The organism is Alteromonas sp. G4i35 (assembly GCF_054960375.1).
Genome location: NZ_JBHNZD010000019.1, coordinates 1 through 57,671, shown reverse-complemented (window position 1 = coordinate 57,671; position 57,671 = coordinate 1). Strand labels below are relative to the sequence as shown.

Below are 57,671 nucleotides of genomic sequence, written 5' to 3'. Positions count from 1 at the left end.
TTACGTCGCGTGTTGATGTAGCGCCGCGATAAATATCGTCAATTTGATACCAGCGCGCACCAATGGTAGCAGTAAGCGTATCAGTAATTTCATAGCCTAGCTGACCAAATACTGCGATTTGCTCGATAGTATGCGTAACGTCGTTTACAAAGCTAATTTCAGGAGAGAAAGGGCCACCATCGCTGTTAATTCCACGGTCACCCGCCAGCGCATTCCATGAACTTGCAAGGTTCTCAAAAATTTCAGGGCTTGCGATTTTAAACTGGCCTACTGAGCCTACTTCCTGTTCGTCATAAAACACACCCGCCGTCAGCTGCCATGGTGTATCCATCGTTGTGCTGAAACGTAGTTCGTGGGTTAAGCGAGTGCTAGTAGTGTCTTCTTTGTAGTATTTACTTGGATCGAGGCAGCGCGCGTCATCTGGATTATCTGGCGTTTCATAGTGCGTACACACATAGTACGCGGAAAATAAGCCGCCGTTGGTGTAGCCGGTGTAATCGGTAAGCGTGTCTATTTCACGATCAAGGTAACCACCGGTATACACCACATCTAGTTTTTCCAAACGACCATTTAGGGTCCATGTGGTTAAGCCAAATTCGTCGGAGTTTTCATCGCTTTGAAAGCGAATTGCCGAGCTTTCGCCTTCCACTGTGGGGTCGTAGGCAAACACACCTTCAGTATCAAGTGTTTGTTGAGTGTGTTGAACCAGAACATCCCAATCTTCGTTGATAATGTAAGACAACCCGAATCGCGCCCCTGAGTAGACCGCGTCATTAAAGTTATCTTCAACATGTTCGCTGTTTCTTGGCGACACAACGGCGGCTTCACTGCGGGTAAAACCATTGATTTCACGACGTGCATCCATCGCAGCCGGATCGATGCCCTGTTTCTGCAATGCATTTCCAGAAATACGATCAATAACTACTGCACTTCCAATGTAACCACCATTTCCTGGCTCATTTTCAATGCTGTCAATCCAACCGCCCTGACTTTCATTGTAGGCAGCCACACGCAGCGCAAGGTTGTCAGTTGGAGTAACGTTGAAATATGCCTCCACCGTGTTACTCATATCTCCGCCTTTTGTGGTAGAGATACTGGTATCGAAGCCTGCAGCAAATCCAGAGTGATCTGGCTTGTTTGTGATTAGGCGGACTGTACCTGCCTGAGAACTCGCACCAAATAACGTACCTTGCGGCCCAGGTAGAACCTCTACACGCTCAACGTCAGTAGCAAAAATATCTAAGTTTCGGCCAGCCATAGAAACAGGCATTTCATCAAGATAGAAAGCCACTGAGGGCTGAAGTGCTTGAACAGATGACAGGGTAATGCTTGATTGCGTGGTCGCCGCACCACGAATGTATATTTCGTTTTGCCCTGGACCTGTACCTTGGAATACCACATTCGGTAAAAACTCTACGTAGTCTTGGAAGTTATCAATACCGAGGTTTTCTAATGCTTTTCCATCTAACGCAGAGACTGCGACAGGGACATCTTGGATTGATTCACTTCTTTTCGTGGCGGTAACTTCTATGGTTTCAAGTTTAGCGGGCGCTTTAGATTCTTGCGCAGCCAGAGAGGTGGATGCCAGTGCAGCGATGATTGCACAGCTAAGCTGAGTTTTTCGCATTTGTGTGTGTTTCCTTCAATTGTTTTTTTATTCTTCGGACAGTGTTTACTTAAAACACATATCAAAAAGATCATATATTACGATACACAATCTATTAATTATTTCTACTCTAACGATTAATAATTAACCTAAAACACCTAAAACCTAGCAGAAAGTCTAATTTTTATTGTAAAAACAACTGCAAAAAAATACTGCACTTTGACTCATTGACCAAATACATACAAATCAAATAATTTCATCTGATGTTTATAAAAAATGCTCCATGCGGTATATTTCTGCGTATAAACCGAAATTTATAAAAGGTGAAAGGAATTTACTGCGTGATTGAGAACGAAAATAAATCTCCACTCAACAAGCCGGTGTTTATTACATCGTCAGCTTTAATCCTATGTTTACTTATCTTCGCTGCTGGTACTCCTGAAACAGCAGACGCGCTTTTCCAAAAGCTTCAGAGCGCAATTGTGACCAACGGTAGTTGGTTTTATGTATTTACTGTCGCAGTAATTGTGGTGTTTGTTGTTTTCCTCGGCATGTCACGCTACGGCGAAATTAAGTTAGGCCCAGATCACGCAAGCCCCGAATTTAGCTTTGGGACTTGGCTTAGTATGTTATTTGCAGCAGGAATGGGAATTGGGCTTATGTTCTTTGGCGTTGCCGAGCCCTTAATGCACTTTTTAGCGCCCCCCACTGCACAGGCTGAAAGTATTGACGCCGTTCGCGAAGCAATGAAAACCACATTTTTCCATTGGGGTGTTCATGCTTGGGCAATCTATGCGGTAGTGGCGCTGATTTTGGGCTATTTTGCGTACCGTCAAAACTTACCTCTTACACTGCGTTCTGCTTTATATCCATTAATTGGTGACCGGATTTATGGCTGGCCTGGGCACGTGGTTGATATATTCGCGGTTACATCAACGGTGTTTGGTGTATCGACGTCGCTAGGCTTTGGCGCTTCGCAAGTAAATGCGGGGTTTAACTATTTATTTGGTCTACCGTCAAATACTGGTGTTCAAATAGCTATAATGGCAGGCGTTGTTGGCTTAGCCGTAATTTCTGTAACTACTGGCCTGGAAAAAGGCATACGCCGTCTGTCAGAAACCAATATGGTTTTAGCCTTACTGCTACTTTTAATTGTTCTTGTTTTAGGCCCAACCGTATTTTTACTGCAAGCGTTCATGCAAAACACTGGGGCTTATCTGTCTGATTTAGTGCGCAACACATTTAACCTGTTCGCCTATGAAAAAACAGACTGGATTGGTGGCTGGACCATCTTCTACTGGGGTTGGTGGTTAGCATGGGCACCGTTTGTTGGCCTGTTTATCGCGCGTATCTCATACGGTAGAACCATCCGCGAATTTGTAATGGGCGTACTGCTTATTCCATCAGCATTTACACTATTTTGGATGACCGTATTCGGCAACGCCGCTATTGATCAGGTGTTAGTGCAAGGTAAAGACGTACTTGCACAAATGGTAAATGAAGATACTTCAGTGGCACTGTTTGTATTTTTAGAGCAGTTCCCTTTCGCTTCAGTACTAAGCCTTATAGCAGTATTGATGGTCATTGTGTTCTTTGTAACCTCATGTGATTCGGGTGCCATGGTTGTCGATATGCTGTGTTCACACGGTGAAAACAATACGCCGTTGTGGCAACGAGTATACTGGGCTGTTGGCGTTGGTGTGGTGAGTTCAGTGCTGCTTTACGCTGGTGGGCTTGGCGCGCTGCAAACTATGACGATTGCCGCCGCACTGCCATTTGCTATTGTGTTGCTTATCGCTATATCGGGACTATTGAAAGCCCTTCGTATCGAGGCGTACAAACGTGAAAGTTTACAAGTACTAACGGGTACACCGCAGCATAATGACTCTGACAAAAACTGGAAAGAGCGCCTTGAAAATATTGTGACCTTTCCAGATGAAACTGCCGTTCGTCGTTACATCAACAAAGTGGTGAAGCCTGCGCTAACAGAAGTAAGCGAGGAGTTTAAAGCGCAGCAATTTGAAATAAAAATTGAAGATACCGACGAAGCACTCGTATTAACCGTTGATATGGGCAATGACCCTGAGTTCATTTATGCTGTACATCCTGTATCGACAGAACAGCCTGAATTTGGTCCAAGTGACACACCAGCACTGGACGAAAACAAAAAGGCCACGTACTATCGCGCCGAAGTGCACCTTAGTGAAGGTGGTCAGAACTATGATATTATGGGCTGGTCGAAGATTTCGGTCATTAATGACGTCATCGATCACTATCATAAGCACCAACATTTTATTCATTTGCTTAAGTAACCGTTGGGTTACGCATTTGTTGGAAGTAACATGCGAAAAGAAGAAGAACTATTAGTGGCACTACGGCGCGTAATACGCGCTGTAGACCTACGCAGCAAGCAGCTAAGTAAACACGTGGGTTTAACAGGCCCACAGCTATTGGTGATGCAAAATATTGAAGAGCGCCCGGGTATAATGGTGCGCGAAATTGCAGAGAATATTAACTTAAGCCCTGCAACCATCACGAATATTCTAGATAGACTAGAATCACGAGACTTAGCTACGCGCATAAGAAGTACGCAAGATAAACGAAAAGTGGGCGTATTCTTAACCGAACGTGGTAAAGAGGCGGTGGTTGACGCACCTCGCCCGCTTCAAGAACACTTTGTCGAGCGTTTTTCACAGCTTAAAGAGTGGGAGCAAAGCCAAATGGTCGCTACCGTTCAGCGAATTGCTAGCATGATGGATGCTGAAGATATTGATGCCTCCCCTTTCCTGGAGTTAGGCAGTATTTCAGAAAAAAGCTAATAGCCTTTGTCTTCTTTAAAAAAATGGCCTTCACTTGAAGGCCATTTTTGTATCTATCTTTGGCGCTGGCGTAGAAGCGTTCAGCTGACTGCTATGACTTCGCCTTAAGTGGATTTACCTTTCCACCTGTGACTTTGTCAGCGCGCCCTTCCTCTTTCGCTTTCTCAGCACGGCGCTTGCGGATTTCTTTAGGGTCAGCAATAAGCGGGCGGTAAATTTCAATACGGTCGCCATCGGTAAGCGTGTCGCGAAGCTTAACCACGCGGCTCCAAATACCCACTTTTGTTGCTTTCAAATCAATCTCGGGAAACTGCTCAAGCACGTTAGACGCGTTTATCCCTTCTTCTACCGTCGCATTTTCATGAATAGCAACATCAATGATAGTTTGCTTGGTGGGTAACGCGTAGGCAACCTCAATATTGATGAGCTTCTTACTCATGCGTACACGCTCCGCGCTCGGTCTGTAAACGCTGCAACCATACTGCTGGCTAAACTGTTAAACACTTTACCAAAAGCCATTTCAGCTAGTTTATTGCTGAATTCAAACTCTAGGTTTAATTCAATTTTACAGGCTTCTTCTGATAACGCTGAAAATGTCCAGCCACCGGTAAGCGAGCGAAACGGACCGTCGACCAGTTGCATTTGAATACTTTTACCTGGCTCTAACACGTTGTGCGTTGTAAACCATTGCTTGATACCAGCTTTTGCCACTAACAATGACGCTTTCATGCTTTGCGCCGACGTGTCGAGTATTTTGCTATCGGTACAGCCTGGCAAAAACTCTGGGTAGGAAGCTACATCGTTGACTAAGTTAAACATGGCTTCTGCACTATGAGCTACCAGCGCGCTTCTATGAATACTTGGCATTGATTCCACTACAATTAAAACTCTTGTCCGCATTGTATCACAGAAAATTTGGTTCGCTCGTATTCGGTTTTGAACCAAATGCCCCAATATAAGATAACAATGACAACTAAAGACATTCCTTTGAACAATCAGTATAATAGCCAGCATGAAAAAGAATAAAGCCAACAAAAACACCACAGGAAATATCGCGCAGAATAAAAAAGCGCGTCACGACTATTTCCTAGAAGACAAGTTCGAAGCCGGACTTGAGCTTCAAGGGTGGGAAATTAAAAGTATTCGTGCCGGTAAAGTGAACATTACCGATGCGTACATTATTATCCAGAATGCCGAAGCGTATTTGGTAGGGTGTAGAATTAGTCCGCTGAATCAAGCCTCTACCCACGTTATCGCTGCTCCAGAGCGTGCTCGCAAATTGTTGCTGAACAAACGAGAAATTGACCGCTTAATGGGTGCGCGAGACCGCCAAGGTTATTCAATCGTTGCCACGTCTATGTATTGGAAAAAGTGCTGGGTGAAACTAGAAATTCACCTAGCAAAAGGTAAGCACGCCCATGACAAGCGTGACACCATTAAAGACAAAGATTGGCAACGTCAAAAAGAACGAATGATGAAACACAGCGTTTAACGCTGTGTTTTTATTTGGGCTGCCAAAAAGGAAGTGTAGTAGGTTTAACCTACGTCTCGTTTCGTCATTTTCTTGCGATGTAGCATATCAAGAATCAGACTCCACAGCGGTGACGGGTTTCTTAAGGTAGTTAGGTTATTCCCAAGGCGTCTAAGTTGTCTTCGCACCATGGCCATATTCGCAAGGCTTGCAAGCGATTTATCTTTCCAAGAGCAATGTGGAATTATGCCCGAATACGCCCATTCTTGTTGCCACTTTTTAGCTAAGTCGGGCGTAATAGCAAGGGCGCTGGCTAATCCAACAAGGGCACAGCCCTGCTCAATCACTTCCTCTGCTACCTCGGCCCTTTTTATACCGCCAGTTGTCATAAGCGGAATATCAGTTTTACTCACCAGAGCCTGCGCAAATTCCAAGAAGTACGCTTCTCTTGCCAGCGTGGTGTCGTCACGAGTTTGCCCTTGCATGGCAGGCGCTTCATAACTGCCGCCAGACAGTTCTACAACATCAACACCCAAGGCTTCCAAGCGATTTACCACCTCACAGGCATCATCAAAAGAAAAGCCATTTTTCTGAAAGTCTGCAGAATTTAGCTTTACCATAACAATAAAGTCTTTAGCGCAAACCGCTCGAACCTGACTGACTATGTTTATCAGCAAGCGTGCGCGATTAATAATAGAACCGCCCCACTCGTCTTGACGCTGATTAGTAAGCGGAGACAAAAACTGCGTAAGCAAATAACCGTGAGCGGCGTGAATTTCAACGCCATCAAACCCGGCTTTTTCAGCTTGCTTAGCAGTTTGAACGAAACGTTTGCATACATCGTGAATGTCTTGGCAGGTCATTTCTCGCGGTTGAGCAAATAGCTTGGAGTGTTTACCCATATCAAGCGGTACAGCAGAAGGCGCAATAGCTTTGCCTTTCATCGCTTTAAATACCTGTCGACCAGGGTGATTAATCTGCATTATGGCTAAAGCGCCATTAGACTTAATGATTTTTGCCCACTTTTGAAACGGTGCGATGTCGGTATCTTTTTCTAGTGCAACGCCACCTGGCCCTGTCATGGCGCCTTTATCGACCATAACGTTGCCTGTGATCACCATGCCTAAATTGCCGTGGGCCCAATATCGATAGAGTGAGTACAAAGACTCTCCGGGAATATTTCCCATACTCGACATATTTTCTTCCATAGCAGCTTTAACAAGACGGTTTCGCGCTGTTACGCCACATGGCAAGGTATACGGAGAATACAATATGGAATCTGAAGACATTTACACTACAAGCCTTTTAATTATGCTCACGTACTTTAATGGTTCTTGCTACTAATTGCATCATTACATCAGCACTATTTCCTTAAAAATTCGCTAAAGTAATCAAATAAAAAGCGCTATTTTAGTTTATAAATTGCGTTTCTTGCACAGCCCTTGTGCGCTCGGCACTTGAATTTTACTCAAGCATCCACACATCTATGGTAGTTCAATAATACTCAATGTTTGTGTGTTGCTGTTTAAGCAAAGCTTCAACTGAAAGCCACACAGCTAAGCTTTTGAAAAACTAGATGTTATTTTTGGTTGATTTATAGCCAAACCCTTAAAATTTATAGTAATTTTCAAAAGAATGTATTTCACCATGTAACAATTGTGCTATTATTGAAAATCACACTCGGGGCTGATTAGGATTCGACAGGATCTAGGAAGCCGGAGGTGCATGCAGAGGAGCGGTTTGCCTCTTAAAAAGCCGCATTTAAATAGTCGCAAACGACGAAACATACGCACTAGCCGCTTAATAACCGGCATAGGCCCTTCCACCCTAGTCTTTTCCTGCTAGCGGGGATTCGGAAGGTCATCCAAGTAGGATAGCGAGGGAACCTTGTCTAAGGGTGAACCGCGAAACAGTATTAGGCCAGCTGCAAGGAAATCCTGTTTGTCGGAGTTCCAAGCAGTTAAATAAATGACAAACTAAGCATGTAGTACCAAAGGTAGACATTTTCTGGACGCGGGTTCAAATCCCGCCAGCTCCACCAATTTCAAAGGCTTGCCACTCGGCAAGCCTTTTTCGTCTCAGCTTCCGAAATTTGTAAATTATTTCTAATTAAAACAAAACACACACTACCTAAATAAAAGCTATTCCCATCTAGATGGTTATATTATAACATTGCATCACAATTCTAATGTATAGCTTCTCCAAACAATGCAAACAAATTCAGTGATATGCGCGGATGCGCTTACCGTGTGTGTTGACGATCGCACGCTTCTAGACAATCTCAATTTTAATGTAGGAAAAGGCGAAGTATTTGCACTTTTAGGTGGAAATGGTGCAGGTAAATCCACCACCCTTAAAACTTTTTTAGGGCTTATGAAGGCAAGTAGCGGTAGCGCCACTGTATTAGGGCATAATGCCTCTACCCAGCCAAACCAAGTTCAAAAGTCTGTTGCCTACTTACCCGAGTCTGTCACCTTATATGGCCATCTTTCTGGCGTAGAAAACATTCGTTATTTCTTGTCAGTGGCTGGAGTCGATAAGTCTGACGACGATATGTTCGCCGCACTTCGCAAGGTCGCACTTCAAGAAGATTCGTGGAATAAGGCGCTATCTAATTATTCAAAAGGCATGCGTCAGAAGACCGCAATTGCCTTGGCCCTACTGCGCAATGCGCCTGTACTGTTCTTAGACGAACCTACATCTGGGCTAGATCCAGCAGCCATCGACGAATTTAATGCGCTAGTGTCAGAGCTGGCAGCGGGTGGCGCTACTATTTTTATGGTTACCCACGACGTTTATGGTGCCTGCCAAGTTGCCCATCGAATTGTGCTTTTAAGTAATGGCAAACTCACAGGTTCCTTCGAGCGCGCTGGCGATACGCCAATAGATACTGAAGCCGTTCACGCAGCATTTGCAGGGCGTAATGTATGATACTGAATGTTGCTAGAATCATTTGTGCTGAACAGTGGCGCTATTGGTTGCGAACAAAAGTAGCAGCGACCGTTTTATTGCTAGGCGCTATGCTTACCATAGCTGCACTGGTAGTTAATGCCTTTCACATCGATGAGGCTTCCCACACCAGAGACCACCTTCAAACAGAAGCTGAACAACGCTTTGAGGCACAGCCCGACAAGCACCCTCATCGCATGGTGCATTATGGTCATTATGTATTTCGTGCCCCCACTCCACTGAGCGTAATTGAACCGGGTGTCGATACCTACACGGGGAACGCTATATTTTTAGAAGGACACCGCCAAAATAGTGCGATGTTCGCCGAGCAGCGCCAATCCGCAGGGCTTACACGCTTTAGTAGTTTAACACCCAGCTTTTTAGCTTTGGTTCTCGCACCTTTATTTATTATTCTAATTGGCTACGGCAGCGTGTCACGTGAACGCGAAGCCGGCACGCTAACCTTACTGCTTTCTCAAGGCACCACCCGTTGGCAATTGCTCTTAGGGAAGCTTCTGGCTCTCGTAATCGCTAGCAGCCTATTTTTACTCCCGCTACTGTTTGCCTGTCTTTATGTCGCGTTTTCAAACGAAAGTGCACTTGTCGTAATACTCTTTTGCCTTAGTTATGTGGTTTACTTTTTACTGTGGGCCACGGTAGTCACTGCGTGCTCGGCCATATTTGAGAAAAGCAGCGTTAGCTTCACCGTACTTGTTGTCATTTGGATGAGCGCTTGTGTGTTGCTTCCTCGTTTAGGGAGCAGCGTTGCCACAAACATTGCCCCTTCAATGGGAAAACTTGAAGCCGATTTCAAAGTGGAAGAAAAACTTAGAAGTTTAGGTGACGGTCATGACGTTAATGATCCTGCATTCAAAAAGCTAAAAGAAGATTTACTAGCTAAATACAATGTAGATTCAGTTGACGACTTACCCGTTAACTTCAGGGGCATTGTTGCCCAGTACTCCGAAGGTCGACAAGCCAAAGTGCTTAATGAGTTTGCTGAAACCCGCATGACCGAAGAGTTGGAACAAGCCCAAATAGCACGGCAGTTTGGCTGGCTTTCGCCTACGGTTGCGGTGCGCTCTATTTCTACGATCCTTGCGGGAACTAGCCTCGAGACACACCACCGCTTTTTAAGGGAAGCGGAAACGCTGAGACTTGAGTTTGTTCAGGCTTTAAACAAGGTTCACGCTGAAAAACTCGATTACAAGTTAGATATGAACCGCAACGCCAGTGAAGAAGCAGCAGACAAAGCTGTGGTTGGCGCAGATAACTGGGCGATCTTAGCAAAGTTTGATTTTAAACCAGAAGTAGGAAGCACACGCATTAGTAACGCGTTGATTTATTTTATTCAGCTGTTGCTTTGGATGGGACTTACCGCACTACTTCTTCAAGCTGCAGTTAGGAGATTAAATCCATGATCCGTTTTAATGATATTAAACGAGAAGCGGGTTTCGTATTTGGCCATCGTCAGATAAAACTAACGCTTTTGGTCGTGTTTCTTTTAAGCTCGGTGTCGTTGTGGTCTGGCTATTCGGAAATGCAAGAGCAGCAATCCACTATAGAGCGCTTGTTAGAGAAAGATGAAACAGAACGCAACGCTGTCCTTACTCACCAATCTAATTATGGCATGGTAGCCTATTACGCCTTTCATTTGACCTATGCCCCGCCCTCGCCGTTGGCGTTTGCTGCTGTAGGAGAGCGCGATGTGTTTCCGTGGAAGCACCGTATTAGAATGCTAGCGCTAGAAGGTCAGATTTATGAAAGCGATACAGACAATCCGGAGCTTGCTTTCTTAGGGCGTTTTGACTTTGCTTTCGTTACCAGTGTGCTGTTGCCTCTGTTTATCATTTTGCTCCTTTACGACTTAAAAGCGAAGGAACGCGAAGCCCGCCGTTTTGACTTACTTAATGTAACCGCACGCAATTCGCATGCTATTTGGTCATCACGCGTATTGGTAACACTAGTCCCCTTGGCACTGGTTACGCTTATTCCGTTTATTGCCTTTAGTGTAGTGAGTGGCGCGTCTGTGTTTCAAACAGTAACGGTTTGTACCATCGTCATTGGCAGCATAATTGTTTGGAGCGCTATTGTGCTTGCTATAGGAGCTGCTAAGCGTTTTGCTAATTTCAGCGCCACGCACCTAGCTTCAATCATGTTAGGCGTATGGCTTGTCACAACGGTTATTGTGCCAGTTACCGGGCACACCGTAATTAATGCGTCGGTTGATACACCTGAGGGCGGCGACATTGTGCTCACGCAGCGAGAAGCCGTTAACAGTGCATGGGACAAACCTGTTGAACAAACATGGGAAGCGTTTATTGAAACTCACCCACAGTGGGCGGATAAAACCGACTTTGATCCACAGCGAGACAGTTCATTTAATTGGAAGTGGTATTACGCATTTCAACAAGTTGGCGACCAAACGGCAAAGGAACTTTCAGAGGCTTATCAAGCCGCCACCTTACGCAAAGATAAAATTGCAAGCTATGTTGCTCTGCTATCCCCGTCTTTGTTAACGCAACGCTTATTAACGAGTGCTGCTGATACCGATGTTAAAGCCATGGTTAACTACGAAAATAATGTTCGTGAATTTCATGCGTCGTTGCGCAAATTCTACTATCATCACTTGTTTGAAGCCCCGGAGTTTTCATCGGCCAGTTTTAAACAGCTACCTCAATTTTCACCAAAAATAAGAAAGACACAGGAAAACACTAATGAAGACTAGCTGGGTAAAATCTACCCTCGCCCTTTCTATCGCGACGCTTTTGAATGCGCCTGCAAATGCGCAAAACACTAATATTCAATCGGAAGCTGATGTAGAGAAAATTACGGTGCATGGTATGCACCGTGCGTATCAAGGGGCATTTGAATATAAAGAAGTGCCGGCGGCAGCGCAGGATATCGACCTTGGTCTCATCAATGATGCAGGCGCTATAAACCTTAACGACGCTTTAGACTTGTCCGCTTCGGTAGCCAGACAAAATAACTTTGGTGGCCTTTGGAACAGCTTTGCTATTCGTGGTTTTTCAGGTGACGAAAACTTACCTAGCGGGTTTCTGGTAAACGGTTTTAACGCAGGACGCGGATTTGGCGGACCTCGTGATCTCTCTGGCATTGATCATGTTGAAGTATTAAAAGGCCCTAAAGCTGCGCTGTTTGGTCGCGGTGAACCAGGTGGAGCGGTAAACCTTGTTACAAAGCGCCCCCAGTTTCGTCAAGATGGTGAAATTAAAGCAACTTACGGAAGCTGGTCGCAGAAGCGCATTGAGACTGATGTACAATCGGTTGCAGGCAGTACTGAAAATGTAGGTGTACGCTTAGTAGGCTTTTATGAAGATGCTGAAAGTTTCCGCGATACAGTAGAAACTGAGCGTTTTGGCTTTTATCCATCGGTTACGTGGGAAGCATCAGCAGACACCACGGTTACGTACGAACTCGAATACACCGAGCAAAAAATTCCTTTCGACCGTGGCGTAGTGGCCATCGATGGTAAGTTGGGCCATCAGCCAATTGAAATCTTTACTGGCGATCCTAATGGCGACACCATCGATACGGAAGTGGTTGGTCATCAAATTGAGGTTTCTCATAAACTTGCTGACGAATGGAACCTGCTTTTGGGTGCTGGCTTACGCGATACCACTTTCGAGGGTAATGCATTAGAAAACAACTTTGGTGGTCGCCAAACGTTATTTATCGATCCTAATCAAGCCTTGTTGTCTCGTTTTAAGCGCTACCGTAATTTCCAAACCGATTACTTCGTTTTACGCGGCGAAATAGCGGGACAATTCGATACTGGGTCGCTATCACATCGCGTGATTATTGGTGCTGACTACGATAAGTTTGAAAATGACCAGATTATTCTGCGCTATCGCCCGCCATTCTTTTCAAGCGATACTGACATTAAAGACTTGGACTTAGAACAGTACTTAGTGGTCGATATTTTTAATCCGGATTACTCACCACTTCCAGATGTGGAATTGTCTGATAACTTGGACCGTTTTGAAGTTCAGGAAGCGTGGGGTATCTATTTCCAAGACCAAATCAACATCACTGATAATTTCCAAGTTAGGCTGGGTGGTCGCTTCGATAAGTTCGAGCAGGAAATTGATAATCGCCTTGCGTCACCTGTAAGTACCACATCACAAGACGACACACGCTTTTCTCCACAAGTGGGTGCTGTTTATCTGTTTGATGACACCAAAAGTGTGTACGCAACTTACGGTGAAGGTTTCCGTCAGCTGACGGGGTCGGATTTCGCCGGAAATCCGTTTGAACCTAACGAATCTAAATCTGCGGAAATTGGTGTTAAAGCCGATCTCACATCAATGTTTAATAATATACGGGGTGATATCACCTTCGCCGTGTTTAATATCGAGCAAAGTAACATCCTTGTTTATGATGATAGCCCTGAGGCGTCTGACGGCTTCTTCTTAACCCCTGGTGGCGAAGCGCGTAGCCGTGGTGTTGAGTTAGACATTAACGCTGAATTTGAAAATGATATTTCGCTTTGGGTGTCGTACACCTTCGTAGATGCTGAAAGTACAAACGATGCGGCGGATGCTAACTTTGTTGCAGCCATTGAATCTGGCGATCCTTTAATTAACGTTCCAGAAAACCAATTGAGCATTCAGTTGAGCAAGGGACTTACATTTGCTGATATGCCAGTACGTATCGGTTCAGGACTGTTGTATGTTGATGAGCGTTTAGGTCAAACCGCTACCGACTTCTACTTACCAAGCTACACCACGGTTCGTGCGTTTGCTGAAATAGAGCCTGTAGAAAACTTGTCAGTTAAAGTTGCAGTAGATAACCTGTTTGATGAAGAGTTTTATACTAACTCTTTCGCAGATGTGTGGGTTGAACCTGGCGCGCCTCAACGCTTTAGGCTTACCGCCGCCTATCGCTTTTAAGGTTTAAGGAGAGGCTTTTAAAGCCTCTCCGTTTATGATGTTCAGGTGTTGTTTTAACTAAATTAGGCGTTGTCACACGGCGGCCATTCACTCTCTTTTAATATTTGATTTTGAATAAGACGTTGACGCTTACTTTCAATAACCTGTTTTAATTCATCTCTAATTAATCTTACCGCTGGCGTAATAAGATGCCGGCTAGGCAGCATGAGCCACATTTCAGTTAGCGGTACGTGGTAACCAATCAAAATACGCTGCAGCTTTGTGCTCAGTAAATCCCCCGCAACGTCTATACATGACTTTTTAGCTATCCCCTCTCCATCTACGCACCAGCGCCGAACAATATCACCGTCATTCACAGCGCGATTACTGTTCACTTTCACTTTAACTCTCTCGCCCTCGTTGATAAGTTCCCACGTATTGTGGGTTTGGTCGTAGAGCTTATAAAGAAGTGCGTTGTGCTGCGCTAAATCAGTCAAAGTTGTAGGCTCACCGTTTCTTTCTAAATAATCGGGAGACGCGCAAATCACATGCGGAATATTGCACACTTTAAAACCATACATCTGCGATTCTTTAACCGCTTCTTTTGTCATGGCTCTAAGTGCTACATCTACACCATCGCGGTAGAAGTCCACCCGACTGTCGCTCACATGTAATCGCAATGAAAGTTCTGGATTTGCGCGCTGCACTTTATTTAGCAGTTCACGCATTAGGTTGCGCCCCATTTCCGAAGACATCGCCATGCGAAGCTCACCATGAATACTCTGCTTCTGCTCTGTCACTAGTGCAAGGCCCTGCTGTAAGGTGTCGAGTGCCTGCTTTGCCATAGGCAAATACTGCTCTCCTTCAGGTGACAATCGAATTTTGCGTGTACTTCGCACAAATAGCGCTACGCCAAGCTGCTCTTCTAAACGTTTAACCGCCATACTTGCAGCAGATGAGCTAATATCAAGTTTTATCGCAGCAGTGGTTATCGAGCCCACTTCAGCCACCTTTACGAACACAGACAGGTCTTCGGTTTTCATACTTCCCTCAACGTTTATTTCACTCTTTTGATTTCATGGCAAGAAAGACAAAGCAAAATGGATCACCTCTATTATCCACATTTTCAGGAAAGTCTTTATTGATTTTGGTCGTTTATGAGACTTATTCGAAATAATAGACTGTGCCTGCCTGTTAAATAAAACCTACGACCAACAATTAGGAGGTTTGAATGAAACCAACGAAACGAAACAAACTTACAATAGCATCGCTATTATTGAGCACCTGTTTTCTTCTTGTACCCGGCGCACAAGCACAAGACAAAGTTATTGCAGCTAAGGATGTAGAATGGGGTTTCTTGAACCCAGCCCGTGGCGACAAAAGCCCCGGGGCAGCAGACTTGTGGGGAGACCGAACAAAAGACACGGCAACGGGGATGTTAGTGCGATTTAACAAAGGCTTTGAATCGCCACCGCACATTCACAACATAACCTATAGAGGTATTGTGATTGAAGGTGAAATGCACAATGACGATCCAAACGCAGCAAAGATGTGGATGCCAACAGGTTCGTTTTGGACTCAACCTGCAGGTGAAGATCACACCACTGCGGCAAACGACAAAACCAACCTGATTTACCTGGAAATTGATGAAGGCCCATACCTTGTAAAGCCATCAAAAGAACATTTTGACAACGGCGAAAGGCCAATCAACGTTCACGCAGACAATATGGTGTGGCTGCAAAAAAGCGACCTTGTAAATATAGCGGCCGACGGTGTTTCTATTGCCTATTTGTGGGGCGAGACAAGTAGTGTATACGGCACCCTTATCAAGCTTCCAAAAGGATTTAAAGGTTCAATAAAATCTAATGGTGATGAATTCAAGGCAGTGGTTATCAAGGGTAGTCTCAATTATACCCAAAACAATACCTCCAGACAGATTGAATTAAACGCAGGAAGTTATATTGAATCATCAACTGCCGCACACCATTCTGTTGAAAACGCAAACCAGAGCGAAACCATTGTATACGTAAGAACGTCGTCAAAATTTAGCGTTGCAGATTAGTACGCTTTTTTCAGCTCACTTACGCGGGGCATTTCCACGCTTGCTTCGCGTATTTTCTAGGTATTCAGCAATCATAGAATAACCGTTTTGCCTTGCAAGCTGCTCTGGTGTATTGCCATCGTAACCTTTCAAATCTAACCTAGCTCCTGCTTCCACCAATACTTTCGCTGCCTCTAAATGCCCATGCCACACTGCGTCATGAAGCGGTGTATACCCGTTGTTAGGACCTTGCGCGTTAAGCACTTCCTGAAAGCCAGGATATTGACTAAGTAACGTCAGCATGTCTGCACGCCCAAAATATGCGGCTTTGTGTAAAGCAATTGCGGCCATGTAGGCGCCGGTAAGCGTTTGATCTGCGCCGTTATCTAGCAACAGCTTTGCTACTTTCAGGTAGCCTTTCATCGCTGCAAGCAGCAGCGCGCTATGAAAATCACTGCCTTGTTTCAATACGGGCGCAACCGCATTAACGTCATACCCTTTTTCTAGCAGCACTTTTATTTCAGCTACCATTTCTTCTTCAGACAGCGCTTGGTTGGCAACGATCATATAAATGGCTGCTTTTTCTTGCGCTTGCTGCAGCGTTTTTGCTTTATGAGCCGCAAATAGCGCGTTAATAGTGGCAACATCTTCATTTAACGCTTTATCGTTTGCTTTTGTACCGCTTCGATTAAACCCAAGGGCTGTAGCGCCTGCCGCTGAAATAACGGTGGTATCGATGTCGGGCAAACTTAATAAATATTCCACCGCGGGAATATTTCTGTGCCACACGGCCAATAGCAGTGGCGTTCCGCCCAGGCGTACTGACTGCAAGTTTACGAATGCTCCCTCTTTCACAAGCAGTTTAACAAGGTCTACGTTTCTTCCTTGAACAGCCAGATGAAGCGGCGCTACCCCCATTAATCTATCGAGTCCGTTAACATCTGCGCCGCTGTCTATAAGTGCCTTAACACGCTGTATATCGTTATCCCACACTGCTTTGTGCAGCGGTGTTAGGTTCTGACTTATGTTGCTTTCAAACTTACTTGAATAGAGCGCCCCTATTGCTTCGTTTACCGCGGCTTCGCTAAACGAAGCGGTAATGCCCATGCCAGAGAGCACAATTAACGCCAGAGACTGGCTGGTTTTTCTTGTAAACAGGATAGGTTTATTCATCGTCTCGCCTAACTTTTTAAATGCTTTTTGTCTTGGTTTTAAGTTCTGGTTTTGAGTTTTTAGCACGTTGTTAATCTCTACAAAGAACTAACAACGTAACTGTCGATGGTTACTTTACCTTCGGTATCAATATGCACATGCCAGCGCTCTTTTACCTGTACCTCAACCGATTCCCCTTTAAAGTCAGACGATTCAAATGTGTCAGCGCGAAGGTTAATTCGAAGGTCTACTATAAACCCATTGGGCTTCGCTGAATCAGCATCGGGTTTGATATCAATTTGATCTACACGGTGCTCACAGTTAGGTTTAAACGTCTTGCGTGCCCACGCGTACCAGTCGTTGAATCCAGCATGGCCTTGAAATCGTCCCTCTGGCGCTTGCCAGACAACCTCCTCGCTGAGATTCGGTAGAAACGCTTCACTTGACGCCGGTAATTGATCGAACTGCCCAAACCACGTCGTTACAAACTGTTTAATACGCAATTCTGGAGAGTTCATCAAAACATCAATAGCATCGGCTACCCGCTTACCATGTTGATCACCACGGCCCTGAACGTCTGAAAGCGTGTTGTAAACACCTTCAATGTACACCATGCGATGGCTGTAAATTGGCTTGTGGTACTGCATTTTTGCGAGGTAAGCGAGCTGTTCTAGCGGGCGTAAGAATTCTTCCACACTGAAATGGTTATAGCCTAGCGGTCCATAAGACTCTTTTGGACCACCTACCGAAATGGACAGTAAAAAATGTTTATTCGCCAGCTTGTCTCCTTCAGGGCCAAACGCAAAATTATAAGTAAATACTTGGTCAATCCAGCGCTTAAGTAAAGCTGGTACAGAATACCAGTAGAAAGGAAACTGCAGCACAATTACCTCAGCTTCAAGCAAGGCTTTTTGCTCTGCCTCTACATCAATTGGGTTGTTAGAATAAAGGGTGTCCAAACGTCTAACTTCAATGTCGTCTATGCGCTTAGTCAGGCTTTGCAAAATAGCGCTATTAGCATTGGACTGGTCTAAATTAGGATGGCCGGAGATAACTAATACTTTACTCATTACTTCTACCTTTGCGTGATAATTTTATGGTTGGTTCAAAGTGAACAGATAGAAGTTTATGCTTGAATGACCTTTAGTTTTAGATGATGATTAACTCAAAGATTATTAGTTTAAAACTAACAATTAAATTCTAGATATAATTTTGGGCTTGAAACCCTTCGACCAATTTGTCACTTAGACTTTCAAGAGGCGCTATAAGTGAACGGCACCACATTTCAACAACTTATTGTTTTTCATGCTATTGCCGATGAAGGCAGTATTAGTGGCGCAGCTCGCCAGTTAGAAATGGCACCGCCGTCTGTAAGCCACGCGCTTAAATCTCTAGAAGCAAGTGTGGGCGTTCCTTTGTTCAATCGAACCACGCGTAGAGTTGAATTAACCGATGCGGGAAAGTTACTTAAGCAGCAAACTCATCATGCTATCGACACGTTAGATATTGCATTTGAAGAGGTCAACGCCCTTAGCTATACCCCTAGGGGCACGGTTCGTATTACCACTCCTCGCTTCGCCTTCCAACAGCTTTTGGCGCCTTATTACCAAGAGTTTTGCGAGCGCTATCCAGACTTAAAGCTTGAGGTATCGATAAACGATGCAGCCGTAAATTTGATTACCGATGGGATGGATGTGGGTATTCGCTTTGGTGATAGGATAGAAGAAGGCATGGTGGCAAAGCGATTAACTAATGCCACTAAAGAATGTTTGTTCTGCTCACCTCACTACGCTAAAAAGTATGGCCTTCCCTCGTCTATTGATAGCCTTCAGCAACACAAGCTCATTCAATATCGTTTTATTACCTCTAACAAACTTGCGCCACTTCATCTGTGGCAAAACCAGCAAGCTGTGAGTGTTTCAATGCCGATTGCTATGGTAGTCAACGATACAGATTTGATGATTGATGCTGCCAAAAAAGGGTTAGGTATAGGAAGAATTGTTGAACCTATGGTGGATGAATTATTTGAAACTGGCGAGCTTGTTCCCGTACTTAAAGAGAACTGGTTTCCTTATTCAGGGCTATTTATGTATTTTCAGCAACATAGTCAAAAGGCCCAAAGAATTAGGGCCTTAATCGACTTTCTTGAAGAAAAACACGCAGTTTTACGCTAGCGCCTGTTGGTTTTTACTGTGCATCAAATCTCAACAGGCGTTAGTAACTTGTTTGCTTTCAGTGCGCTAGGGTATCGTTTTTAACTTGCTGCAGATCCGCCAAGCGGTCTTTCGCATTTTCTGGCGCAATCGCTAAAATATCGCGACTGCCCGCCTCCTCTCTCTTTTCTAGTGTCACTGAAGTAATCAGCCATTGCCCTTCTATCTTTCTAAAAGTGAAGTGGTAGATGCCCGAAACTTGCCAAAAACCATCATGCCCTAGCCAATGACTGGCAGTAAATGGCACGTTAGCAAACGCTATATCTTCTTTTCGATTAATACTTGGGTTTCCCAAGTTGTGGAATGTTTTGTCAAAGCCAGGCAAGAAAGCCGCCCAGTTTTGCATTAAGATCTCACGTTTTTGGGTTACCGCTTCGCCCCCAAACAAACTGGTGTAGTCTGTTGTTACATGTGGGGCAAACAGTAAGGTTAAGTATTCATAAGCATTGTTGTCAGCTAATGCTGAAAAGCTATTCAGGTTGCTGTGAATACTTGCAATGTCTTTATCCCGGCTCGAATGGGATGTGGCAGCGTGGCCCATAGTAAAAACTCCAACTAACATGACACAAATTATGGCTTTAAATTTCATTTCTGAGCCTTTAATAGGTAAATACTCGTCTTACAATGCGCTGTCGAAGTGGGAAACTACGGCGTTAACGGCTTTTTCAACGGCTTCAGGTTGGTCGTAGAAGTCAAATTGATTGATGTTATCTAGCCAAATTGCATTTACCGAATCAGTCGCGTTTTCCAAATACTGATGTGCACCTTGTGGCAGCGCCATCGCTTCTGATGCAACCATTAAAACCGGTATAGTCTGTTTTGATGCACTTAACTGCGCATTATAATTAAGCCAACCGCTCCATGACGTCACGTTGAATTTGTTGTCGTAGGCAGGCAACAAACCTCGTGATTGCTCAGTGTAGTAAGGTGCGTTATACATCAAGGCGTTTTCATTGGTTAAACTTGCCGCTTCAATAACTAATGGCTCGGATTTGTCTTTCTCTGCCGCTGCTAACGCAAGTAATTGATTGCGATTTTCTTCACCGCCATAAATGGCTGTTGCCATTGCTTCATCGTGTAACCAGGGGGCCACTACTGCCACCGCGCCTAACCGTGTATTTTGGCTTAATTGAGTATTTTGAACCGCAGCATCAAGCATATAGCCCGCTGAGGCACAAATGGCCAAGCCAGCAATACGGCTGTTGTCCACCTGCGCGACGTTTGATAGCGCTTTGATAACAGCCTGTATATCTTGCGTTTTACGAACAGGATCTTCAAGGTACGCGGTTTGGTTGTCATCAGTATCTCTTGACGCTCCCCAACCTCTAAAATCAAATGTAACAGCAGCGTAGCCTCGCTCGGCTAGTGCCTTTGCATAAACAGCTGGCATTTGCTCTTTTACTGATGTCCATGCACCTGTAACAACGACCACTGGTGGATTAGTAATACCTTTTGGCAGGTATAAATTTGCAGCCAAGTTGCCCACTTCTGTGTTTAACGTAATATTTTCCATTTGAAATCCTTGCTGGTTGTATTGACGATGACTATTTTTGTTTTCACTGCTTAACTGCGCGTGATTAGCGCTTAGTTGTTCAATGCCTGCTCGGGCTTGGTTTAACGCGTCTGTTTGCGATGGTTGTTGAGCGTGTGATACGCCCGGTTGTAATATGACCAGTGGCGATATCAAAAGTGACTGTGCAATTACTGTTATGGTAGGTTTAAGCATTTTTGCTGCGCTCTTTAAGTGAAGAATCAATGAACACAGAATATGAAATAGTGCGCCTTAGTTATTGCACATTAATGCTAATTATTTGTAGGTTATTGCTAAAGGAAACATAAAGCTTGAAGTCACGTTTAGCCTTTTTTGATCATGCGACACATCAACCTTCATCGTGCAAAGACGTACTAGATATTGCTTTTTCAAACGACGGTCTCGATTGGAAAGGCATCATTTTAGAGAAAGGAAAGTCGCCTCACTTTTACCCTCAAAATGTGTATACCCCTTATTTCTATTTCGCACTCGCCCTTGAAAGCGACCTGAATTGGAACATAGAAGCGAATGGAAGTATGGTTTCTTTAAAAACCAGTCCGGGAAACATTTGGATTAATCCACCTAAAACGCCGTTTACACACGACATATCCGAGCCTTGTTATTTTGTTATTTTAGCGGTTGAAGAGCGTGTATTTTTAGACGCATGTCCGTTTAAGGTAGAACAAGAACAGCTGCAGTTTCTGAACAACTACAATGTGGAAGACGAGACCATAAAGGGGCTAATTGAGCTTCTGTTATTAGAGACACAAGCAAAGGGTCGTAATGGGAAAGCCTATTTAAGTAACTTATTGTCTGCACTTTCTGCTCATTATATCCAAAATTATTCAAATTACCGCGACCTTCAAGATTCCTCAGCAAAGAGTGTCAAAATAGGCAAGTCACAGATAGATAAGATTGAGCAATACATTAAAGAAAATATAGGCAGTACCATTAGCGTAGATGCGCTGGCCGAACTCGTTTTTTGCAGCAAGTTCCACTTTTTAAGAGAGTTTAAAAAGAGTGTTGGGGAAACACCGTACCAATTTATTACCCAATACCGTGTTGAGCAAAGTAAAAAATACTTACTCGCGAATACTCATTCCATGAGCGACATCGCGTTATTACTGGGATTCAATGACCAATCTCACTTCAGTCGTGTTTTCAAAAATCACGAAGGCATTACCCCAAGCCAATTCATTAAACAATACAGCACGTAGAATAAACTATTTTGGACACTACCTACTCAATAAAGCCCTTGCTAAGACTTTATGGGTAATTGCCCTAATGCCGCTGCGCATGCCAAACCAATGGCAAACGTCATCGCCACACTGGTGAAGGTGCCCAAAAGTACATATTCAGTTAGCTTTCTGTCTTGGTGTTTAGTGAGGTCGCCAAAGCGAAATATAGATTTAGCCGCAATAAGAAAACCTATGGCAGAAAACTGATTTAACAACACAAACGTTAACATGAGTACACGTTCTAAATAGCCAATTCGCTGACCTGCCAGTGATAAAGTTTGTTGTGCCTCTGTACTTATTGTGGGCGGATCATTGGGGTGAGAAGACGGCATTTTGTTAGCTAGTAATTCATCGCTCCAAGGCGACAGCAGCTGTTTAATAATAACTGAACTGGGCTTGAGTACCGCCAAATAGGCCAAGACCACTAATAGATGCGATGTACCTATTTGCTGAAGTAGTCCCACTGCCTCGCGCCACTGATTGGTGGCATACAAAAATACGCCTAAGATCACGACAATGTGCGCTATTTGATCGACAACAAAAGATGTAGTGTTTTGCTTACAATACGATTTAATCACGTCAATTTTGAAGTGAGAAACGGCGACTACAATTGCCCCAATACCTATACTTGCGATACTTATCGTTGATGAAAACAAGAACATTGCTGCTGCCGCGAGTATACCGTGTATGATTGCGTGTAGGTATAAGGGCAAAGCCAGTGCGTGTCGTTCGTTTCTTTGCTGTACCCAGGTAAACGGTTGAAAATAAAAGTCTGCTAATAGATGCGCTAACACAAGTGCCACCAGCAGTTGAGGTTCAGCAAGCATTTGGTTCTCCTGTCACAAGCATTATGTTTTTTGCATAACCCGTCATCACGTTAGTCTTCCTTGGTCAATTGTTCCGTTTTTAATGAGGTTCCACCTTGAACCCATAACGTGAGCGCTCTCTCCATATAGTCGAGATATTCTGCTATCAGTTTATAGTTACTGGCATTGAGAATTCGACTTACATTACTGCGATTTTTATCTAGTATGGCCGCTACACTTTCATGGCTCTTATCCGTGGCTTCAAGATACGCGAGTAAGGTTTGCGACTGGGTTTGTGTCAGTCCATTGATATGCGCGTCGGCAAAACGTGTTAAGAGCTGCGTTTTGTCGTCGAGTGTTTGTTCACCGCTACAAAAAGTAAGATGGTGCGGCTTTATGTTATCTAACCCTCGTCCTGACAACACAAATGCGTCTCCAGTGCCAGTTTTTACTTCTGAAGGGCGAAATTGCGCTTCTCCCACAGCAACACTCATTCGCACGTCCACGCCTGAAGCGTGCGCCTTAAGTGCTAGCCGCAACCCAACTGCGGCTGCAATGCTATGCTGTGGTTGTGCAACAACTAGCTGGAATGCGTCTCCTCGATAAATATCAAAGTCTCCACCGTAGTACTCGGCGTAGTATGTTAAACGCTCTCTCAGCGTAGCAATTATCTCTCTGAATTCAGCATCAGAATAAGACTGAGAGTTGGAGACGTCACCGGTAATCACACCAGCGCGCTTTTTTGTATTGCTTGTTAAAGCACTCTTTCTTGTCATTTCACTATGCGCCGCGTTGTCTTTTCTACTTTCAATAGACACTTTTTTCCCGTTCAGGGGTCCACTATGACACGCTACCATCTCAAATTCAAAAACAATCACACAGCAAAATGTGATTATTATTAATCACAAAGTCACATGTGACTAAATTGCGTAACGGAAAGCTAAATATAACAAAGAACGTATAGCGGCTGTTGATTAAGTAGAATACTTATTCTACCCTAGAGTAGAATATTCATTCTACTTAACATCTGTTTAATTGGTTAACAAGCGATGTGCCAAGCAGACGAAAATAACAAATGTTTTCGAGGAGACCCGGTATGACCGCGCCCAAACAATCTGAGTTAGCTTCGAAACTAGAGCAAGCTTTTGCCCTTTACGGATTCGCAGAGCCTAATGTGGCTAAACTCAAGGACTACACTGGCACCACACTAAAAACCTTGTACAAATACTTCCCTTCAAAAGAAGACATGATTATTGGCGCGCTCGACTATCGTCACAGCCGCTACATCGCGTTTCTGGAAGAAAACTGTCCCTCGACGCGTAACGAAGCAATTAACCACATATTTGAACGCTTGTCGGTGTGGCTAACGACATTCGCTCCCAGAGGTTGCATGTCATTGCAGGCTTTGGCGAGTTACCCCAATAATCTTCAAATTGAAACCGCTGTGAACAACCACAAACACGCGGTGCTAACGTGGCTGAATGAAAAGCTCGAAGACCCAGCCCTTTCAAACAGCGTGTTCCTGCTACATGAGGGCATGTCATCAGCATGGCCAACGATTGGTGATAAAGCGTTAACCGCAGCGAAAGGCGCACTAACAGTGCTACTTGATTAGCCCTTCTTAGCACTTGCATCAACCATTACCTTTCTCGTCTAAAGCAAAAATTCTGGAGGACAATATGAAATCATTGCCAAATGAAATGTACGGCGTGCAGTTAACCAAACATGGCGATCTCGACGCGCTTACATTTAACGAAAACATACCTTTGCCTACACTCAGCGACAACGATGTACTTATTGAAGTACGCGCTGCGGGGGTAAACAACACCGACTTAAATACGCGAAAAGGTTGGTATTCCAAAGGCGACAACAATGCAGAAGATGCTGGATGGGCCGGCAATGCGTTAAACCTACCTCTAATTCAAGGCGCCGACGTATGTGGCTATATTACCGCTGTGGGTAATAACGTGAGCAAAGAACGTATTGGTGAACGCGTCATCATTGAGCCTTGTTTGGTAGAAGTTGACAGTAAACCGCTAAGTACCCCTTGGTATTTCGGCTCGGAATGCAATGGAGGTTTCGCACAGTTTACTAAAGTCGCATCGCGCCACGCCCATGCAGTAAATTCAACGATGACAGATGTGGAACTAGCCTCGTTCCCCTGCTCTTACTCTACAGCCGAAAACATGCTGCACAGAGCAAACGTAAAAACAGGTGAGCGAGTATTTATAACCGGTGCCTCGGGCGGCGTAGGCTCAGCTGCCGTACAACTCGCTAAAGCACGTGGCGCCTATGTTGTTGCAGTAACCAGCGAACAAAAGCAATCAGCCATACAAGCATTAGGCGCCGACAAGACCGTTTTGCGTGATGAAGATTGGCAACACATGGCAGAAAGCGAGCCGTTCGACGTTGTTATCGACCTTGTTGCTGGCCCACGATGGCCTGAGCTACTTGAGATCCTAAAACCGTTTGGTCGCTACGCGACGTCGGGCGCAATTGCTGGTCACGACGTCTCTTTGGATGTACGGACTCTGTATTTGAAAGATTTAACTCTATTAGGCTGCACTATTTTAGGACATGATGTATTTGCCAACTTAGTAAAACACATCGAAGCAGGCAATATTAAACCACTTGTATCGAGCACATTCCCACTAAGTGAAATACACCAAGCGCAGCAAGAATTTGAGCAGAAAAAACACATTGGTAAGATGGTATTGACGTTACAGCCCAAATAACGTCGATATGCCCGAGAGAACGTAAACCAAAGCTCTTTAACGACGGGCGCTCCTATGAGCTTCGCCGAGTAAATGCTTGGCGAAGCTCTTAATACTAATTCTTACACAACTGAGCATAATTTTCTGCCAGCATATCTTGCGCGATAACGTGCTTCGTCGGCTCGTTCAACAAGCCAGGGCATTATAAGAAAAGCCACTGCTAATCGCGTTTTCAAACATAGGTATTTGTTTTTGTACTCTTTGTAACATTAGGTACTATTTCCTGACATTTTAGACCTGTACTTTGGTACAGCCTGTAAAACGCAGGCGTCTAAAAACAAAAGGAAATATAATGAAAAAGCTCATCGCGTTCACACTAACAATTTGCGCATTTAATGCGTTTGCTGATAACTGTGTTTACAACTGCCCCACTGGTCAATCTGGACAAACCATTACCCGTTCCATTTACACCCTAAACAATAATGCACAAACAAAGTTCGCCAACTGGGTGGCCTATCATGTAACCCCAAGCACTATTGACGGCCCATCAAGAAGTCGTAATTGGAAAGCTGACCCTTCAATTAACTCTGCGAATACTTTAGAGCCGAACGATTACAGCGGAGCATGGGCTACAATTGGCACTGACCGCGGCCATCAAGTTCCTCTTGCTTCGTTCAGCAACACAGCCGATTGGCAAATGTTAAATTATTTATCAAACATTACACCTCAAGATTCAGACCTAAACCAAGGTCCTTGGGTGGATCTAGAAAATGCGGTGCGTGATGTAGTGAGAACTGGGCAAGACGTTTATGTGGTTTCTGGGCCGTTATATGAGTGGTATTTCGCTACTCTGCCAGAGGCAGATGAGTCGCACAGCATTCCTAGTGGATATTTTAAAGTCGTCATTACCGATGTTAACGGCTGGGTGGAAGCCTCTGCTTTCATCCTAGAGCAAAACGCAGCTCGCAGTGATAACTTTTGCGCAACTGAGGTAACGGTTAATGAAGTTGAATCCAGAACAGGTCTAAACATTATGCCGTCACTACCAAGCTATAAAGAAAATGCTGTTGAAGGGGGATTAGGAGGCTTAACCGCTGCGCTCGGCTGTTAATAACGCATCTAAAAAGGCAGGGATGCCTACCTCTTTTTAAATGGCTGCTGTAAAAGCGCAATGATACTTGCGTTCTTCTTAGTGGCTGGCACGTCTTTTTGACCAATGGGCAATGTTTCGTCGCTAAACGCAGCGCGAGGCGTAAAACTATTAAACAGCCTATCCCACCACGATACGCTAAACCCGTAGTTCGAATTAGATTCATTTTTAGCCTGGCTATGGTGAATGCGATGTAAGCGCTGTGTGATTAGCACAAGCCCAATTCTATCATCCCACTTTTGTGGCAACCTAATATTGGCATGATTAAAAAGGGCAAAGCCATTTAGCGCCACTTCAAAGATAACAATAGCAATAGCAGGCACGCCCAGCATCACCACCGCCGCGGCTTTAATACCTAAACTCATAGCAATTTCAACTGGATGAAAGCGAAGACCTGTAGTGGTGTCGACATGACTATCGGCATGATGCATTTTATGAAAGCGCCACAACATAGGTACGGTATGAAAAAGTCGGTGCTGCCAATAGATAAGCATATCAAGTAGTAAAACACTTAACGTTACGATGGCTATATGAACAAGATACGTTGATGAATTATTGAGAGGCTCACCACTGTTTAGCAGTTGATTGGAGCTTGAAGCGTCAGCCGGCACGGCATCCAGTAAAACGTTGAACACACCTATGCCTTTCTGCTGCGCCCATAAAGACACACCAACGAGTGTGGCCGGAAGCAAAATACGCGATACCAGCGCCCCCATTACCACCATGGACAAGTTACCCAACCAGCGTGTTTTCCTACTAAGCACGGCTTCACGCGCTGGCAACAGTGCTTCAAGTACTGCCATAAGCACAAAAACGCCAAGAAATACGCTTAAGCGAATAACCGCGGTATTATCCAAAGCAAATTACCTTTATCACGTTAATTACTTTCAAAATTCAGATTACTTTTACTGCTACGAGAACTTTCACCATCATTCATAATCTGAAGAAGGCACTGTACGTTCTGACTTAGCAGCGTCGCGCTCTACCCTATGAAGCGTAGAAAAGCCCCCTACTATGCGAGTAATGACTGTTACGGCACAGGCTGCAGCGAACACATAGGCAAGCGTTGCAAAATACTGCGGCCAAATACAGAACGCCAAAAACACCAAAATGGTTTCAGTGCCTTCGGTTAACCCCTGCATATAATAAAAACTCTTGTTAGCAAACTGGGGCCTATCTATTTGAAACTTCTCTGCTGCAATGGCAAAGGCTAAAAAACTGCTGCCAGTGCCAATAAAGGTAGCTAACAGCACCATTGCTGGTATACCCCACTCTTGAGGGTTAGCAATACCAAACGCCAAAGGAATAGAAGCGTAGAATAGAAAATCTAAGCAAATATCTAAAAAACCACCCGCACTACTGCTACTTTGCTGATAGCGCGCCAATTCACCGTCAATTCCATCAAAAACACGATTCAATATGATGCAGGCTAGCGCCATATTCCACCAGTTAAGAATAATAAAGGGAAGCGCAAGAACACCGATGACAAACCCGGCAAGCGTAACCTGATTTGGGGTAACGCCCTTGCTGTCTAGCGCTTTTATCAACGGTTTTAAAAGTGGCTTTATAAAAGGGGTAACTTTGGCATCTAACATGACATGTCTCTTTACTCGCTCTGCAGTATTTTTTTACTATTTCAGTACTACCTTCGGCAGTACCTATGTAATACCGCTATAAAATTTCTATGACGTTACCGCCTGCGGCTAGCGCATCATCTTTATCGTGTGTCACTAATACTGCGGGAATATTACGTGCTTTTAGCTGCGAAAACGTCCAGCTGCGAATTTGACTTCGAAGGGCTACGTCTAGTTTGCTGAACGGCTCGTCAAGCAATACCACATCAGGCTCAGAAGCTAACGTTCTGATAAGGCTTACTCTGGCCTGCTGACCACCAGAGAGCGTATTCACAGTCCGGTCAGCGATGCCGTCAAGTTCGACGGCCACTAATAACGCGTTTATGGCGTCGTGTTTCAATTGCTTGTTTTTATATGCCTTATCAGGCATAGCGAACGCAATGTTTTCGCCCACGGTCATGTGTTCAAATAAAAGCGCATCTTGAAACATAATACCCACTTTGCGAAGGTGCGCATCGATTTCGTTTATCACCACGTGGTTAATTTTAATTTGTCCAGTAACGCTAAAGGGGGCCTGAAGCTGTCCGGCGATGGCTTGAAGTAAAGTAGACTTACCTGCGCCGCTAGGTCCCATAACGGTCAGCACTTCTCCCTTTGCTACCTCAGCACTTAACTGAAGCAGCGGCTTGTCATCGCGATAAATAACGATGTTTTCTAAACTAAGCACTATAAATTACGCCCTTGTAGTTTTTGTTCTTGTTTTTATGTTAGCCATGCGCTTTTACTGCACCGGGTCTGCAGAACGATTGCTGTGAGTATCTGATACCAGCATTTGCCTACTTCGTCTTCTCATTGCAATTGCAGGCATGCACCAAGCGATCATAAAGCCAATTAACGGCATTACCGCTTGAATAATGACATACACCGCAGTAAGTCGCGTACTGCTCCCCGATACCGACGCTACAGCCTCGGTAGTAACAGTAGGGAGCGTCCCGCCAGACGCCAGCAAGGTAGGTAAATACTGGCTAAAACTAATCGCCAGCCCCAACGCCCATGCCACCATAATGGCGCTGAACAACGAAGGCAGCTTAACATGATAAAACACCTGCCACGGCGTTTTGCCCAAGCTCTGCGCCACCATGGCGTATCGGTTGTCGAACTTCCTATACGCCACCGCCATCGATAAAAACACGTAAGGCACAACATAAACCATGTGCGCTACATAGGTGTGAAACCATACGGCGTTTTGAAAAACAAGCTGCTGGAACCAGACCAGACCGTATAGGAAAGCTACGCCAGGTACCAATAGTGGCAAAAATAGAGAGACAGAAAATGCATTCGAAGCAACAGCACGCGCTGGCTTTAACTGTTCGCTTTCCAGGGTAAATAAAACAAGTACCAATGAAGTTGTACTCACCAGCGCGCCAAGCAATAAGGTATTAATAAGCGGTGTTGTCAGCGCACTTGTTGCCGTACTCCAGTGCAACAGTGTTAGCCCCTCTGGCAATAACAGCGGGAAATGCCATTGCTTAGCAAAGGAGTACACAACAACCGTGTATACCACTGTGCAAATCAAGATAATGTAAAACGCCATGATGACAAAACCACACGCGCGTAACACTGCATCGGCAAAATATCGATTACCACCTGAAAGGCTGCGCTTACCGGTGTATGCCACTAATCGCTCTATTCCCAAAAACAATACTACCGCCACCGCTAATACTGCCACCTGAACCACAGCAGCGCTACTTGCAAGCAGTCGCATGGACAAATCAATATGATTAAACCAGTGCATAATGGCGACAGCCAAAGTGCTCGGGTTATTTGGGCCTAGAATAAGTGGAATTTCTACATTTGAAGTGGCGAAAACTAGTACTGCTAAAAGCGGTAACTTTATCTGGGAAAAAATTGTCGGCAGCACCAGTTTAAAAAAGCTCGCAGTAGGCGAATAACCTAACGCTGTCCCCACCTTTACATACCCAGTGAGTTTCTTTTTCACCAGCGGCTGAGACATAACGCTTAGCGTCATTAACAAAATAAACGGCAGCTCTTTCAGGCTAAGCGCGATAAGTATACTTAGTCCTAGACTGTCATAAAGTAGCGTTCCATCATTCGCAGCGGGCAATGCCATTTCGCTGACTTCATTAACAAAGGGGGTTGTGAAAGCATGACTAAAATACGCATTCAAGCGCGTGGTGACTGCTGCAAAGATACCAGAAGGGCTAACTACAAATACGAGGGAAATGGCTGCAGCCGCGTGGGGAAACACCAGAAACGGGCTTAACACACCCTGGATTTTGCCTAGCAGGGAAGATTGGTAAAACGTGGCGAGAATACAAAACGCTGCTATTACGGCTAAAAGGGTTGAGCCTATGCCCGTAAAAAGCGACAACCACATCATTTGCCAAATGTCTGGAAGACCGAATAGCGTAGCAAACACTTGCGTTGAAAAGGTGTTTGCGCCGATAGCTGGGAAATAACCTAACGCAGGAAATATTACCCCTACCAGCCCTGCCAATACGGGAATACAAAGTAAAAGTAGCAAGCACCAGCGTGCAACAAGTGTAATGTGAGTAAACATTAGTAGCGAGCCCCGTAACGTTCATACCAGGCTTCGCGCAATTTATCAGTCCAGCTTGCATGGGGTTCGGCTAACAGCACCGCTGACTGAGATTTGTCGAGGGCAGATTTGTGCACAGCCTCGTCTTTAAACAGCATAGCTTGTGCTTGTGTCAGCGATGCCATATCAAGAACCGTATCGTCACCCCACACTTCCAGCTTTTGCTTCTCGGCCTGTGCTTCTGGCGAAAGCAAAAAATTTACTACTGTCTTTGCTGCTGTTTTGTTTTTCGAATTGTAGGTCAGCCCCACAAAATGGACATTAGCAAGGCTACCGTCTTGCATGGCATAGGTGCGAACATCATCGGGTAAATCAAAACGATTTACCGCTGATGGAATTTCAGCGGCGGTAAATGAAAACGCGAGTGTTAGCTCACCTGTGCCAACCAAGCGTTGAAGTTGTGAGGCTTGGCGAAGCATATACTTCCCTTGCTGCCACATAGTGGGATGCAATTGGTCCAAATAAGCCCAAAGCGCGGGCAATACAGCCTGAAGAGACGATTCAGTAACGGGTTGGTAAAACAAAGACTGCTTATCGCCGTTAAGAGCAATTGCTGCGTATTTTATAAAGCTAATGCCTAAATAATCGCTCGGCACTGGATAGGTGAAGCGTCCTGGCGCTTTTTGAGAGAACCGAAGCAGTTCATTGATGGTTTGCCCAGGCGTAGTGCCTAGCGCTTTCATGTGCGCGCTGCGATAATAAAACACCATGGACGCTTTCCCCCACGGTGCTTCCATACCAAGCGTGGGTTCACCAAAGTCAGTTACCATGGCAGAGTTCTTTTCCGGGCGGGTTAGCGCGAAATGATCAAGTTCTTTAACCCAGTCTTTAGCGAGCAAGTTATGCTTTTTCATTGCCGCAAAGTTTTCGCCATTTATCCATATTAAATCTACGCTGCCGTTATCGTGATTACCGGCCGCTTTTTCTGCTAATACGCGTGACACGGCGTCACTGGTATCAGCAAGCTTAACGTGCTGCAGTTCAATGTTAAAACGCTGGCTAACTTGCGCCGCTACCCATTGCAAATAACCATTTACTTGAGCGCTTCCCCCCCATGCATGAAAACGTACCAGAGGTTTGCTTTGTGTGTCGTCTTTAGGCGATTGCGCTGAGGTGCGCTTGAGCACCGTTGACGCACGTGTCGGCGATTGAGGCTGGCTCTGTATTTCATTGCCAGAAACATCAACAATAGAGCTATCAACACTGGCAATATCAAACGGCACCGCAAATGAATGCGAAGCCGTGATTAGCTGAGAACTGAAAACAGCTGATGCCAGCGCCAGCCCCTTAACGAGACGACTAAACTTGCCAAAGCGGCGTAAACAAGCCGCTTTCGTGCTAACTAAAGCGCTATTGCGTGGCATTGAGTGCCCAGTCGTAATCTAAGAATTCTAACTCTGCGTTATCTTGCTCAAGCACTGAAACCTGCTGACTCGATAGGTTTAATGCATCTTTGTATAACAGCAAAAATTGGCTGATATTTTCCGTGTTTACGTTTTTAATACCTTGCCAACTTTCACTTTTCCGATTGGTGTTTTTTTCAAAATCTTCGCTGTACCAGTCGAATATTTTTGAAAGCTTCAAGGTGTTACCGTCCATTCTGTTGCGAGACGTATCGGCTAAAAAACGCTTGGTTTGTGCGTCAAGCTGGCTATCTAGCCTTGCGCCAACGTACGCTTCTTCTCGCAGCGCAGGGCAACCAATACTGGCACAGTTTACGGCGAAATGAATTCGAGGTTCGTTATATCCTTCCGTGGTTTTATTTTGTCCGCGAATAAGTTCGTGCTCTATTTCATCCAGCGTACGGGTTTTACCAAGTAGCGGCGCAATTTCCTTTTTCCATGGCGACGAGAAAAAGCTGCCTAAATCGCGAATAGAGTCTATGTCTGGGAATTCGGTGAGGATTAGCTCAACGGTATAAGCATTGTAAGCATTGATAAGAAATGCCAGTTGGTCGGCCTTGCTCCAGCCGTCAAAGGTACTTTTTTCTACCTTAGCTAAGCTATTTAAATACTGAGTTAAACGTTCCCTATCTTGTTTACACCCATGGTAATCAACTTGCGTGCTGGCACCATTGTCTATGGTTTTCACATGCTCGCTTAGTAACGCACTAAACGGTTCGTGTAGCCTGTTCAATTGCTTTGGCACCGCTTCATCAGAGAGCGCTGAAAAGCTTACGCTTGCAGTAAGCAGCATGATGCTGCTTACTGCCAATCGACCAAATTTTCTAATAGTGATTCGTCTAGACATCGCGATTACTCTTGTCATTACTTGTTCGCTCGCCATCACCAATGCGTTTTTCACCGCAACTGCTTTTGTCACCGCTAATGCTTTTTTCACATTAACTATCCTCTGCGCCACGTGTGGAATTTCTCTACATAGCTGAGCAATTTTTCAGGCGCGTTTGCGCGCTTCCAATTCCCTGCTGCATACTTTGCGCCTTCAGCCCATGTTGGGTAAGCGTGGATAGTGCCGAGGATCTTGTTTAACCCTAGATCGTGCTTCATCGCAATAACAAACTCAGCCAGTAAGTCTCCTGCGTGTTCCGAGACGATAGTAACGCCCAGTATCTTGTCTTTACCCGGTGGCGTGAGTACTTTAATAAACCCTTTTCTAGCACTTTCCGCAACAGCACGATCTAACTCTGCAAACTCGTATCGCGTTACTTCAACGTCAATGTCTTGCTCGGCAGCGTCACGCTCGTTAATGCCCACGCGCGCTACTTCCGGATCGATGAAGGTTGTCCATGGGATAACACGATAATCAACTTTGAATTTTTTAAACGTGCCGAAAAGTGCGTTGACTGCAGCGTACCATGCCTGGTGGGCGGCCACGTGGGTAAATTGATAAGGCCCTACTACATCGCCAGCGGCAGAGATATTAGGCATCAGGGTTTGCAAGTATTCGTCTGTTTCAATTGTTCTATCAAATTGAATACCTAAGTCTTCCAGACCAAAACCATGTAAACGGGCTTTTCGTCCCACAGCCACAATGACTTCGTCGTAGGCGATAGTAGATTCAACACCCTCTTTCGCTACAACAAGTACTTTTTCACCGTCTTGTTGTTCAAAGCGAAGCGCATCATGGGACGTCAATACGTTTACGCCGCTCTCTCTAAGCACAGACTCAGCATACTCCGCCACATCCGCATCTTCCCTGCCCATTAAACGCGGGGCACGCTCAACTTGCGTTACGTCACTGCCAAGGCGTGAAAAGGCTTGGGCGAGCTCACAACCAATAGGCCCGCCACCTAATACGATTAAACGTTTTGGCGCGTCTTCAAGTTCAGCAAACTTGGTCCACAAGGTATCAGAGGTGACATAGCCGCTTTGCTCAATGCCTGGTAATTCGGGAATAAATGGAGCTGCACCTGTAGCAACCACAATATTTTTTGTGGTTAGTGTTTGGGTGCCGCCATCGTTCTTTTTTATTTCCACTGTCCAAGGGTCGATAATTTTCGCATAGCCTTTTACAACATCAACACCCAAGCTAGTGTAACGCTCTACACTGTCATTAGGCGCGATTGCCGCAATCACTTCGTGCACACGTGCCATCACCCTTTTAAACGACATAGCGGGTGTTACCGGCTCTAAACCATAGCTATCGGCATGGCGCATTTGATTGGCTACTTTCGCCGTCTTTATAATGGCTTTACTGGGCACGCAGCCGTAGTTAAGACAGTCACCGCCCATTTCGCCAGCTTCTACCAGCGTGACTTTTGCTTTCACCGCAGCAGCAATATAGCTGGTAACCAAACCACCTGCACCCGCTCCAATAACCACTAAGTTGCAATCAAACTTCTTTGGCTTGCTGTAGCCTTTGTACACGCGACGGCGATTGACCACTGCTACGATAGCTTTAGCTATCCAAGGGAATATGCCTAAAAGTACAAATGAAAAGATAAGCCCAGGCGAGACAATGCCAGACAAACTGTCTATTTGGGCAAGTTGAGTACCCGCATTTACATATACCGCGGTGCCCGCAAGCATGCCCACTTGGCTTACCCAGTAGAATGTCCAGGTTTTAAGCGACGTTAGTCCCATCAACAGGTTGATCAGGAAAAATGGGAATACTGGCACCAAGCGCAGGGTAAATAAGTAAAACGCACCTTGCTTTTCCACGCCCTCATCAATCTTTTTAAGCTTTTCTTTAAACTTGTTTCGCACGGTGTCGCGTAATATGAAGCGTGAAACTAAAAACGCCAGCGTTGCCCCTACGCTCGAGGCAAACGATACAATAACTAAGCCTTGAACCAGGCCAAACAAAGCCCCTGCTGCCAGGGTCAAAATAGCCGCACCCGGCAAAGAAAGTGCAGTTACGGCAACATAAATGGCAAAGAACACACCAATACTTAATACTGGGTTTTGAGCAATCTGCGATTGAAACGTATCGAGTGAATCCTTCATGCCTTGAAGGGTTAAATAGCTATTTAAATCAAAATAAAAAAAGCTAAATATGGCGGCAACTATAACCCCTAAAAGCGCTATCTTCTTAAACATAAATATCCTTAGCGCTTAAAACGCGTATTGCATGGTAACTTGAGCGTGACGAGGTACGTTTGGCATGACAAGTGTCGCACCGAAATACCCACCTTCAAACAGCGGCTGCCAGTTTTCTTCATCGGTCACATTAATGATATCTAAACGCAATCGAAGGTCATCTGTTACTTGATAGTCTGCATTTACATCAACCGTATATTGGTCGCGAATATGCACCGTTTGCAGAAAGTCTAGTGGGAATGACTTGGTATAGAGCGCACTTGCCCCCACTTGCAGGTCATCCGTAATTTGCCAGCCAGCGTTAATAGAAGCAATTTGTGGCGGGATCCCCTGAACGCGACTGTCTGATGCAGGGAACGCGGCAAAAGAAGGTGATCCTACTCCTGTACCTTCAATAATATCAGGACGACTATTATCAAACGCATCAATAACCTGCGCCGTACCTTGAAACGCCGCTGAATCATCAAAACGCGCGTCTAAATAGCTATACGCGGCATTGATCCAAACATCGTCTGCTTGATAGAACATTTGTAGTTCGAAACCTTGCGTTTTCACACCACTGTTACTGCCATCACGGTTACGTAGGCTTCGGGTTTGGTCAAACACAGCGGCCTCTGCATACCAGCTGCTGTTTGGCGCATATTTTACACCCACTTCGTACAGCGTATTTTCAGTAGCAAAGTTAAGCGGGTTAATCTCGTTATTACCGCCTAACACCGTGCCACCCGCCATGCTGTTCGATGTTGCGTCGTTTTCTGAAAACGCCGCGTAAACATTTACATCACCCGTTAATTTGTACACTGCACTTAACTGGTAGCTGGTTAATGTATCACTGTATGAATCTGAAGCTGCTTCAACACCAATCGGCGCTAGTGGGTCACGCGCGTCTACGTCATAGTAATCAACACGTAAGCCAGCAATCGTTGAAAATTTGTCGGTCCAAATAGAGCGCTGCTGAAGCGCCAGGCCTGTTTGCCATGCGGTAGAGTCGGTGGTGTCTGACAAGTTAAAATCGCCGTTACCATCACCGTCTACGTCGTATTGCGCACCCGGTGAAACATATACGCCAGGACGCAACTCAACTAATCGGGCTTTTTGGGCATCGGTAAGCGGAATAACGCGGTTTGAGATAGGCCCGGTCAAATCAATCGGATTATCAGCCTCAGTGGTAAACTGGCTATAGCCCAACACGTCGTTGTAGCGTAGCGCTAACCCTACGGTCGTGGTTTGGCTGTCGTTCCACTTATAATCTAGCTCAGTGTGGTTTTCGAACGTGTCAGCCCCGTCAATGATCTCAACAAAACTATTTTGCGCAATTTCTTCGCGTTCAAGGAATTGGTAGTAGGTAATGTTGCGAAGCGCCACGTTATCAGTCATTTTGTATTCGACACTGCTTCGAATAACCGTAGTTTCAGCACCGTTAATATCGTCTGGATTTGTGAATACGCGGTTGCGAGGAATAACCACTTCTCCGGTAGGAGAAATGATAGCACCTGCCCCCGGTACTGTACTGCCATTCGACTGAATACCTTGGCCTGTAATGTAGATGCCGTTATCGATAAGGTCTTGCGTTGGGCGGTTGATACCTGCGTTGTCTGGATAGTCTGTGTCATAATACTCCGCGCTGATATCCCACGTCAGTACATCGCTTGGCGTATAGCGATAGGCTACAAACAGGTTCGTGCTATCGCGCTCGGCAAAATCGTAGAAACTGCCATGGTCTAAGTACTCTGCACTAAAGCGAATACCACTTTTACCTTCTTCTATAGCTGTGCCGTAATCCACTTGCGTTGAATACTGATCCCAGCGCCCGGCGCGAAGGGTGACTTTCCCCTTGCTTTCTGTGGTAGGCGCAACCTTTGTTTGAAGGTTTACAAAGCCACCGTTGCGCTGCGTGCTACCAAACAACACTGGCGACGGCCCTTTCACCACGTCAATTTGCTCAACGCTATTGAACGACAAAGGCAAACCAAAGCCATTGTTGCCTGCTTGACGTCTTATACCATCTTGAAAAAGCTCACCTAATTGGCCGCGTATACTGGGCAGGCTTGGCGTGCCAAAGCCGCTAGAGGCGTACGCGTTGGGCGCCGCTTTTACGATGTCGTGTAAATCGTTAATGTTAAGTGCCTCTATCGCTTGTGCCGACAGTGACGTCACCGCTCTAGGTGTCTCAGCTGCACTTAAACCGCTACCGAAAATGCCTTTAAGTGTGTTATCACCAGGATTTAGCGTATCTAAACTCTGCTGGTTTCCGGTTACCTCAACCACTTCAATATCTGCCGCTTGTTGGGCATAGAGCGATTGACTGATGGCAAGTGCGAGTGTGCTAACGGCTAGGCCGATTACTTTTTTCATTAACAGATCCGTATTTTTAATTCTTGTTCGACAAGACCGATACGCGTCACAAAAAATTTCAGTACATTTAATTTTCAAAAAAATATTAAAAAACACAAAATTAATTGAAATTTTTATTTTGAACGGTCGTTCTAGTATGCTTGCACTATTATACTTTTGGAGCATGTATGCAAAACAACACCGATATTCAAAACCGACTACAATGGTCGCTACTCTCTCTTCGCGTAACAATATTTATCGTTATGTTCGTATGGACACTCGATAAGTTTGTTAACCCAGCCCACGGCATGGCCATTTTTGAAAAGTTCTATGGTATCGGCGGCGTGCCTGAAATGGCCGTTTACGTTATGGGCGCACTGCAGCTTGCGCTGGTTTTGGCGTTCTTAGCGGGACTTGCGAAAAAATACACCTACGGTCTTATTTTTATGCTTCACGGTGGGTCTACCCTGTCTTCATTCCAGCAGTATCTAGATGCCTTTAATCACCTGCTGTTTTTTGCTGCATGGCCAATGTGGGGCGCGTGCTTTGCACTTTTCCTATTGCGCGATGCCGATACTAAATTTGCCTTTGGCAAGTAGCAGCTATTCGTTAGCTAAACACGCTAGATACACAGCACGCTAGAAAGTTAGCGCATAGCGATAGCCCTTATATTTATCTTTAGCAAGCTAACAAGATATGACGGCTACGCTTTTTAGCATTTAACTTACTGTTTGGCAGCAGCATACAGTTGCTGCCATTCAGCCTCTTCTACAGGCATGATTGACAGTCTTCCACCTTTTTTGACCAATGGCAGTTCATTAATACCGTCCATCGTTTTAATCACTGAAAGCGGCAGAACGCTTGAAAATTTCTCTACAAATTTCACGTCAACGCGATACCAGCGGGGGTTATCCTGACTTGATTTAGGATCGTAGTATTTTGATTCAGGGTTAAACTGCGTGGTGTCCGGGTAGCCGTCTCTTACCACTTCAGCAACACCTGCAATGCCCACCAGCTTGCAACTTGAGTGATAGATAAATACTTTGTCACCCCGTTTAACGCCGTCTCGTAAAAAGTTACGCGCCTGGTAATTTCTTACGCCATCCCACGGTTCCGTTTGCTCTGGGCGGTTTGCCAAGTCATCGATTGAAAATGCATCAGGTTCTGTTTTAAATAGCCAATACGCCATAGTCGTCGTTAATTCTCTTCGTTGTAAATAGACAAGCCTGTCATTCGCTAAATGCGGGCATTTGAAGCGCTTATAAAAACCTGCGCTCATGGCTAGCTTTACAGCTTGTTGATTTAAGTGAGTATACAAAGCTCTTTAATTTAATGACAGTGCTATACCTTAGCTTGGCCAACACTGCTATAATTACGCACTTATTCTGAGCTACAGCCTAATTTAAGCTCAGCAACTCTCTGATTTATCTAGATGTGATTACTATGCAAGCCACCATTAAGGCCGATCGCGGTCTGTTTTCTTACCCTAAATATTGGCCACACTGCCTGGGTACTGCGCCGTTTCTCCCCATGTCGAAGGAAGAAATGGATGCCCTTGGCTGGGACAGCTGTGACGTTATTTTGGTAACGGGCGATGCGTATGTAGATCATCCTAGTTTTGGTATGGCGGTGATTGGCCGAGTACTTGAAGCACATGGTTTTCGCGTGGGAATTATTTCTCAGCCAGACTGGACCAGCAAAGACGACTTCATGAAGTTGGGTAAACCCAACCTGTATTTCGGCGTAACAGCCGGCAATATGGACTCTATGATAAACCGTTACACGTCTGACAAAAAGCTTCGTCACGATGACGCTTACACGCCAGGTAATGTAGGTGGCAAGCGCCCTGATCGTGCGGTTACCGTGTATTCACAGCGCTGCCGTGAAGCGTTTAAAGGTGTGCCTGTGATTGTGGGTGGCATAGAAGCCAGCTTACGTCGCATTGCGCACTACGACTATTGGAGTGAAAAAGTACGCCGCTCTGTACTGTTCGATTCCAAAGCGGACATGCTCTTTTTCGGTAACGCCGAACGTCCTCTTGTTGAAGTCACTCATCGCTTAGCGGCAGGTGAAGATATTGCCGATTTGCGAGACATTCGCGGTACTGCGATTATCGTTAAAGAAGCCTTACCAGAGTGGCAAGGTGTTGACTCGACCTCTCTAGACAGGCCGGGCAAGATAGACGCCATTCCAAGCCCCTACCAGATGGAGCCCGAGTGCGATTCGCAGGATAAAGACGCCAAAAGCAGTGAAGCGCCAGAAGCCGCCCCCATTGTGATTCAGCCTGCGCAAAAAGAGAAAGAAAAGCGTAAGCCTTGGGAAAACGTGTACGTTAAGCTACCTGCGTACGAGACGGTGAAAGACAACAAGGTGTTATACGCACATACGTCGCGTATTTTGCACCAAGAAACCAATCCTGGTTGTGCGCGTGCGCTAATGCAGCGCCACGGCGACAGACACATTTGGATTAACCCACCGGCCATGCCGCTTGAAACCGAAGAGATGGACGCGGTATTTGATTTACCCTATCAGCGTGTGCCTCACCCTGTCTATGGCGATGCTAAAATCCCCGCATACGATATGATCCGCTTCAGTATTAATATTATGCGCGGATGCTACGGTGGCTGTACCTTCTGCTCTATTACTGAACACGAAGGGCGTATTATTCAAAGCCGCTCTGAAGACTCTATTATTCGAGAAATAGAGCAAATACGCGATACTGTACCGGGCTTCACTGGTGTTATTTCAGACTTAGGCGGCCCGACGGCGAACATGTATCGCCTGCGCTGTAAGAGCCCTAAAGCAGAAGCTACATGTCGTCGCCCGTCTTGTGTGTACCCTAGCATTTGTGCGCACATGGATACGGACCATAAGCCAACTATCGACTTATACCGCCGTGCTCGTGAGTTGCCTGGAATTAAAAAGATATTGATTGCTTCAGGCGTACGTTACGACCTAGCAGTAGAAGACCCAGAATACGTGAAAGAGCTGGCCCTTCACCACGTAGGCGGCTACTTAAAGATCGCTCCAGAACACACCGAAGATGGTCCGCTTTCAAAAATGATGAAACCGGGCATGGGCAGCTACTACCGCTTCAAAGAGCTATTTGATAAGTACTCACAAGAAGCAGGTAAAAAGCAGTACCTTATTCCTTACTTTATTGCATCGCACCCGGGTACCACCGACGAAGATATGCTAAGCCTTGCGATTTGGCTTAAAGAAAACAAATTTAAGCTCGATCAGGTACAGAACTTCTATCCGTCGCCAATGGCAACGGCTACCACCATGTACCATACCGAGGTAAATTCCCTTCGCAAAGTCACTAAAGACAGTGAAGAGGTGCCTTCTGCAAAAGGTGAAATTCACCGTCGATTACACAAGGCGATGCTGCGTTATCACGACCCGAAAAACTTTGCGCAAATTCGTGAAGCACTTAAACGTATGGGGCGCGAAGATTTGATAGGCCGTGGTCCTCAGCACCTTGTTCCGCCAGAAACAGCAGATGAAAAACGCCAAAAAGCGCAAAAAGGCCGTCGTGGTGAACGCGCACTGACCAAACATACTGGGCTTCCTCCTACCTTTCAGGGCAAGAGCAGCAAAGGCGGTAACGGCGTAAATAAGAGCCGACGTAATTCCAACGCTAACAAGCAAGGTCGTGGTAACACAGCACAGCAGCGTAACGACACTGGCGGGAATAAGAACAGAGGCAACGCTTCGAAAGGAAATAATAGCGGCGGCAACAGTCGCGGCCGCACGCAAAAGCAGCCAAGCATGCACAAACGATAGAAACAAAAACGCCCGGAGCTTGTAAACTCTGGGCGTTTTTTTAAGGCCTATTGTCAACGATGACATTGCGCTTTCGTCGATTTACCTCGACTTATGCCTCGTCCACTATATAACAGGTCACATTTTCAAGCTTGGTAAGTTCCCCACTTTGGTCGTTACGCAACACGCACTGTTCACCATCACTTAGCAACGTAAAACTATAAACAGGGTTGTCGTGCCTTCCGTCAATAGGTAATCCCCTACTATCAACCTTTGCTTTACGCTCAATCGTAATGCTAGCGGTTTGACTGAATGCATCCTCGGCTATCGTTATGTTTAGACCACCAAACCAGTTGCTGATCCTACTTTCAATAGCTTGCTTTTGACTCACACTGATGGATTTGGTTACTGCCTCGTGTAACTCAGCCTCCTGCGTTGTCGCGCATCCGCTCGCCGAGAGCAAAAGTATGGCGAGAGGTGCAGCTAGCAGTCTTCCTTTTAGCAGTTTTCCTTTTTTATTAGGAAGCGACATTACTTGCGCTCCTGAATAACAGGCTGATTTATTTTGTTGTGTAAAATAAAGTTCTCTTTGCGTTGTTCAGGCTTGTCGATAGGAATGAGCTTTTCGCCCCCTAACGCACTTTGGTTACTGCGCAGTGCTTTGACATCCGCCACGCCGTTTGACGTGACAACTTCGGGACATGAGCCTGTAGCAGCATATTCCAATGCAGCTGACAGCATCCCTTCATTTGGATCACCCAAGCTTGCGGTAAAGTCATCTTCAACTTCACACCCCGGCAACTCAAAATCGAAATTAGGCGTGGTGGTAGGCATGAAACCATCAGCATAATCACCAAACCCTTTGTTATTCACCCCTTGGAACTGGATAGTAAAGTAGGTCTCACCGCAATTGTCTGTTGGGTAGAACCCATACGGCTTACCACAAGTAGTAGAGCCAATTTGCACTACTTCTACATCAATACCACGAAGTGCATTCATTACCGCTTCACTTGCTGAACATGTTGCACCCGTTGCTAAAACGTAAACCTTCGTCAGCGAAAGGCTAGGCAGAAGCGTGTCGGTAAGTTGCCCTGCGTTATAGTCAATAACATTGCGGTAAAACGGTGTTGGACGAATAGTCTCTCCGGTGACAGGGTTGGTGTTTGGGTTTTTATCGTTAAAACGCAATGTTTCAAAGGTTGCGTTATTGGTTTGGTTCGGACCCGCTATCATATAGGAAAGCTGTGAAGCTAGCGCCAAACGTCCTCCGCCGTTGTAGCGAAGGTCAATAACGAGCTCGGTCACATTTTCTTCAACAAACATATCGAACGCATCAATTAATCCTTCTTGCGCGGTAACGATAAAGGTATTGAATTGGAAGTAGCCCGTTTTGCCGTTTTCGGTATCGAGTACCTTTGCGTTTTGAACCGGCGTTACGCTGATATCGCCGGAGGTGATGTCTACTGAGAGAGTTGAACCATCAACCTGCACAAACTCAAAGCTTGTAACCGTACCTGCGTCTTCCGGAAACAGAGCAGCATTAATCGCATTGACGCCCTGCTGCGTGTTGTCATTGACAAAGTCGACGCCGTTTATACGCGAAAGGGTTGCACCGCGAGGCACGCCAGCAGTAGCTGCAGGTGAACCCGGCTCAGTGAATCGCACTGTCAGTACTCTCGGCACGGTTGTTGAACCAAATTCCCAATCAAACCCATAGCCCGATGAAATCCCCGATTGAGACAGTTCGTTATATTCGGCAGTGTCCTGTGAAAAGTGGAAGTTATCTTTTGGCGTACCGCTTGGCGTTAGCTCATTGGTTTTAAGCTGATCAAAATATCCCAACACTGAGAAATTTGCAGGGTCATTGTCATCTACTTCGTCGTACCACAAGTAAGTGTCATTAGTCCAAGTACGTAGCCACAGCTTTTCATCCATGGCGGTACCTTGTGTATCTGGGTATGCCCTATTAGTAAAAGGATCAATACCGCTTCTAGGAGTCTCACATTTCGCTAGATATTGAGATTGCGGTTCATACACCCCCGCTTCCCATTCTGGCTCTGTTGTTACAGGTGTCGTTGGCGTGGTAGGCGTTGTCACCACAGGAGGGGTATTAGACGAGCCTGAGCCGCCTCCACATCCAGCTAGAAGAGAAATCGTGACTGCAAGTGCAACAGAAGAATACGTATACGCTTTCATGATTTAGAAAATATCCTTTTAAAACGGCTAGCCCAAAACTATTAAACTTGTGCTAAAAACAACTTTTATTAGCATAGCCGATAGTGACATATCCTTCTAAGCGTAACTACATAACAAAAGTTTAAAATGTTTCGAAATGTAAGAAAACGTGTTGCAGTGTTGATGAGTAAATGTCATTCGTGACGCGTATCGCTCTATCACAGTAGAAAAGAAGACTACTTATTCTGCCGTAACAATATGCTTATTATCGTCTCTAGTTTAACTGCAACACACCTACCGACCGTGCAGTTAAGCTACTCACATATACACCTTCATCTGTCTGTATTGCGCCTGTAACAAAGGGAAATGCACCACTAGGGTCTTGATAACTTTGTAAAACCTCTCCGCTTTCGCTTATTTTAACAAGGTGCCCGTATGCTTGACCTTGTGGGCGCATGAACTGTGGCAGACGCTGTACAATTTTACGAATGAAAGGCTTGTCAGATAGAGCGTCAACGGGAGCGGAGCGAGGCGAAGCAAGACCCAGAAAGTACGCGCCGCTAGTTGCCTGGCTGATGTTGTCTGGGAATCCAGGCAAATTATCAATCACGACCTCCACTTGACCCTGTTTTGGCCCTACTAGCCAATAGCGCAACACGCGATATTTACCGGTTTCGTTGACCAACACTGAATTTTGATCATGGCTTATTGCGACACCATTCGCAAAAACCAAACCATCCATCAGTACATTACTCGTTCTACGTACTGGGTCGTACTCTATAAGCCTGCCATTGCCTCTATGTTCCAAAATTTCTAGCAGGCTCGCTTGCAGCGTTCCCCCATACTCTTTGGCAGAGAACTTGGTAGTTGCGTCAGTGAAGTAAATATTGCCGTTGTCGGCAACATCCACATCGTCCGCATATACAACTTTAGAATTTTCTACTTGGTTAACCAATACCGTTAGCTCACCTTCAGGGTCTGCAATTAGCAATCCGCGATGAGCATCGGCGATTAATAAGTTGCCGTTGGTATCAAACTCGATACCGAGCGGGCGACCGCCAGTATTAATCCACGGTGTAAATGTTGCCTCACCTTTTTTCTTGAGTAATACCGCACCAGAATGAGTGGCGGTTGCAATAGTTCCCGCAGCGTTTATCGCAAAATCCTCCGGCCCTTTATCTTCGCCTAATTCAATAAACGAAAGGCCCGCCAAACGGTTGTTTTCAATAAACTCCCCCGAAAATCCGCTACTGCTCGGTGCATGCCAGCCTATTGGCGCAATGGGAACTGGCCACAATAGTAAATACCCTAAAACCAGAATGACAACGCCACCGAATACCTTCATTTATGCTCTCCTACAAGCAACACATGTTGTGTACCTATCAACCATAGCAAGCAACCCTCCGATACTCTGCTTTCGTTTATAAATAGAACACTATCATCCAGAGCTTTCTAAATAGCGCATATTTGAATATGCATTACAAATTCGTTAGGTAGCATCCATTCCCCCCTTCAGATCGTTTGTTTATAAAATGCTACAGAGGTACGACATGCCATTTTATGCAAAAACACTCGGAGATAATCACGCTAAGCAAGTAGACAAAGAACTACGTGCGAGCCACGCGGGAGAGACGGGAGCCGTTTGGATATACCGTGGTGCTCTATTCGCCGAATGTGTTTTAAAACTGGTTAATCTTTCTGGCACAAAAAGCGAGGCACAACCCTTCATACATGAGCACCTTAAAACGGAAAGACGACACCTCGCCGTCTTTGAAAACGAAATGCCGCTTTTCAGGGGAAGTTTTATTTTACCTTTATGGATAGCTTCTGGGTTTATCACCGGCTTTATTCCAAGACTTTGCGGTATAAATTGCTTTTACTACACCATTTACCGAGTAGAGCAGTTCGTAGATTCGCATTACGAAGAACAATGTAAGCGCATTTCTGCGTTAGCCATCCCCCCTTCAAACGTGATAAATCGGTTTAGACAATGCCAAGCAGATGAACAACATCACAGAGATGAAGCGCTGCTCCTAATGACGAAAAGGCCGTCGTTATTAATGAAATTATGGGGCGCAGCCGTTGAAAAAGGCTCTTCTATTGCCGTTGCAATCGCAAAAGTGATTTAAGTTTTCGAGCTTATGCGCAGTGACCTGTGATAAAAAATAGGCATCAGAGAATTTATTAATTGAAAAAAAGAGACGCTTTTAGAGTGGGAAAAAAGGACAGAGTTCGGCTACCAAAACCCTGTGACAACTGCGGTATCAATGCCGACACACAGTTTCGTATTCGATGTGGTGATGAAGACACGTGGCGTATAGTATGCAAAGCTTGTCAAGAACGAGCAAAGGCCAGCAATGGCTATATGTATGGCGGTACGTGGAAAAGAAAGAAGCGTAACTAAGGGGCTTCCTGTGAGCCCCTAATAGTTACGATAAGATTTACGCATTCACTCTTTTTTCTTGCGCTGATTGAGGCGCGTTGTTACTCGCGTCGGCTTCAATCTGAGTTTCTGCATTTTTAGCTCGCTTGATCAGCGTATTAGCACGATAAACACTCCACACCACGTACACCGCCATAGGTATATTAAGCTGAAGTGACGCAACCGATAGCGTCGCGCTTTGGTGCACAGCCGCATAGGCTATGAGTAACACCATTACGCTTAGGCCTGATATAAGCAACCATATCGGCTTTGTGAGTGATTTAACTCCCACTGTAATGCCGGTATTAAATAGCATAAGGCACCAAAAAACGGCGATGAGCGAGCCTGTAAAAAACATATCTGCTACAGCAGTTAATGCGAGTGCACTCACACTACCCCACACCGCGCTGTACCAAAGCCTGCTTGCTAACGGCGGATGCGCCTTCTTAGACAGCCAAATCTCCATACCCGACACACAAAGCATGGTCAGCATGACACCAAGAACAAAGTAGAGCCATTTGCTGGTAAGGCCGGCGAAGTCACCGAAGTGCAAACGGTACATCGCCCATACCAACTGCTTACCCCATTCACCGAATTCATAGCCGGCTACACCGATAAAGTTACCCGCCGTATCGAATCGATAGCCTTCTGCGTAGATCATTCTATTGGGTGCCTTGGCATATATTTCGATGAACTGTTCTGGTTCACCGACTTCGTGTACCGTTAAAAATATTGGCGACTTTTCTGGCGCTAGCGTTTCCATTTGTGCAAACGCCCTACCAATAGCCGGTTTACCTTCCTGTGGCGCTAATACAGGGTCTGGCGTAAAGATTTTCTGGATAACCGCGTCGCGATCGCCTTCGTAGTTTAGTGAGGCAACAACCACCAAAATGATCCCTGCCATACCAAAATATGCGCCTGTTATACCTATAACTAAATGAAAAGGCGCTGCCCATAGTCCAAAACGGTTGTGCAAATCAATTTGTGCTTGCTGACCGTTGCCACCCCGTCGAAGTTTAAAAGCATCTTTTGCTATTCGTTTGTGAGCAATAATTCCAGTGACGACAAGGGTACAGATGATAGCGCCCAAAGCGCTGACCAAAATCATTCCCCAACTTTGTGGCAAATTGAGATACAAGTGCAAGTTCACAAGCATTTCGGTAAAAGACACGCTTTCTTGCTCTAATAAGTTACCTTCACTGTCGGCAAAGTAAGCAGCATGATCGTTTTCTACCACCAACCGAGGGATATCTGATGTAGGGAAAACCACATAAAGATGGTGAGACTCTTGCGTATTCTGAGCCAAAAAGGTGTCCATCGCCTTTTCAACAACATCAGGAGAAACATTCTCCATTTCTTCAATATGCGGCTGTTCCCACCTTTCAAACTCTAAGTGAAAAACCGCAACGGTCCCAGATAAGCACACCAAAAAGAGAAGTACACTTAGAAAAACGCCTACCCAAGTATGTGCATTTAATGCATTTTGTTTTGTTATTTTATCCATCGATATTCACCTACATGGGGAGGAAAATAAGTATTGGTAGGCAAAGCGCAGCCAAAACTGCGTAAGCAACAACAACTTTAATTTTGTGGGCGGTAGCAAGGTAGTGATAAACAATAAGACCCCACAAAATTGGCAACAGCACGATACCTGTAGCCAACTTCCCTGCTATTGAGAATGGTAGTAGCGCACATAGTCCTAGCGTCAATAACACGCTCACAACCAATAAAACAACCAGCACCACGATGTAGTTTGCGATGTTCCCTAGAACTGTACGTCGCGAGAAATCAAAGCTCCTCGGCTGAGGTACATTTTTTGGCTGAGGTAAATGCGTTTGGTTAAACGCAATAAAAGGCCACACTAAAATGGAAGGAATACACAGCGCATATAGCACGCCAAACTCCCACCCCTGAGCATAAGACCAGCACACTGCTGCAACCAGCCATACGACAAGACCCAAATAAAGATACGTTGACGCTTGAGCGCGCCAACTTTTATAAATAACACCTAAGGCTGCAAGTGTTAAACCACCCGCTGCAACTGAAAGCATGATAAATCCTTAAAACGAATAGGTTAGCGACGCGTTCACTGTTCTGCGTACACCAGGGAAACAGTCACCTCTGAATAAGCAAGACGTGAGATATTTTTTATCGGTCACATTTCTTACATTCAGCTGCAAATTCAAATTATCTGCTAGCTCGTACGACACCATCAGGTCACCAAGGGTGTAGCTAGGTGTGTCGTATCTGATGACACCATTCTCAGAAACTGATTCTCCCACGTAGCGAATACCAGCTCCTACCGTCAGCGCTTCAAGCTCAAGTGGAGAATAATTTACCCACAACGACGCATTGCTGTCTGGCTGTGCTGACAACGAAAAACCGTTAGGATCTTCTGCATCCAAGACCGACGCCGCAAACTGCGCTGTTATCTGGCCAAAGTCTACGCGCCCTTCTAGCTCAATCCCTTCAATGGTCGTTACGCCTTGCTGTTGCGCCGCTTCGTCTGGTAATCCGTTAGGATTAGGAAGGTTTGAAACTTCAATATCGTAATACGCCAGCGTGATAAAACCAGGAACTGACGAGAGTTCATACTTAATCCCTGCCTCGTATTGACGGCCTTCTTCTGGCTTAAGCTGGTTGTTATTATTATCTAGTCCCACTACCGTCTCGAACGACTCAGCGTAACTAAGGTAGGGAGAAATGCCGTTGTCAAAACGATACAAAATTCCAGCTGAGTATGATGTTTGCGTGTCATCCTGCTCAGTTACGCCTGTATCATTATCAACGCGGTCGTGACGTAGGCCTAGCGTTACCCGCCAGTTTTCATAGGAAATTTGATCAGACAGGTATAACCCCGTGTCCGTGACTGTCTGTTCAGGCGCATCGTTGTAGATTGCGTCGAAAATGGCTTGCTCTGGTGCGCCTGTGTACTCAGGGTTAGCCAAGTCCAGAATGTACCTAAAATCACCTTGTAATACCCCACCACCAGCATAGTAAGCAGAGTTGGCGTCAGTTTTAACATGTTGATATTGTACACCCGCTAATAACTCGTGTTCGAAAGCGCCTGTTACAAAGCCCTTGTTTACACGAATATCAAAAGCGTGTTGATTAAACGTATTGTCTGCTTGATAAAACGTTCTCGGCACAAAGGTATCGGTAGGCGCGACCGGTGCCCCTACAAAAGCGTTTAGATAGCGAGTACCGCCCGTAAAAGTCGGCCACGCTTGGTGGTAGTCTGCCTCACCATCCCGCCATAAGGCAGTAAATGAAAGTGACGTTGTATCGTTAATCAAGTGCTCGCCAAGCAAAGTAACTTGGTTCGACTTAGTATCAAATTTATTAAACCCTGGTTCACCTGCGTAAACATCTTGGTCGGGTAAATAAGTGCCGTCAGCCAAAGGCAATAATGTGCCTTCCACAGGAATAAACTGCGCTGCTGTATCGCTATCAGTATCTTGGAATAACCCGATAAGCGTTAGCGTTGTATCGTCAGAAGGCATGAAGGAAAGTGACGGCATGAATACTTGGGTGTCATCGCTAACATAATCAACCTGAGAGTCAGCATTGCGATATATACCAACAAAACGCCCCATCCACTTATCATCTTCAGACAGGCTGCCGTTTACATCCACCCCAACTTGCGCGCGGTCGAAGTTTCCGTAGGACAACACCACTTCGCTTCCTTTGCCTAACGTCGGCGTTTTTGACACATAGTTCATTATGCCACCGGGAGAGCCCTGACCGTAAAGTACAGAGGCAGGCCCCTTAAGGAGCTCAACCTGTTCCATTGTGTAAATTTCAGCTCGCGTAGAATTATAGCTGCCAAACAACTCTTGAATTGAGTCGCGATAGCGCGGAATACTTAATCCTCTGGAAGAGATTGAATCGACTCGGGTGGCGTATCCGTATGACTCCCCCGTCACACCCGCCATATAGGTGGCAGACTGAGAAAGATTTAACACGCCTTTTTGCTTTAAATCTAATGCGGTTTCAATGGAAATTGTACGGGCGAGTTCGACAATGGGTGTATTTGTTTTTGTTGCGCCAAACGGAGAACGCATGCCCACTACTTCAATCTTTTCTACTGCATTCGCTTCTGCTTTTTCCGCTGTTGCTTCTCGCTTATCTATAGCTGAGCCAGCGCCACTTTCATCTTCCTGAGCATGTGCGTGAGACACTAAGATAGCCGCTACCGCCAAGCTGAGTAATTTCTTATTCATGTTGAGTGTTTTCTGTGATTTATTTTTAAGACCCATCAATTCGCCTATTACAAGAATGAAGTGAACTGAAGGCTGCATTAGTACTTTCGTCTAATTTAGCAAAATTTTACACAAATGATAACAAGTATCATTCACATTAACATCAATAAGTAGCAGAAAACGCGTTAACCGAGGTTGTTAAGTAACATAAAGATACGCGCATACAAAAAAGCCGAACTAACAGCGTTAGCTCGGCTTTAACTCTCATGAGAAGTGAAAGGCTAATGACTATGCCGCTTCACTTTCCTGTTCAGACTCAACTACTTCATGGCTTAATAAGTATTCAAATGCAGCAAGCGATGCTTTCGCGCCCTCGCCCATCGAAATAACAATTTGCTTATACGGTACTGTTGTTACGTCACCGGCTGCAAATATACCCGGCTCAGATGTATGACACTTAGTATCAACGATAATTTCGCCATACTGTGTCATGTCTACCGTGCCCTTCATAAACTGACTGTTAGGCACAAGTCCAATTTGAACAAATACACCTGCAAGTTCACGGGTGTGCACTTCGTTAGTTGAGCGGTCTTGGTATTCAATTGCGTTCACTTTGCCATTTTCAGCAGTAATTTGGCGCGTTGCCGCGTTCTTGATAATGGTAATATTATCGCGTTTTTGAGCTTGATCGATAAGTACCTTATCCGCTTTTAGTTCTGGCATAAATTCAAATACCGTCACCGATTTTACAATGCCAGCAAGGTCAAGTGCTGCTTCAATACCTGAGTTACCACCGCCAATGACCGCTACGTCTTTACCTTTGAAGAAAGGGCCGTCGCAGTGTGGGCAGTATGCAACACCATTACCGATGTTCTCTTTTTCGCCCGGAACACCAAGCTCTCTCCAGCGTGCGCCTGTCGCAACAATAACCGTACGAGTGCGGATCTGTTCGCCAGAAGAAAGCGTAATGGTTTTAATGTTGCCTTTCTCAATGCTATCAACACGTACGTGCTCTTTAAGCGTTATGTCGTAATCGCGTACGTGCTCCATCAAGTTACCAACAAGCTCAGGGCCGGTTGTTTTAGGTACTGAGATAAGGTTCTCGATACCCATGGTATCTTTAACTTGGCCGCCAAAAGTTTCAGCAACAATGGCAACTTTAAGGCCTTTACGGGCACTGTAAATCGCCGAAGCAACGCCTGCTGGACCACCACCGATAACCGTTACGTCTTGAAGTGGTAACGCATCGCCTTTGTTTGCTTCTTTAAGGCTAGGGTCGCGTTCAATTAACTTGTTGATAAGCACAGAGGCATCAACTTTACCATTCGCGAATAGCTCGCCATTAAGGTATACGCTAGGAACACCTTGGATGTCGCGCTCTTGAATTAGATTTTGATATAACCCGCCGTCGATCATTTCGGTCTTGATATTAGGATTAATCAAAGCGAATTGATTAAGTGCCTGTACGACTTCAGGGCAGTTGTGACAGCTTAAGCTAATGAACACTTCAAAATTAAGTGGTTCATTCACCGCTTTCACCATGGACTTAACGCTATCGTCTAGCTTAAGTTCAGTACCCGCTGCGTGCAGCATGGCAAGTACAAGCGAGTTAAACTCGTGACCGCCAGGGATACCAGAAAAACGAATTCCCGTATCTTCGCCGTCAGCTTCCAATAAAAAGCTGATTGCACTGCGCAACTCACCATTTGTGTCACGCTCTTCTACGTTTAATTTTTCGCTTACTGAAGCAATGTCGGACAGAAACGTCACAAGCTCTTCACGCTTGCTATGTTCACCGGTCTGTACGACAAAGGTTACGTTTTTTTGCATTGACTCTGCATATGATTTCAATGCTTGTAAAATTTCTTTAGTTAACACGGTTATTCTGCCTTATTTTCGACACGCCGATCCCCGCCAACCTTTTGAAGGGTCAACAACATAAGCGGAAATTGGAAATTAATATCAGGGAGTGGAGACCCACCCCCTACAAATTATTTGCTTAATACTGTGCAATGCACAATGCGCTGAGCTTTCAAATATTAAGCGCTAAGCGTGCTGCTTAGATTTTGCCTACTAGGTCAAGTGAAGGTGCTAGAGTTGCTTCACCTTCTTTCCACTTAGCTGGGCAAACTTCACCTGGGTTGTTTGCAACGTACTGAGCGGCTTTAACTTTACGCACTAGGTCATCTGCGTCACGGCCGATACCTTCAGAAGTGATTTCCATCGCTTGGATGATGCCTTCTGGGTCAACAACAAATGTAGCGCGGTCAGCAAGACCCATAGTTTCACGCATACAATCGAAGTTACGAGTGATTTCGCCTGTTGGGTCGCCAATCATTGCAAATTTGATCTTGTTGATCGTGTCAGAAGAATCGTGCCATGCTTTGTGAGTGAAGTGAGTGTCAGTAGATACTGAAAATACTTCTACGCCACGTGACTGAAGTTCTTCGTACTTGTCAGCGATGTCGCCAAGCTCAGTTGGACAAACAAATGTGAAGTCAGCTGGGTAAAATACGAAAACTGCCCATTTACCTTTGATGTCTTCGCTGCTTACGTCTACGAATTCGCCGTCTTTAAATGCAGTTGCTTTGAAAGGTTTGATAGCAGTATTAATCAATGCCATGTTTAATTCTCCATTTGGTTTAAATTATTTTCGCACGTTAAACACATACGAACACAAACTTTACGTTTATTGTGTCGACATGGTTTTGCAGTTTTGTGAAGATAATCACTTGTTGCGAAATTCATGTCTCTCGAAACTGGTGATAAGAATAGCGCGCACAATCACAAAAAACTAATTGGTAAAAATGAATCGCTTAATCAGGTTATTGAATTGAACGATGAAAATTGAGCCAAAATAGATTGATTGTTTTGCAATACGGTTTCACCGGCTAAACTCTGCTGAATGAGAAAACTATGACCCATTCCCGACTACAGCGCATCTCCCACGAAATAATGCTAATCGATGGACACGCGCCATCTCGCACTTTGGCAAAGCATGCAAAAATGGAGGTCAGCCCCTTTGTTTTCTACAGAGGCAGTGCGCAGCTGTTTTACGCTGATATAAAAGCTGGCCTTATCAATTTTCCTAAAGAATGCGAGACAGTTCCCCTCACCAGCGTGATGGGAGACTGTCATACTTCCAATTTTGGCTTTCTCACAGAAGAAGGGTCTCACGGAGATACAGTGATCTTCTCACCCAACGACTTTGATGATGCGTGTGTCGGCAGAGCACATTGGGATGTGCTTCGTTATCTCACTTCATTGCACCTTGCCCAGATACATTGCCTAGGCACCGTTGATGGAAAGTATGCGTGCGATAACATCGACATCACTAAACCTGTTGTCAGCCACCAGCAGGTTATTAATGCGCAATACGCATTTATTGAGCGTTATGTAGAAACCTGTAGCCAAGTAGTAGAAAACGCCATGGTGATTAACGAAGCCGTAGACTACTGCCCAGATGCCGTGCCAAGCAAGCTGACCAAACTATATAAAAAAGCCAAAGCCCGCAGCGCAGGAGGAGAAGACTTCACGGTTAAAAGTGCGCTGGCTAAAGCCGTTCATTTTGATGGCAAGACCTTGGGGTTTAAGGCCAACAGTGAGAAATTTTCTACCCTAAGCCCACAAGAATACGCCACGCTATTAGAAGCTTTTGCTCCCTACATGGACGATGCGGTAGTCGATATAGTGAAACGCCTAGACGCGGGCACCGGATCGGTAAATATGGCGCGCTACTACTTTTTAGTAGGACCAGCAAAACCACATAATTCAGCAAGCTTTGCGCATTGTCATATTGTAGAGGTTAAGCAACAACGTGTTGCGGCGCCTATTTATTATTTTCCAGATTTTAACCCGGTTAATCGCCTAAATGCGGCACACCTTACAGCTCGATGCCAACGAAGAATGCAAAGAAAACCCGACTTAGTGCTTGATGAAGTTAAGTTTGAAAATGCGCATTATCTGGTTCGCTCCCGACATCACGCTAAAGTGGGAATCGACCCACAAGATATTGCAATGGGAAATAAAGCGATAAATGGTGGCTTTGAGTATAATACCAATCCACACAGATAATCGCCCACTCAGAAGGCGCTGGCAAGTTTCCTAGCGAAGCGTGGGAATGCAGGAATGGCTGTTCCCTTTCAAATTCCCAGAATGAAGCTAGGAAGCTTGCCAGGCCTTCCCGGAGGGCGAGTTTAAAATGTCCGTACTCTTTGTTGTGTTACCTTGATGTAGAGCCACTATACCTGCGGCAACACGCCGCGATTACGAACATTTTAAATCTCGCTGCGTGGGTGATTATCTATGCGGATTGGTATCTTGCCGAATTGTGCGGGTATAGCCTTGCGCTAGCTCACTGCCGAGGCGATAGAAGAAGTACACGATTCGCGTCGTCAGCATCAACGTCCTTTTCTCAAGTAAAAAGCCTGCTCGTAAAAATAGCAAATCTTTATACAGAACAAGTAGTTGATGATCATGCGCTGTTCACTCGTGCGCTGAAATAAAGATATCAGTAAAAAGCGTATTTTTTACAAGGCGAACTGTTGTCATAGACGTGTCGATAGCATTACTTAACACCTATATTAGCTTTTGGTTAAGAGTTAAAGGTATGAGTAAACTTACCTGTAGATGGTAAGAACTTGATATTTAATCATTATTTTAAAAACAGCTTGAATAAGGTTAAGTCATTCCTATCCATTACAAATGCCCTTAGTGTAGTTCAAGCAATAAGAAAATTGCGCTTCACATATCACTCTGCTTTTTCTATTTCGGCAAAAGCAGAAGCAGAAGCAGTAATTATGTGAATTAAAAATAATGAAAACTACAAAGGGAAAATGACGTGAAAACATCATTAACTTTACTATCTGCAGGAATCATTTCTGCACTTTCTTCAACCGCCATCCAAGCTAACGATTTAGTCATTAGCGGTGTTATCGATGGACCGTTAAGCGGTGGTGTTCCAAAAGCAGTTGAACTTTTCGTAGTCAATGACATAGCAGATTTATCTGCCTATGCCCTTGGAACTGCAAACAACGGCGGCGGTACTGATGGCGAAGAGTTTACGTTTCCAGCTGGTGCGTCTGCAAGCGCTGGTACTTATATCTACGTAGCATCAGAAATTGATGGATTTACTGCGTTTTTCGGTTCTGCACCAGACTACGATACTTCATCAATGGGTATTAATGGTGACGACGCTATTGAGCTTTTTAAAGATGGCAGCGTTATTGACACGTTTGGCGATATCAACACCGACGGTAGTGGCACCACGTGGGAGTACTTAGACGGTTGGGCATACCGTACGTCAGGTCAAACAGCAAATGGCGGCAGTTTCGAAGCATCTAACTGGACTTACAGTGGTGTTGACGCGCTTGATGGCTCGACCACTAACACTGACGCTGCAACGCCGTTTCCAGCGGGTACATTTACCACTGAAGGTGACGGTGACGTTGTAGAAGTTCCAGAAGAGCCTGCTGTTGAGCTAGGTATTTGCGGTGCAGACGCGACACTTATTAGTGCTATACAGGGAAGTGAAAGCAGCTCTGCTGAAGTTGGCAATAACGTTATAATTGAAGCTATTGTAACTGGCACACGTGCTGGCGGCTTCTTTGTCCAAGAAGAAGCGTCTGATTACGACGCTGACGACGCCACGTCTGAAGGCTTATTTGTAGAAGGTTCTGTTGACGTTGAAACAGGTAACCTGGTTCGCCTTTACGGTGAAGTAGAAGAAAACTACGGTATGACCACACTTGCTATGGATAGTGATGTGGCTGCACTTGATTGTGGTACAGCGGATGCTGTAGCAGCGGTAGAACTTTCTATGCCGTACGAACTTGACCTTGAAACCGTTGAAGGTATGGTTGTTAGCGTGACTGATGCAACAGTGACGAGTACAAACAACCTGTGGCGTTTTGGTGAAATCGTTGTTAGCGACACAATTAAACGCCAACCAAGCGACGTAGCTGCGCCTCTGTCAGAAGCTTATACTGCGGCAGAAGAAGCGAGCGAAACAAGCCTTCTTACAATCGAAGATAACAGCAGCTCGCAGTACCCAGACGCTCTTAATTACTACCCTATTTTCAGCTACGCTAATGCTATTCGCATTGGTGATTCGGTTTCTGCTGCTGGCCCACTAAACTACAGTTTTGACACTTACAGAATTAATCCAAGCGACGTTATCGAAGTAACGTCTTCTCGCGAAGCAAACCCAGTGGTTACAGAAGGCAACCTATCTATTGCTACGTTCAACGTGCTTAACTACTTTAATGGTGAAGTAGATGCAAATGGCGACGTAACTTTCGATTATGACGAAAACCGCGGCGCAGACGATGAAGTGGCGTTTGAATTGCAAGAGGGTCGTATCGTTGAAGCTATCGTTAACCTTAACGCAGACGTTGTCGGTTTGATGGAAATCGAAAACGATGGTTTTGGCGAAGATAGTGCTATCCAATCTCTAGTTAATGCTATAAACGCCGAACTTGGTGAAACCGAGCAATACTCATTCATCGCAACCAGTGATGGTAGTGAAATTGGTACGGATGCGATTACTGTAGGCTTATTATACAAAGCTACAGTAGTGACGCCAGAAAATGATGCCATGGTAGTTGCTATGCCAGAGCAACAAATTGATGAAGATAGCCTGGCACGCATGCGCCCAAGCCTTCTTCAATCGTTTGTACACACTGAAAGCAGCAAATCGTTCCTTGTTGCCGTGAATCACTTTAAATCAAAAGGTTCACAGTGTGCAGAAGATGTGGCAGAAGCGCCGTCTGAAATCACCACGATTCAGGGTAGCTGTAACGCACTTCGTGTATCGGCAGCTATCACATTAGGCAACGCATTAAGTGATGAGAGCCTGCCTGAGCGCAAGGTAATCTTAGGCGACTTAAACGCTTATAGCGCTGAAGATCCAGTAGCTGTACTTACCGATTACACACCTGAGTCTCGTGGATACACTATTACGACTGCGGTCAATACAGGTATGGATGAAGGCTCGTCAGTGGACGTAGAGTCTAGCTTCGGCTATCACAACTTGGCTGAAGAGTTTGATGCAGAAGGCTTCTCATATTGGTTCTACGGAACTGAACAGGTGGGTAGTTTAGATCACGTACTAGCAAGTGAAGCCATGCTTGCAGACGCCATTGACGGTGCTCACTGGAACATCAACTCTGTTGAAGCTTACCAGTTGCAGTACGATCAAGCGCTTCGTTATTACCCAGATGAAGACGGTTACGCCTTTACTGATGTTGGTCCATTTAGAAGCTCAGATCACGACCCATTCATCGCAACCTTTGACCTACAAGCAGACGTAGTTGAAGAGGAAGAAGAAAACAATGATAGCTCAGGTGGAGCAATGGGAGGAATTCTTGCCCTGCTAGCTGCAGCGATTGGCTTTCGTCGTCGTTCGACTACTGCTAAGAAATAAAAAGTGAAAGAATGAAGTCCACGCTTAACGGGCGTGCTTCATTCACATAAAAAAAGCTGCCTCAATGGAGGCAGC

Annotated in this window: 47 protein-coding genes and 1 other RNA gene (1 of these 48 running past the window's edge); 20 read left to right on the top strand and 28 right to left on the bottom strand. The window is 45.3% G+C overall.

Annotated features, from left to right (window positions below; genetic code table 11):
• Positions 1–1,627 carry the 5' portion of a TonB-dependent receptor gene (locus tag ACFI6L_RS13475; RefSeq protein WP_462574193.1) on the bottom strand. Its footprint begins 1,085 nt before the window's first position, so the window shows 1,627 of its 2,712 coding nt (coding positions 1–1,627); the start codon lies at positions 1,625–1,627; its stop codon lies off the left edge, out of view.
• A gap of 320 nt (positions 1,628–1,947) precedes the next feature.
• Between ACFI6L_RS13475 and ACFI6L_RS13470 the strand changes: the two genes are divergently transcribed.
• On the top strand, positions 1,948–3,918 hold the full coding sequence (locus ACFI6L_RS13470; protein WP_039229500.1) for a BCCT family transporter: 1,971 nt from the start codon (positions 1,948–1,950) through the stop codon (positions 3,916–3,918).
• 30 nt (positions 3,919–3,948) lie between these two features.
• Positions 3,949–4,425 (top strand): MarR family winged helix-turn-helix transcriptional regulator, encoded by a 477-nt coding sequence (locus ACFI6L_RS13465; RefSeq protein ID WP_012518305.1) that lies wholly within the window; start codon positions 3,949–3,951, stop codon positions 4,423–4,425.
• A gap of 91 nt (positions 4,426–4,516) precedes the next feature.
• On the opposite strand, the gene ACFI6L_RS13460 is transcribed toward ACFI6L_RS13465, so the two are convergent.
• Complete coding sequence (locus ACFI6L_RS13460; RefSeq protein WP_075176495.1) at positions 4,517–4,864, bottom strand: RnfH family protein; 348 nt, start codon at positions 4,862–4,864, stop codon at positions 4,517–4,519.
• A complete protein-coding gene (locus ACFI6L_RS13455) occupies positions 4,861–5,292 on the bottom strand; it encodes a type II toxin-antitoxin system RatA family toxin (RefSeq protein WP_014949308.1) in 432 nt (143 codons plus the stop codon). Before ACFI6L_RS13455 ends, ACFI6L_RS13460 begins: the two co-directional genes overlap by 4 nt.
• 145 nt (positions 5,293–5,437) lie before the next feature.
• Between ACFI6L_RS13455 and smpB the strand changes: the two genes are divergently transcribed.
• Positions 5,438–5,917: an SsrA-binding protein SmpB gene (smpB, locus tag ACFI6L_RS13450; protein WP_014949307.1), complete on the top strand. Its 480-nt coding sequence runs from the start codon at positions 5,438–5,440 to the stop codon at positions 5,915–5,917.
• 44 nt (positions 5,918–5,961) lie between these two features.
• On the opposite strand, the gene ACFI6L_RS13445 is transcribed toward smpB, so the two are convergent.
• Positions 5,962–7,185 (bottom strand): NADH:flavin oxidoreductase/NADH oxidase family protein, encoded by a 1,224-nt coding sequence (locus ACFI6L_RS13445; RefSeq protein ID WP_014976383.1) that lies wholly within the window; start codon positions 7,183–7,185, stop codon positions 5,962–5,964.
• A gap of 393 nt (positions 7,186–7,578) precedes the next feature.
• Between ACFI6L_RS13445 and ssrA the strand changes: the two genes are divergently transcribed.
• The 5 genes from ssrA to ACFI6L_RS13420 all read left to right on the top strand — a co-directional run bounded on the left by ssrA (position 7,579) and on the right by ACFI6L_RS13420 (position 13,758).
• Positions 7,579–7,937, top strand: a transfer-messenger RNA (tmRNA) gene (gene ssrA / locus ACFI6L_RS13440).
• A gap of 167 nt (positions 7,938–8,104) precedes the next feature.
• Complete coding sequence (locus ACFI6L_RS13435; RefSeq protein ID WP_069944200.1) at positions 8,105–8,827, top strand: ABC transporter ATP-binding protein; 723 nt, start codon at positions 8,105–8,107, stop codon at positions 8,825–8,827.
• Positions 8,824–10,266 carry an ABC transporter permease gene (locus tag ACFI6L_RS13430; protein WP_462574192.1) on the top strand — a complete coding sequence of 481 codons (1,443 nt, stop codon included), beginning with the start codon at positions 8,824–8,826 and terminating at the stop codon, positions 10,264–10,266. The genes ACFI6L_RS13435 and ACFI6L_RS13430 overlap by 4 nt, the downstream gene beginning before the upstream one ends.
• Positions 10,263–11,573 carry a DUF3526 domain-containing protein gene (locus ACFI6L_RS13425; protein ID WP_462574190.1) on the top strand — a complete coding sequence of 437 codons (1,311 nt, stop codon included), beginning with the start codon at positions 10,263–10,265 and terminating at the stop codon, positions 11,571–11,573. Before ACFI6L_RS13430 ends, ACFI6L_RS13425 begins: the two co-directional genes overlap by 4 nt.
• Positions 11,563–13,758: a TonB-dependent siderophore receptor gene (locus ACFI6L_RS13420; protein WP_462574188.1), complete on the top strand. Its 2,196-nt coding sequence runs from the start codon at positions 11,563–11,565 to the stop codon at positions 13,756–13,758. The genes ACFI6L_RS13425 and ACFI6L_RS13420 overlap by 11 nt, the downstream gene beginning before the upstream one ends.
• 62 nt (positions 13,759–13,820) lie before the next feature.
• Here ACFI6L_RS13420 and ACFI6L_RS13415 read toward each other — a convergent pair whose 3' ends face one another.
• Positions 13,821–14,780, bottom strand: coding sequence for a LysR family transcriptional regulator (locus ACFI6L_RS13415; RefSeq protein WP_462574187.1), 960 nt, complete (start codon positions 14,778–14,780; stop codon positions 13,821–13,823).
• Positions 14,781–14,968: 188 nt separating this feature from the next.
• Here ACFI6L_RS13415 and ACFI6L_RS13410 point away from each other — a divergent pair, with 188 nt between their 5' ends.
• Complete coding sequence (locus ACFI6L_RS13410) at positions 14,969–15,799, top strand: DUF4437 domain-containing protein (protein ID WP_462574186.1); 831 nt, start codon at positions 14,969–14,971, stop codon at positions 15,797–15,799.
• A 15-nt stretch (positions 15,800–15,814) separates the two neighbouring features.
• Here ACFI6L_RS13410 and ACFI6L_RS13405 read toward each other — a convergent pair whose 3' ends face one another.
• Both ACFI6L_RS13405 and ACFI6L_RS13400 read right to left on the bottom strand, forming a co-directional pair.
• Positions 15,815–16,951, bottom strand: coding sequence for an ankyrin repeat domain-containing protein (locus ACFI6L_RS13405; protein ID WP_462574184.1), 1,137 nt, complete (start codon positions 16,949–16,951; stop codon positions 15,815–15,817).
• A gap of 77 nt (positions 16,952–17,028) precedes the next feature.
• Positions 17,029–18,000: an NAD(P)H-dependent oxidoreductase gene (locus ACFI6L_RS13400; RefSeq protein ID WP_462574183.1), complete on the bottom strand. Its 972-nt coding sequence runs from the start codon at positions 17,998–18,000 to the stop codon at positions 17,029–17,031.
• A gap of 198 nt (positions 18,001–18,198) precedes the next feature.
• Between ACFI6L_RS13400 and ACFI6L_RS13395 the strand changes: the two genes are divergently transcribed.
• Positions 18,199–19,104 (top strand): LysR family transcriptional regulator, encoded by a 906-nt coding sequence (locus ACFI6L_RS13395; protein WP_338358415.1) that lies wholly within the window; start codon positions 18,199–18,201, stop codon positions 19,102–19,104.
• Positions 19,105–19,162: 58 nt separating this feature from the next.
• On the opposite strand, the gene ACFI6L_RS13390 is transcribed toward ACFI6L_RS13395, so the two are convergent.
• The gene (locus ACFI6L_RS13390; protein ID WP_462574182.1) at positions 19,163–19,684 is read right to left on the bottom strand and encodes a nuclear transport factor 2 family protein; all 522 of its coding nucleotides are present in this window, start codon (positions 19,682–19,684) and stop codon (positions 19,163–19,165) included.
• Positions 19,685–19,762: 78 nt separating this feature from the next.
• Entirely contained in the window at positions 19,763–20,869 is a 1,107-nt protein-coding gene (locus ACFI6L_RS13385; RefSeq protein WP_462574181.1) for an alpha/beta hydrolase, read from the bottom strand.
• A 116-nt stretch (positions 20,870–20,985) separates the two neighbouring features.
• On the opposite strand from ACFI6L_RS13385, the gene ACFI6L_RS13380 reads away from it, so the two are divergent.
• Positions 20,986–21,891, top strand: a complete 906-nt coding sequence (locus ACFI6L_RS13380) for a helix-turn-helix domain-containing protein (protein WP_075176476.1) — start codon at positions 20,986–20,988, stop codon at positions 21,889–21,891.
• Positions 21,892–21,932: 41 nt separating this feature from the next.
• Here the strand turns inward: ACFI6L_RS13380 and ACFI6L_RS13375 are convergent, their stop codons facing one another.
• Together ACFI6L_RS13375 and ACFI6L_RS13370 are read right to left on the bottom strand one after the other, a co-directional pair.
• Positions 21,933–22,739, bottom strand: a complete 807-nt coding sequence (locus ACFI6L_RS13375) for a DUF3307 domain-containing protein (RefSeq protein ID WP_462574180.1) — start codon at positions 22,737–22,739, stop codon at positions 21,933–21,935.
• Positions 22,740–22,789: 50 nt separating this feature from the next.
• Positions 22,790–23,536, bottom strand: a complete 747-nt coding sequence (locus tag ACFI6L_RS13370) for a hypothetical protein (RefSeq protein WP_156086353.1) — start codon at positions 23,534–23,536, stop codon at positions 22,790–22,792.
• A 278-nt stretch (positions 23,537–23,814) separates the two neighbouring features.
• Here ACFI6L_RS13370 and ACFI6L_RS13365 point away from each other — a divergent pair, with 278 nt between their 5' ends.
• The 3 genes from ACFI6L_RS13365 (at position 23,815) to ACFI6L_RS13355 (ending at position 26,543) form a co-directional block, all read left to right on the top strand.
• Positions 23,815–24,333 carry a TetR/AcrR family transcriptional regulator gene (locus ACFI6L_RS13365; RefSeq protein ID WP_014949290.1) on the top strand — a complete coding sequence of 173 codons (519 nt, stop codon included), beginning with the start codon at positions 23,815–23,817 and terminating at the stop codon, positions 24,331–24,333.
• A 64-nt stretch (positions 24,334–24,397) separates the two neighbouring features.
• Positions 24,398–25,453 (top strand): alcohol dehydrogenase family protein, encoded by a 1,056-nt coding sequence (locus ACFI6L_RS13360; protein WP_039232619.1) that lies wholly within the window; start codon positions 24,398–24,400, stop codon positions 25,451–25,453.
• A 331-nt stretch (positions 25,454–25,784) separates the two neighbouring features.
• Positions 25,785–26,543, top strand: coding sequence for a DNA/RNA non-specific endonuclease (locus tag ACFI6L_RS13355; RefSeq protein WP_014949288.1), 759 nt, complete (start codon positions 25,785–25,787; stop codon positions 26,541–26,543).
• A gap of 26 nt (positions 26,544–26,569) precedes the next feature.
• Here ACFI6L_RS13355 and ACFI6L_RS13350 read toward each other — a convergent pair whose 3' ends face one another.
• The 8 genes from ACFI6L_RS13350 to ACFI6L_RS13315 all read right to left on the bottom strand — a co-directional run bounded on the left by ACFI6L_RS13350 (position 26,570) and on the right by ACFI6L_RS13315 (position 37,630).
• Entirely contained in the window at positions 26,570–27,439 is an 870-nt protein-coding gene (locus ACFI6L_RS13350; RefSeq protein ID WP_156086352.1) for a sterol desaturase family protein, read from the bottom strand.
• Positions 27,440–27,511: 72 nt separating this feature from the next.
• Positions 27,512–28,177, bottom strand: coding sequence for a CDP-alcohol phosphatidyltransferase family protein (locus tag ACFI6L_RS13345; RefSeq protein ID WP_156086351.1), 666 nt, complete (start codon positions 28,175–28,177; stop codon positions 27,512–27,514).
• 76 nt (positions 28,178–28,253) lie between these two features.
• Positions 28,254–28,883 carry an ATP-binding cassette domain-containing protein gene (locus ACFI6L_RS13340; protein WP_014949285.1) on the bottom strand — a complete coding sequence of 210 codons (630 nt, stop codon included), beginning with the start codon at positions 28,881–28,883 and terminating at the stop codon, positions 28,254–28,256.
• Between the two features lie 54 nt (positions 28,884–28,937).
• Complete coding sequence (locus ACFI6L_RS13335; RefSeq protein WP_156086350.1) at positions 28,938–30,737, bottom strand: ABC transporter permease; 1,800 nt, start codon at positions 30,735–30,737, stop codon at positions 28,938–28,940.
• Positions 30,737–32,140 (bottom strand): ABC transporter substrate-binding protein, encoded by a 1,404-nt coding sequence (locus ACFI6L_RS13330; RefSeq protein WP_348670956.1) that lies wholly within the window; start codon positions 32,138–32,140, stop codon positions 30,737–30,739. The genes ACFI6L_RS13335 and ACFI6L_RS13330 overlap by 1 nt, the downstream gene beginning before the upstream one ends.
• Positions 32,127–33,116: a DUF547 domain-containing protein gene (locus tag ACFI6L_RS13325; RefSeq protein WP_348670955.1), complete on the bottom strand. Its 990-nt coding sequence runs from the start codon at positions 33,114–33,116 to the stop codon at positions 32,127–32,129. The genes ACFI6L_RS13330 and ACFI6L_RS13325 overlap by 14 nt, the downstream gene beginning before the upstream one ends.
• 5 nt (positions 33,117–33,121) lie before the next feature.
• Positions 33,122–35,275 carry an FAD-dependent oxidoreductase gene (locus ACFI6L_RS13320; protein WP_435786928.1) on the bottom strand — a complete coding sequence of 718 codons (2,154 nt, stop codon included), beginning with the start codon at positions 35,273–35,275 and terminating at the stop codon, positions 33,122–33,124.
• Between the two features lie 15 nt (positions 35,276–35,290).
• Positions 35,291–37,630, bottom strand: a complete 2,340-nt coding sequence (locus ACFI6L_RS13315) for a TonB-dependent receptor (RefSeq protein WP_371342900.1) — start codon at positions 37,628–37,630, stop codon at positions 35,291–35,293.
• Positions 37,631–37,797: 167 nt separating this feature from the next.
• On the opposite strand from ACFI6L_RS13315, the gene ACFI6L_RS13310 reads away from it, so the two are divergent.
• A complete protein-coding gene (locus tag ACFI6L_RS13310) occupies positions 37,798–38,208 on the top strand; it encodes a hypothetical protein (protein WP_371342899.1) in 411 nt (136 codons plus the stop codon).
• Positions 38,209–38,333: 125 nt separating this feature from the next.
• Here the strand turns inward: ACFI6L_RS13310 and ACFI6L_RS13305 are convergent, their stop codons facing one another.
• The gene (locus ACFI6L_RS13305; protein WP_101566579.1) at positions 38,334–38,798 is read right to left on the bottom strand and encodes an EVE domain-containing protein; all 465 of its coding nucleotides are present in this window, start codon (positions 38,796–38,798) and stop codon (positions 38,334–38,336) included.
• 254 nt (positions 38,799–39,052) lie between these two features.
• On the opposite strand from ACFI6L_RS13305, the gene ACFI6L_RS13300 reads away from it, so the two are divergent.
• Positions 39,053–41,395, top strand: a complete 2,343-nt coding sequence (locus tag ACFI6L_RS13300; protein ID WP_371342898.1) for a YgiQ family radical SAM protein — start codon at positions 39,053–39,055, stop codon at positions 41,393–41,395.
• Positions 41,396–41,486: 91 nt separating this feature from the next.
• On the opposite strand, the gene ACFI6L_RS13295 is transcribed toward ACFI6L_RS13300, so the two are convergent.
• The 3 genes from ACFI6L_RS13295 to ACFI6L_RS13285 all read right to left on the bottom strand — a co-directional run bounded on the left by ACFI6L_RS13295 (position 41,487) and on the right by ACFI6L_RS13285 (position 44,894).
• Positions 41,487–41,906, bottom strand: coding sequence for a hypothetical protein (locus ACFI6L_RS13295; RefSeq protein ID WP_014976363.1), 420 nt, complete (start codon positions 41,904–41,906; stop codon positions 41,487–41,489).
• Entirely contained in the window at positions 41,906–43,570 is a 1,665-nt protein-coding gene (locus ACFI6L_RS13290; RefSeq protein WP_014949275.1) for a S41 family peptidase, read from the bottom strand. Before ACFI6L_RS13290 ends, ACFI6L_RS13295 begins: the two co-directional genes overlap by 1 nt.
• A gap of 253 nt (positions 43,571–43,823) precedes the next feature.
• Positions 43,824–44,894 (bottom strand): strictosidine synthase family protein, encoded by a 1,071-nt coding sequence (locus ACFI6L_RS13285; RefSeq protein ID WP_371342897.1) that lies wholly within the window; start codon positions 44,892–44,894, stop codon positions 43,824–43,826.
• Between the two features lie 205 nt (positions 44,895–45,099).
• Between ACFI6L_RS13285 and ACFI6L_RS13280 the strand changes: the two genes are divergently transcribed.
• Complete coding sequence (locus tag ACFI6L_RS13280) at positions 45,100–45,678, top strand: demethoxyubiquinone hydroxylase family protein (protein ID WP_281715293.1); 579 nt, start codon at positions 45,100–45,102, stop codon at positions 45,676–45,678.
• Between the two features lie 312 nt (positions 45,679–45,990).
• On the opposite strand, the gene ACFI6L_RS13275 is transcribed toward ACFI6L_RS13280, so the two are convergent.
• The 5 genes from ACFI6L_RS13275 to ahpC form a co-directional block, all read right to left on the bottom strand.
• Entirely contained in the window at positions 45,991–47,475 is a 1,485-nt protein-coding gene (locus ACFI6L_RS13275) for a PepSY-associated TM helix domain-containing protein (protein WP_049586665.1), read from the bottom strand.
• A 10-nt stretch (positions 47,476–47,485) separates the two neighbouring features.
• Positions 47,486–48,022, bottom strand: coding sequence for a hypothetical protein (locus ACFI6L_RS13270; RefSeq protein ID WP_239301393.1), 537 nt, complete (start codon positions 48,020–48,022; stop codon positions 47,486–47,488).
• 9 nt (positions 48,023–48,031) lie between these two features.
• Positions 48,032–50,272, bottom strand: a complete 2,241-nt coding sequence (locus ACFI6L_RS13265; RefSeq protein ID WP_462574178.1) for a TonB-dependent siderophore receptor — start codon at positions 50,270–50,272, stop codon at positions 48,032–48,034.
• 189 nt (positions 50,273–50,461) lie between these two features.
• The gene (gene ahpF, locus ACFI6L_RS13260; protein ID WP_014976359.1) at positions 50,462–52,051 is read right to left on the bottom strand and encodes an alkyl hydroperoxide reductase subunit F; all 1,590 of its coding nucleotides are present in this window, start codon (positions 52,049–52,051) and stop codon (positions 50,462–50,464) included.
• Positions 52,052–52,232: 181 nt separating this feature from the next.
• On the bottom strand, positions 52,233–52,790 hold the full coding sequence (gene ahpC / locus ACFI6L_RS13255) for an alkyl hydroperoxide reductase subunit C (RefSeq protein ID WP_425291745.1): 558 nt from the start codon (positions 52,788–52,790) through the stop codon (positions 52,233–52,235).
• Positions 52,791–53,089: 299 nt separating this feature from the next.
• Between ahpC and ACFI6L_RS13250 the strand changes: the two genes are divergently transcribed.
• From ACFI6L_RS13250 to ACFI6L_RS13240, 3 genes are all read left to right on the top strand, one after another.
• Complete coding sequence (locus ACFI6L_RS13250) at positions 53,090–54,247, top strand: DUF2252 family protein (RefSeq protein WP_462574176.1); 1,158 nt, start codon at positions 53,090–53,092, stop codon at positions 54,245–54,247.
• A 221-nt stretch (positions 54,248–54,468) separates the two neighbouring features.
• Positions 54,469–54,678: a DUF2252 family protein gene (locus ACFI6L_RS13245; protein ID WP_232376006.1), complete on the top strand. Its 210-nt coding sequence runs from the start codon at positions 54,469–54,471 to the stop codon at positions 54,676–54,678.
• A gap of 335 nt (positions 54,679–55,013) precedes the next feature.
• Entirely contained in the window at positions 55,014–57,596 is a 2,583-nt protein-coding gene (locus ACFI6L_RS13240; RefSeq protein WP_462574175.1) for an ExeM/NucH family extracellular endonuclease, read from the top strand.
• Positions 57,597–57,671 lie beyond the last annotated feature (75 nt).

Bases quoted from the DNA above. Each gene is read 5' to 3' on its own strand.
- ACFI6L_RS13465 (WP_012518305.1), top strand. From the start codon at position 3,949: ATGCGAAAAGAAGAAGAACTATTAGTGGCACTACGGCGCGTAATACGC.
- ACFI6L_RS13460 (WP_075176495.1), bottom strand. From the start codon at position 4,864: ATGAGTAAGAAGCTCATCAATATTGAGGTTGCCTACGCGTTACCCACC.
- ACFI6L_RS13455 (WP_014949308.1), bottom strand. From the start codon at position 5,292: ATGCCAAGTATTCATAGAAGCGCGCTGGTAGCTCATAGTGCAGAAGCC.
- smpB (WP_014949307.1), top strand. From the start codon at position 5,438: ATGAAAAAGAATAAAGCCAACAAAAACACCACAGGAAATATCGCGCAG.
- ACFI6L_RS13445 (WP_014976383.1), bottom strand. From the start codon at position 7,185: ATGTCTTCAGATTCCATATTGTATTCTCCGTATACCTTGCCATGTGGC.
- ACFI6L_RS13435 (WP_069944200.1), top strand. From the start codon at position 8,105: ATGCAAACAAATTCAGTGATATGCGCGGATGCGCTTACCGTGTGTGTT.
- ACFI6L_RS13430 (WP_462574192.1), top strand. From the start codon at position 8,824: ATGATACTGAATGTTGCTAGAATCATTTGTGCTGAACAGTGGCGCTAT.
- ACFI6L_RS13425 (WP_462574190.1), top strand. From the start codon at position 10,263: ATGATCCGTTTTAATGATATTAAACGAGAAGCGGGTTTCGTATTTGGC.
- ACFI6L_RS13420 (WP_462574188.1), top strand. From the start codon at position 11,563: ATGAAGACTAGCTGGGTAAAATCTACCCTCGCCCTTTCTATCGCGACG.
- ACFI6L_RS13415 (WP_462574187.1), bottom strand. From the start codon at position 14,780: ATGAAAACCGAAGACCTGTCTGTGTTCGTAAAGGTGGCTGAAGTGGGC.
- ACFI6L_RS13410 (WP_462574186.1), top strand. From the start codon at position 14,969: ATGAAACCAACGAAACGAAACAAACTTACAATAGCATCGCTATTATTG.
- ACFI6L_RS13405 (WP_462574184.1), bottom strand. From the start codon at position 16,951: ATGAATAAACCTATCCTGTTTACAAGAAAAACCAGCCAGTCTCTGGCG.
- ACFI6L_RS13400 (WP_462574183.1), bottom strand. From the start codon at position 18,000: ATGAGTAAAGTATTAGTTATCTCCGGCCATCCTAATTTAGACCAGTCC.
- ACFI6L_RS13390 (WP_462574182.1), bottom strand. From the start codon at position 19,684: ATGGGCCACGCTGCCACATCCCATTCGAGCCGGGATAAAGACATTGCA.
- ACFI6L_RS13385 (WP_462574181.1), bottom strand. From the start codon at position 20,869: ATGCTTAAACCTACCATAACAGTAATTGCACAGTCACTTTTGATATCG.
- ACFI6L_RS13375 (WP_462574180.1), bottom strand. From the start codon at position 22,739: ATGCTTGCTGAACCTCAACTGCTGGTGGCACTTGTGTTAGCGCATCTA.
- ACFI6L_RS13365 (WP_014949290.1), top strand. From the start codon at position 23,815: ATGACCGCGCCCAAACAATCTGAGTTAGCTTCGAAACTAGAGCAAGCT.
- ACFI6L_RS13360 (WP_039232619.1), top strand. From the start codon at position 24,398: ATGAAATCATTGCCAAATGAAATGTACGGCGTGCAGTTAACCAAACAT.
- ACFI6L_RS13355 (WP_014949288.1), top strand. From the start codon at position 25,785: ATGAAAAAGCTCATCGCGTTCACACTAACAATTTGCGCATTTAATGCG.
- ACFI6L_RS13345 (WP_156086351.1), bottom strand. From the start codon at position 28,177: ATGTTAGATGCCAAAGTTACCCCTTTTATAAAGCCACTTTTAAAACCG.
- ACFI6L_RS13335 (WP_156086350.1), bottom strand. From the start codon at position 30,737: ATGTTTACTCACATTACACTTGTTGCACGCTGGTGCTTGCTACTTTTA.
- ACFI6L_RS13330 (WP_348670956.1), bottom strand. From the start codon at position 32,140: ATGCCACGCAATAGCGCTTTAGTTAGCACGAAAGCGGCTTGTTTACGC.
- ACFI6L_RS13320 (WP_435786928.1), bottom strand. From the start codon at position 35,275: ATGTTTAAGAAGATAGCGCTTTTAGGGGTTATAGTTGCCGCCATATTT.
- ACFI6L_RS13315 (WP_371342900.1), bottom strand. From the start codon at position 37,630: ATGAAAAAAGTAATCGGCCTAGCCGTTAGCACACTCGCACTTGCCATC.
- ACFI6L_RS13310 (WP_371342899.1), top strand. From the start codon at position 37,798: ATGCAAAACAACACCGATATTCAAAACCGACTACAATGGTCGCTACTC.
- ACFI6L_RS13305 (WP_101566579.1), bottom strand. From the start codon at position 38,798: ATGGCGTATTGGCTATTTAAAACAGAACCTGATGCATTTTCAATCGAT.
- ACFI6L_RS13300 (WP_371342898.1), top strand. From the start codon at position 39,053: ATGCAAGCCACCATTAAGGCCGATCGCGGTCTGTTTTCTTACCCTAAA.
- ACFI6L_RS13295 (WP_014976363.1), bottom strand. From the start codon at position 41,906: ATGTCGCTTCCTAATAAAAAAGGAAAACTGCTAAAAGGAAGACTGCTA.
- ACFI6L_RS13290 (WP_014949275.1), bottom strand. From the start codon at position 43,570: ATGAAAGCGTATACGTATTCTTCTGTTGCACTTGCAGTCACGATTTCT.
- ACFI6L_RS13285 (WP_371342897.1), bottom strand. From the start codon at position 44,894: ATGAAGGTATTCGGTGGCGTTGTCATTCTGGTTTTAGGGTATTTACTA.
- ACFI6L_RS13280 (WP_281715293.1), top strand. From the start codon at position 45,100: ATGCCATTTTATGCAAAAACACTCGGAGATAATCACGCTAAGCAAGTA.
- ACFI6L_RS13275 (WP_049586665.1), bottom strand. From the start codon at position 47,475: ATGGATAAAATAACAAAACAAAATGCATTAAATGCACATACTTGGGTA.
- ACFI6L_RS13270 (WP_239301393.1), bottom strand. From the start codon at position 48,022: ATGCTTTCAGTTGCAGCGGGTGGTTTAACACTTGCAGCCTTAGGTGTT.
- ACFI6L_RS13265 (WP_462574178.1), bottom strand. From the start codon at position 50,272: ATGCAGCCTTCAGTTCACTTCATTCTTGTAATAGGCGAATTGATGGGT.
- ACFI6L_RS13250 (WP_462574176.1), top strand. From the start codon at position 53,090: ATGACCCATTCCCGACTACAGCGCATCTCCCACGAAATAATGCTAATC.